Annotated in this window: 52 protein-coding genes (1 of these 52 cut by a window edge); 37 read left to right on the top strand and 15 right to left on the bottom strand. The window is 60.1% G+C overall.

Annotation, left to right across the window (positions count from 1 at the left end):
• Positions 1-74: 74 nt before the first annotated feature.
• From AC1RDQ_RS15620 to norR, 3 genes are all read right to left on the bottom strand, one after another.
• The gene (locus AC1RDQ_RS15620) at positions 75-527 is read right to left on the bottom strand and encodes a GNAT family N-acetyltransferase (protein WP_492587806.1); all 453 of its coding nucleotides are present in this window, start codon (positions 525-527) and stop codon (positions 75-77) included.
• A 27-nt stretch (positions 528-554) separates the two neighbouring features.
• Positions 555-1,457, bottom strand: a complete 903-nt coding sequence (locus AC1RDQ_RS15625) for a chemotaxis protein CheV (RefSeq protein ID WP_007970363.1) — start codon at positions 1,455-1,457, stop codon at positions 555-557.
• A 196-nt stretch (positions 1,458-1,653) separates the two neighbouring features.
• Positions 1,654-3,204, bottom strand: coding sequence for a nitric oxide reductase transcriptional regulator NorR (gene norR / locus AC1RDQ_RS15630; RefSeq protein WP_150815167.1), 1,551 nt, complete (start codon positions 3,202-3,204; stop codon positions 1,654-1,656).
• 156 nt (positions 3,205-3,360) lie between these two features.
• Here norR and hmpA point away from each other — a divergent pair, with 156 nt between their 5' ends.
• Complete coding sequence (gene hmpA / locus AC1RDQ_RS15635; RefSeq protein WP_057716362.1) at positions 3,361-4,542, top strand: NO-inducible flavohemoprotein; 1,182 nt, start codon at positions 3,361-3,363, stop codon at positions 4,540-4,542.
• Between the two features lie 297 nt (positions 4,543-4,839).
• Positions 4,840-5,349, top strand: a complete 510-nt coding sequence (locus AC1RDQ_RS15640; RefSeq protein ID WP_057716361.1) for a disulfide bond formation protein B — start codon at positions 4,840-4,842, stop codon at positions 5,347-5,349.
• A 550-nt stretch (positions 5,350-5,899) separates the two neighbouring features.
• Here the strand turns inward: AC1RDQ_RS15640 and AC1RDQ_RS15645 are convergent.
• Positions 5,900-6,160: a hypothetical protein gene (locus AC1RDQ_RS15645; protein WP_057716360.1), complete on the bottom strand. Its 261-nt coding sequence runs from the start codon at positions 6,158-6,160 to the stop codon at positions 5,900-5,902.
• A 27-nt stretch (positions 6,161-6,187) separates the two neighbouring features.
• Here AC1RDQ_RS15645 and cyoA point away from each other — a divergent pair, with 27 nt between their 5' ends.
• From cyoA to AC1RDQ_RS15680, 7 genes are all read left to right on the top strand, one after another.
• Complete coding sequence (gene cyoA, locus AC1RDQ_RS15650) at positions 6,188-7,132, top strand: ubiquinol oxidase subunit II (protein ID WP_057716359.1); 945 nt, start codon at positions 6,188-6,190, stop codon at positions 7,130-7,132.
• Between the two features lie 3 nt (positions 7,133-7,135).
• Positions 7,136-9,166, top strand: coding sequence for a cytochrome o ubiquinol oxidase subunit I (gene cyoB / locus AC1RDQ_RS15655; RefSeq protein ID WP_015093557.1), 2,031 nt, complete (start codon positions 7,136-7,138; stop codon positions 9,164-9,166).
• A 3-nt stretch (positions 9,167-9,169) separates the two neighbouring features.
• Positions 9,170-9,790: a cytochrome o ubiquinol oxidase subunit III gene (locus tag AC1RDQ_RS15660; RefSeq protein ID WP_030128695.1), complete on the top strand. Its 621-nt coding sequence runs from the start codon at positions 9,170-9,172 to the stop codon at positions 9,788-9,790.
• Positions 9,791-10,132, top strand: coding sequence for a cytochrome o ubiquinol oxidase subunit IV (cyoD, locus tag AC1RDQ_RS15665; RefSeq protein ID WP_090453161.1), 342 nt, complete (start codon positions 9,791-9,793; stop codon positions 10,130-10,132).
• Positions 10,133-10,143: 11 nt separating this feature from the next.
• Positions 10,144-11,031, top strand: a complete 888-nt coding sequence (gene cyoE, locus AC1RDQ_RS15670) for a heme o synthase (RefSeq protein WP_057716357.1) — start codon at positions 10,144-10,146, stop codon at positions 11,029-11,031.
• 137 nt (positions 11,032-11,168) lie between these two features.
• Positions 11,169-11,513: a toxin gene (locus tag AC1RDQ_RS15675; protein WP_349733652.1), complete on the top strand. Its 345-nt coding sequence runs from the start codon at positions 11,169-11,171 to the stop codon at positions 11,511-11,513.
• Positions 11,510-11,824, top strand: a complete 315-nt coding sequence (locus tag AC1RDQ_RS15680; RefSeq protein ID WP_007970375.1) for a helix-turn-helix domain-containing protein — start codon at positions 11,510-11,512, stop codon at positions 11,822-11,824. The genes AC1RDQ_RS15675 and AC1RDQ_RS15680 overlap by 4 nt, the downstream gene beginning before the upstream one ends.
• Positions 11,825-11,884: 60 nt before the next feature.
• On the opposite strand, the gene AC1RDQ_RS15685 is transcribed toward AC1RDQ_RS15680, so the two are convergent.
• On the bottom strand, positions 11,885-12,163 hold the full coding sequence (locus tag AC1RDQ_RS15685) for a DUF3077 domain-containing protein (protein WP_015093561.1): 279 nt from the start codon (positions 12,161-12,163) through the stop codon (positions 11,885-11,887).
• Between the two features lie 635 nt (positions 12,164-12,798).
• Complete coding sequence (locus AC1RDQ_RS15690; protein WP_057716354.1) at positions 12,799-14,217, bottom strand: aminotransferase-like domain-containing protein; 1,419 nt, start codon at positions 14,215-14,217, stop codon at positions 12,799-12,801.
• A gap of 148 nt (positions 14,218-14,365) precedes the next feature.
• On the opposite strand from AC1RDQ_RS15690, the gene AC1RDQ_RS15695 reads away from it, so the two are divergent.
• The 10 genes from AC1RDQ_RS15695 to AC1RDQ_RS15740 all read left to right on the top strand — a co-directional run bounded on the left by AC1RDQ_RS15695 (position 14,366) and on the right by AC1RDQ_RS15740 (position 23,687).
• Positions 14,366-15,466, top strand: coding sequence for an MFS transporter (locus tag AC1RDQ_RS15695; protein ID WP_090453168.1), 1,101 nt, complete (start codon positions 14,366-14,368; stop codon positions 15,464-15,466).
• A 42-nt stretch (positions 15,467-15,508) separates the two neighbouring features.
• Positions 15,509-16,789 (top strand): ATP-grasp domain-containing protein, encoded by a 1,281-nt coding sequence (locus tag AC1RDQ_RS15700; protein ID WP_492587667.1) that lies wholly within the window; start codon positions 15,509-15,511, stop codon positions 16,787-16,789.
• Positions 16,790-16,837: 48 nt separating this feature from the next.
• Complete coding sequence (locus tag AC1RDQ_RS15705) at positions 16,838-17,332, top strand: RidA family protein (RefSeq protein ID WP_008018868.1); 495 nt, start codon at positions 16,838-16,840, stop codon at positions 17,330-17,332.
• A gap of 83 nt (positions 17,333-17,415) precedes the next feature.
• Positions 17,416-17,901, top strand: coding sequence for a cupin domain-containing protein (locus AC1RDQ_RS15710; RefSeq protein ID WP_492587669.1), 486 nt, complete (start codon positions 17,416-17,418; stop codon positions 17,899-17,901).
• A gap of 243 nt (positions 17,902-18,144) precedes the next feature.
• The gene (gene yfcF / locus AC1RDQ_RS15715) at positions 18,145-18,789 is read left to right on the top strand and encodes a glutathione transferase (protein ID WP_492587670.1); all 645 of its coding nucleotides are present in this window, start codon (positions 18,145-18,147) and stop codon (positions 18,787-18,789) included.
• Positions 18,790-18,821: 32 nt separating this feature from the next.
• Positions 18,822-20,162, top strand: a complete 1,341-nt coding sequence (locus AC1RDQ_RS15720; RefSeq protein ID WP_492587671.1) for a KamA family radical SAM protein — start codon at positions 18,822-18,824, stop codon at positions 20,160-20,162.
• Positions 20,163-20,193: 31 nt separating this feature from the next.
• Complete coding sequence (locus AC1RDQ_RS15725; RefSeq protein ID WP_492587672.1) at positions 20,194-21,069, top strand: branched-chain amino acid aminotransferase; 876 nt, start codon at positions 20,194-20,196, stop codon at positions 21,067-21,069.
• Between the two features lie 18 nt (positions 21,070-21,087).
• Positions 21,088-21,846 (top strand): TauD/TfdA family dioxygenase, encoded by a 759-nt coding sequence (locus AC1RDQ_RS15730; RefSeq protein WP_492587673.1) that lies wholly within the window; start codon positions 21,088-21,090, stop codon positions 21,844-21,846.
• 66 nt (positions 21,847-21,912) lie between these two features.
• Complete coding sequence (locus tag AC1RDQ_RS15735; protein WP_057716347.1) at positions 21,913-22,872, top strand: diiron oxygenase; 960 nt, start codon at positions 21,913-21,915, stop codon at positions 22,870-22,872.
• Positions 22,873-22,886: 14 nt separating this feature from the next.
• Positions 22,887-23,687, top strand: coding sequence for an N-acyl homoserine lactonase family protein (locus AC1RDQ_RS15740; protein WP_090453180.1), 801 nt, complete (start codon positions 22,887-22,889; stop codon positions 23,685-23,687).
• Between the two features lie 114 nt (positions 23,688-23,801).
• Here the strand turns inward: AC1RDQ_RS15740 and AC1RDQ_RS15745 are convergent, their stop codons facing one another.
• The 4 genes from AC1RDQ_RS15745 to AC1RDQ_RS15760 form a co-directional block, all read right to left on the bottom strand.
• Positions 23,802-25,232: an aminotransferase-like domain-containing protein gene (locus AC1RDQ_RS15745; RefSeq protein WP_057716345.1), complete on the bottom strand. Its 1,431-nt coding sequence runs from the start codon at positions 25,230-25,232 to the stop codon at positions 23,802-23,804.
• 234 nt (positions 25,233-25,466) lie between these two features.
• Positions 25,467-26,171, bottom strand: coding sequence for a hypothetical protein (locus tag AC1RDQ_RS15750; RefSeq protein WP_489339772.1), 705 nt, complete (start codon positions 26,169-26,171; stop codon positions 25,467-25,469).
• 322 nt (positions 26,172-26,493) lie between these two features.
• Positions 26,494-28,014 (bottom strand): sensor histidine kinase, encoded by a 1,521-nt coding sequence (locus AC1RDQ_RS15755; protein ID WP_492587674.1) that lies wholly within the window; start codon positions 28,012-28,014, stop codon positions 26,494-26,496.
• The gene (locus AC1RDQ_RS15760; RefSeq protein WP_090453186.1) at positions 28,011-28,730 is read right to left on the bottom strand and encodes a response regulator transcription factor; all 720 of its coding nucleotides are present in this window, start codon (positions 28,728-28,730) and stop codon (positions 28,011-28,013) included. Before AC1RDQ_RS15760 ends, AC1RDQ_RS15755 begins: the two co-directional genes overlap by 4 nt.
• Positions 28,731-29,027: 297 nt before the next feature.
• Between AC1RDQ_RS15760 and msrB the strand changes: the two genes are divergently transcribed.
• The 3 genes from msrB to msrA are packed head-to-tail and all read left to right on the top strand — an operon-like array spanning position 29,028 to position 32,093.
• Positions 29,028-29,546: a peptide-methionine (R)-S-oxide reductase MsrB gene (gene msrB / locus AC1RDQ_RS15765; protein WP_492587675.1), complete on the top strand. Its 519-nt coding sequence runs from the start codon at positions 29,028-29,030 to the stop codon at positions 29,544-29,546.
• Between the two features lie 33 nt (positions 29,547-29,579).
• A complete protein-coding gene (locus tag AC1RDQ_RS15770) occupies positions 29,580-31,355 on the top strand; it encodes a cytochrome c biogenesis protein DipZ (RefSeq protein WP_492587676.1) in 1,776 nt (591 codons plus the stop codon).
• 30 nt (positions 31,356-31,385) lie between these two features.
• Entirely contained in the window at positions 31,386-32,093 is a 708-nt protein-coding gene (msrA, locus tag AC1RDQ_RS15775) for a peptide-methionine (S)-S-oxide reductase MsrA (RefSeq protein WP_492587678.1), read from the top strand.
• Between the two features lie 46 nt (positions 32,094-32,139).
• Here the strand turns inward: msrA and AC1RDQ_RS15780 are convergent, their stop codons facing one another.
• A complete protein-coding gene (locus AC1RDQ_RS15780) occupies positions 32,140-33,045 on the bottom strand; it encodes a LysR family transcriptional regulator (RefSeq protein WP_154861652.1) in 906 nt (301 codons plus the stop codon).
• 102 nt (positions 33,046-33,147) lie between these two features.
• Here AC1RDQ_RS15780 and AC1RDQ_RS15785 point away from each other — a divergent pair, with 102 nt between their 5' ends.
• Entirely contained in the window at positions 33,148-34,323 is a 1,176-nt protein-coding gene (locus AC1RDQ_RS15785) for an aspartate aminotransferase family protein (protein ID WP_492587680.1), read from the top strand.
• A gap of 128 nt (positions 34,324-34,451) precedes the next feature.
• On the opposite strand, the gene AC1RDQ_RS15790 is transcribed toward AC1RDQ_RS15785, so the two are convergent.
• Complete coding sequence (locus AC1RDQ_RS15790; protein WP_492587682.1) at positions 34,452-34,952, bottom strand: P-loop NTPase family protein; 501 nt, start codon at positions 34,950-34,952, stop codon at positions 34,452-34,454.
• Between the two features lie 252 nt (positions 34,953-35,204).
• Entirely contained in the window at positions 35,205-36,131 is a 927-nt protein-coding gene (locus AC1RDQ_RS15795; protein WP_492587684.1) for a CgnE/CgnB domain-containing protein, read from the bottom strand.
• A 465-nt stretch (positions 36,132-36,596) separates the two neighbouring features.
• Here AC1RDQ_RS15795 and srmL point away from each other — a divergent pair, with 465 nt between their 5' ends.
• Complete coding sequence (gene srmL, locus AC1RDQ_RS15800; RefSeq protein WP_492587686.1) at positions 36,597-37,745, top strand: PheS-related mystery ligase SrmL; 1,149 nt, start codon at positions 36,597-36,599, stop codon at positions 37,743-37,745.
• 209 nt (positions 37,746-37,954) lie between these two features.
• On the opposite strand, the gene AC1RDQ_RS15805 is transcribed toward srmL, so the two are convergent.
• Positions 37,955-39,877, bottom strand: a complete 1,923-nt coding sequence (locus tag AC1RDQ_RS15805; RefSeq protein WP_492587688.1) for an alkaline phosphatase D family protein — start codon at positions 39,875-39,877, stop codon at positions 37,955-37,957.
• Positions 39,878-40,082: 205 nt separating this feature from the next.
• On the opposite strand from AC1RDQ_RS15805, the gene AC1RDQ_RS15810 reads away from it, so the two are divergent.
• From AC1RDQ_RS15810 to AC1RDQ_RS15840, 7 genes are all read left to right on the top strand, one after another.
• Positions 40,083-41,063 carry a quinone oxidoreductase family protein gene (locus AC1RDQ_RS15810; RefSeq protein WP_008050013.1) on the top strand — a complete coding sequence of 327 codons (981 nt, stop codon included), beginning with the start codon at positions 40,083-40,085 and terminating at the stop codon, positions 41,061-41,063.
• A gap of 13 nt (positions 41,064-41,076) precedes the next feature.
• Positions 41,077-41,925: a TauD/TfdA dioxygenase family protein gene (locus AC1RDQ_RS15815; protein WP_057716330.1), complete on the top strand. Its 849-nt coding sequence runs from the start codon at positions 41,077-41,079 to the stop codon at positions 41,923-41,925.
• Positions 41,926-42,040: 115 nt separating this feature from the next.
• A complete protein-coding gene (locus tag AC1RDQ_RS15820; protein WP_057716329.1) occupies positions 42,041-43,093 on the top strand; it encodes a beta-keto acid cleavage family enzyme in 1,053 nt (350 codons plus the stop codon).
• Positions 43,094-43,185: 92 nt separating this feature from the next.
• Positions 43,186-44,517 (top strand): MFS transporter, encoded by a 1,332-nt coding sequence (locus tag AC1RDQ_RS15825; RefSeq protein ID WP_090453203.1) that lies wholly within the window; start codon positions 43,186-43,188, stop codon positions 44,515-44,517.
• On the top strand, positions 44,514-45,176 hold the full coding sequence (locus AC1RDQ_RS15830; protein WP_154947348.1) for a DsbA family oxidoreductase: 663 nt from the start codon (positions 44,514-44,516) through the stop codon (positions 45,174-45,176). The genes AC1RDQ_RS15825 and AC1RDQ_RS15830 overlap by 4 nt, the downstream gene beginning before the upstream one ends.
• Entirely contained in the window at positions 45,173-45,499 is a 327-nt protein-coding gene (locus AC1RDQ_RS15835) for a Rieske (2Fe-2S) protein (protein ID WP_057716326.1), read from the top strand. Before AC1RDQ_RS15830 ends, AC1RDQ_RS15835 begins: the two co-directional genes overlap by 4 nt.
• Positions 45,496-46,506: a YeiH family protein gene (locus AC1RDQ_RS15840; RefSeq protein WP_349733625.1), complete on the top strand. Its 1,011-nt coding sequence runs from the start codon at positions 45,496-45,498 to the stop codon at positions 46,504-46,506. Before AC1RDQ_RS15835 ends, AC1RDQ_RS15840 begins: the two co-directional genes overlap by 4 nt.
• 306 nt (positions 46,507-46,812) lie before the next feature.
• On the opposite strand, the gene AC1RDQ_RS15845 is transcribed toward AC1RDQ_RS15840, so the two are convergent.
• Positions 46,813-47,829, bottom strand: a complete 1,017-nt coding sequence (locus AC1RDQ_RS15845) for an AraC family transcriptional regulator (protein ID WP_150815013.1) — start codon at positions 47,827-47,829, stop codon at positions 46,813-46,815.
• A gap of 356 nt (positions 47,830-48,185) precedes the next feature.
• Between AC1RDQ_RS15845 and AC1RDQ_RS15850 the strand changes: the two genes are divergently transcribed.
• The 6 genes from AC1RDQ_RS15850 to AC1RDQ_RS15875 all read left to right on the top strand — a co-directional run.
• Complete coding sequence (locus AC1RDQ_RS15850) at positions 48,186-48,752, top strand: RBBP9/YdeN family alpha/beta hydrolase (protein WP_057716669.1); 567 nt, start codon at positions 48,186-48,188, stop codon at positions 48,750-48,752.
• A 124-nt stretch (positions 48,753-48,876) separates the two neighbouring features.
• Positions 48,877-50,880: a DUF1302 domain-containing protein gene (locus AC1RDQ_RS15855; protein ID WP_223501167.1), complete on the top strand. Its 2,004-nt coding sequence runs from the start codon at positions 48,877-48,879 to the stop codon at positions 50,878-50,880.
• 41 nt (positions 50,881-50,921) lie between these two features.
• Positions 50,922-52,280, top strand: coding sequence for a DUF1329 domain-containing protein (locus tag AC1RDQ_RS15860; RefSeq protein WP_057716322.1), 1,359 nt, complete (start codon positions 50,922-50,924; stop codon positions 52,278-52,280).
• A 224-nt stretch (positions 52,281-52,504) separates the two neighbouring features.
• On the top strand, positions 52,505-53,596 hold the full coding sequence (locus AC1RDQ_RS15865; RefSeq protein ID WP_407514288.1) for a WD40/YVTN/BNR-like repeat-containing protein: 1,092 nt from the start codon (positions 52,505-52,507) through the stop codon (positions 53,594-53,596).
• A gap of 16 nt (positions 53,597-53,612) precedes the next feature.
• Positions 53,613-56,132, top strand: coding sequence for an efflux RND transporter permease subunit (locus AC1RDQ_RS15870; RefSeq protein ID WP_492587689.1), 2,520 nt, complete (start codon positions 53,613-53,615; stop codon positions 56,130-56,132).
• A 6-nt stretch (positions 56,133-56,138) separates the two neighbouring features.
• A protein-coding gene (locus AC1RDQ_RS15875; RefSeq protein WP_492587690.1) for an acyl-CoA dehydrogenase C-terminal domain-containing protein crosses the window boundary here: on the top strand, positions 56,139-57,094 show its 5' portion. It continues 823 nt past the right edge of the window; 956 of the gene's 1,779 nt are visible here — the first part of the coding sequence; it begins with the start codon at positions 56,139-56,141; the stop codon falls past the right edge of the window.

The raw sequence follows: 57,094 nt of genomic DNA on the forward strand, positions 1-57,094 counted from the left end.
TATCTGTCGCCAATAGCCATGGAGCAAAAAGCGGCATAAACACCGTAACCGGTGTCCGGGATTACTTGACCAGTTCAAACCGGCTCCCGGCGGATCGCGCGCATCCCGACGTTTTCATACAAGCGCCGCGCACGAAGGTTGTCTTCACGTACCTTCAGGTCCACGAAACCTTCATGCCGCTGCTGGAACACCTTGAACGCCTGCAACAACAGCGCACGCCCCAACCCCCGACCCTGAAACCGCGGGTGCACCACCAGGTTCTTGATATAGGCACTGGTCCAGCACTGGCAAACGCCGACCACTTCCTCGGCATCCAGGGCAATGAAGCACAGGGCCGGGTCATATTCCGGATCGGTTTCGAACTGCCGTTGCCACATGTCCAGCGCGGCTACGCGACCACCGCCGTCGAGATAACCGAACTCCATCAACCGGTGCACGGCGGCGCCCAGTTCGGGGCGGTATTCGCTCAGTTGAAGGCCGGTTGGCCAATCAGGGGGCGGCACGACGACAGAGAGGTCGCGCCGCATCAGCCAGCAGAATTCTTCGGTCAACACTCAATAACCCTGTTCGGCGACAGCCTTGGCCGCGGTGATCAGGCACTGGGTCAATTCCGGCGAAGAAAACTTGGTCAGCACCGCGTTCGCCCCCGCCAGTCGTGCTTTCTCGGCGTTCATCGCACTGTCCAGCGAGGTGTGCAGCAGTACATAAAGATGCGCGAAATCCGGGGTTTCCCGCAGGGTGCGGGTGAAGGCGTAACCGTCCATCTCCGACATCTCGATGTCCGAGACGATCAGGTTGATCTGCTGCGCGGTGCCTTGCAGGTCCAGCAGGCAGTCGATGGCTTCCTTGGCGCTGCGGGCCGTATGGCACTGCAGGCCGAGGTTACGCAGGGTGTGCACCGATTGCTGCAAGGCGACCTGACTGTCATCGACCACCAGGATGCGCGCGTTGCCGAGCAGTTCGGCGTCTTCCATGCTCAGTTCGGTCGGCGCCATTTCGATTTGTGCCGGGGCGATGCCATGGATGACTTTTTCGATGTCCAGCACTTGTACCAGGGTGCCATCGACCGACGTCACGCCAGTGATGTAGGCACGCAAACCACCGGAGCCGAAGGGCGGCGGGCGGATGTCGGTGGTCAGGCAATGGACGATCTTGCTCACGGCCTGTACGTGCAGGCCCTGCTTGGAGCGGCTGACGTCGGTGACGATCAGGCAGCCGCCGTTGGGGTCTTCCAGCGGACGCTCGCCAATGGCACGGCTGAGGTCGATCACCGACAGCGAGGCACCGCGCAGGGTGGCGATGCCTTTGACGTGGGGATGTGACTCCGGCAGCCTGGTCAGCGGCGGGCAGGGAATGATTTCACTGACCTTGAGCAGGTTGATCGCCATCAGCTTGCCGCTGCGCAAGGTAAACAGCAGAAGCGAAAGTGAGTCTGCGCGGGCTTTGGTGGAGGACATATAAACCTTCTCTGGAAAAAGGTGACGGGCAATCCAGGGATCGCCAATGACTTCGATGCCGGGTTATCGACTTGTTTGGGGCAGGCTTTAACAATTGCGGTGAACAGTAAGACGCCATCGCGAGCAAGCTCGCTCCCACATTGGATCGTCGTCGTTCACATATCCTGTGGGAGCGAGCTTGCTCGCGATGGGGTCATCACTTCATGCCGAGCCTTTTGGCCATCCGCCCAAGATTCGCCCGATCCAAGCCTAGCTCACGGGCCGCGCTTGCCCAGTTGTTGTTGTGCCGCTCCAGGCAGGCACCGATCAACTGGCGCTGATAGTTTTCGGTCGCCTCGCGCAAATCACCTGCTACCAACGCCACAGCGGCGATGGCGGGTTGCTCGGCAGCGGTTTCAACGCTGGCGCTGGGCAAGTCGAGGTCGGCTGCGCTCAAGCTGAGAATCTTTGGCCGCTCCTTGCAATTGCCCAGGGCTTTCAAGGCGCTGCGGCCGATCAAATGTTCAAGCTCGCGCACATTGCCGGGCCAGTCGTAGGCCAATAACGCGGCCTGGGCGTCGCTGTTCAGGCGCAGGCTGTTGAGGCCCATGCGCGAGCGGTTCTGCTCCAGGAAGTAACCGCTGAGCAGCAGCACATCGCGGCCGCGATCGCGCAGGGCCGGCACCAGCAGCGGATACACGCTGAGGCGATGGTAGAAGTCGGCGCGGTAACGGCCGCTGCGTACTTCTTCGGCGAGGTCGCGGTTGGTCGCCGCGATCAGGCGCACGTCGACCTGATGTTCCTGGTCCGAACCCAGTCGCTGCAGTTGACCGCTTTGCAGCACCCGCAACAACTTGGCCTGCACGGTCAGCGACAACTCGCCGACTTCATCTAGGAACAGCGTGCCGCCATTGGCCAGTTCGAACTTGCCACGGCGGTCGTTCATCGCCCCAGTGAAGGCGCCGCGAACATGGCCGAACAACTCGCTTTCCACCAGGGTGTCGGGCAGCGCGGCGCAGTTGAGGCTGATGATCGGTTTGTCGGCGCGGGGCGAGGCGGCATGGATGGCTTGGGCCACCAGCTCCTTGCCGACCCCGGTTTCGCCGGTGATCAACACGGTCAGGTCGCTGCCGCCCACCAGGCTGATTTCTTCGACCAGGCGCTTGTGGGCCTTGCTCTGGCCAATCATCTCGCGATTCTGCTGGCCGCTGGCCTGGCGGTAGACCTCGGCGCGCTGATGCTCATCTTCGACCCGGTTGTTCAACCGCTCGATGCGCTCGGCGGCGTTGACCGTAGCGGCCGCGAGGCTGGCGAAGGCTTGCAGGGCATCCAGTTCGATCGGTTCGAAGCGCTCCGGGTCGAGGGCATCGAGGGTCAGCAGGCCCCATGGGCGCTCGTCGATGAACAACGGGCAACCCATGCAGTCGTGGACTTCCAGATGATCATCCAGGCCATCGACCAGGCCGTCATAGGGGTCAGGCAAGTCGCTGTCGGCAGCGAAACGGGTCGGGCCGGGGCCGCTGAGCAGCGCTTCGAAACGCGGGTGCTCGCTGACCTTGAAGCGCCGGCCGAGAGTGTCGGTACTCAAGCCGTCGACGGCCAGCGGCACCAGCCATTCACCATCAAGACGCAGCAGGGCGGCGGCGTCGCACGGGAGCAGGGCGCGCATGGCTTCCAACAGGCGGCGATAACGCTCACCCTCGGGCAGTTCGCGGGACAGGTCGGCGACCAGGGGCAGCAGAGCAGTGAGCAGGGGTTTTGCAGTCATAGTGACTCCGTGTAGTCGGTATGACTATAAACCAGGCAGTGTCTAAATGACTATTCATTTATTAAGTTATTGATTTATAACGATTAAATAGTTGGCATGAAAGCTGATAAGCATAGGGTAGTCCGTTAGCAACCCAAGAAGACCAGGAGTCACCTTATGCTGAGCGCTCAAGACCGTGCCATCGTCAAATCCACCGTGCCGCTGCTCGAAAGCGGTGGTGAGGCGCTGATCACGCACTTCTACCGCATGATGCTCTCCGAATATCCGCAAGTCCGCCCGCTGTTCAACCAGGCCCACCAGGCCAGCGGTGATCAGCCGCGTGCCCTGGCCAACGGCGTATTGATGTATGCGCGCCATATCGACCAGCTCGACCAGTTGGGCGACCTGGTGGCCAAGATCATCAACAAGCACGTGGCCCTGCAGATCCTCCCGGAGCACTATCCGATTGTCGGCAGCTGCCTGCTGCGGGCCATCGCCGAAGTATTGGGCGAAGAGATCGCCACTCCTGAAGTGATCGCGGCCTGGGGCGCGGCCTACGGTCAACTGGCTGACATCCTGATCGGTGCCGAAACCAGCATCTACGACCAGAAGGAACAGGCACCGGGCGGTTGGCGCGGGGCGCGGGAATTCATCGTGGCAGACAAGGTCGAGGAGAGCGCCGAGATCACTTCGTTCTACTTCGAACCCGCGGACAAAGGCCCGATCCTGCTGGCAGAACCCGGCCAGTACATCGGCATGAAACTGATCCTCGACGGTGAAGAGATCCGTCGTAACTACTCGCTGTCGGCGCTGGCAAACAAAGGCCAGTACCGCATCAGCGTCAAACGCGAGGCCGGTGGCCGCGCTTCCAACTTCCTGCACGACCAGTTGCATGTCGGCGCCAGCATCCAGTTGTTCCCGCCATCGGGCGAGTTCGTCCTGACCGCCAGCGACAAGCCACTGGTTCTGATCAGCGGTGGCGTGGGCATCACCCCGACCCTGGCGATGCTCGAAGCGGCGCTGGAAACCCAGCGGCCGGTGCATTTCATCCACTGCGCGCGCAACGGCAGCGTCCATGCCTTCCGCGACTGGATCGATGGCCTGGCTGAGCGTCACCCGCAACTCAAGCGCTTTTACTGCTATTCCGAGGACGACGGCGTGAGCCCGGCGGCGCACAAGATGGGGTTGTTGAGCCAGCAGCAGTTGCATCAATGGCTGCCGCAAGAGCGCGATCTGGATGCCTACTTCCTGGGGCCAAAAGGCTTCATGGTCGCGATCAAACGCCACCTCAAAGCATTGGGTGTGCCGGAGAAGCAAAGCCGTTATGAGTTCTTCGGGCCGGCAGCGGCGCTGGAGTAAGGGGTTGGCGCGGTGGGTCAGTAGGCTCACCGCGTCGCCTTCATCGCGGGCAAACCACGCTCCCACAGGGATTTGTGTCGATCCGGATTGATGTGAACGACATACCCCCCCTGTGGGAGCGTGGCTTGCCCGCGATTGCTTCACCTCGGTCCTGAACTGAAAAAAGTCAGAAAGTTAATCCCTTCTTAACCGCCTTATCGTCTATTCCCCCCGAATCCCCCTCACATGCGCCAGACTCTCAAAGGTCCGGGCCAGCGTGTAGACTGACGGGCAATCGAAATATTGAAGGGAAACGCGATGAGCGATGAATCCATGCGGTTGGGGCGTGAACGGCGCTATCTGGTGTTTTTGGGCATCATTTGCCTGGCGCTGATCGGCGGCGCGCTGTACATGCAAATTGTTCTGGGCGAGGCCCCTTGCCCGTTGTGCATCCTGCAACGTTACGCGTTGCTGCTGATCGCGATCTTTGCCTTCATCGGCGCGGCCATGCGCGGCCGTCGCAGCATCACGGTGTTTGAAACCCTGGTGGTGATTTGTGCAGTGGCAGGTGCAGGCGTTGCCGGGCATCACGTCTATACGCAGTTCTATCCGGCGGTCAGCTGCGGCATCGATGTGCTGCAACCGATTGTCGATGACTTGCCGCTGGCGAAGATCTTCCCGCTGGGTTTCCAGGTCGATGGTTTCTGCTCCACGCCATACCCGCCGATCCTCGGTCTGTCGCTGGCGCAGTGGGCGCTGGTTGCCTTCGTGCTGATCGTGGTGCTGGTGCCGTTGCTGACTTCGCGTAACCGCAAAACCCTGCGCTGAGGTCAACTGCCGCCTCCTATTGTCGGACAAAAAAGCCCCGGTCCTCGAAGAGAGGGCCGGGGTTTTTTTTGTCTGCAGAGCACATTTCAGAGGCCGGGTAAAAAGACTGTGACGGGTGGCAATCAAGGGTGCGACACGTGTGCGACATGTTGTCACAGAGTGAGCGCAGCAGGGCGTTCGAGAAGGCCGGATTGGTACATGGAAACGTAACGAAATTGGCTTGTTTTGCAGGCTTCCGGTTTTTTCCATTACGGGCACGAACAGGCAGTTTTAACAGGCTCTGGCGAATGGCCAGAGCCCCCGTCATATCGGGCCTTGGGCAAGGTCAAGGGCCGAGAAGAGGGACACGATACTGTCTGAACCGTGGGTGGAAGACCTACTTATTTTGGTGTTTTTGTTGAGAATTAATTTCGATAAGATGCGCCACTTTTGCGAAAACGGTTAATGATTGTTGCCGGTTCGGATAAAAATTATTTCGGGATGAGACATGGTTTATGGAACGTTACATATCTACAATCGCCCGCACTGAATTCCCGGCACTGCTCAAATCTTAACCAGGGGTGAGCAGAAACAGGGTGTCGAGAGGTCTGGTGGCTTCATGCGATTCCCAGGTGTCGGAGCCTCCAATTACCCGCACCAAATGGAATTGGTCTGTAACAAGGCCTTTGACCACGTATTCGAATAAGAACTCACCGCAGGCCCGGGATTTGTCGTACAGCGTCTGACGCACGACGGGCATGCCCTTATTCAATCCAAGAAAAATGCCAACCCTTGGCAGGGTGAAGTGTTGGCGATCAAAACCCAACTGCATTGCGCAAGCTGCTTTAGAGGTCGTGAGATGAGTAAAAACAGGTACCCCAGACTACTAGGCTTATTGCCGCTGATCGGCACGTTGTTGCTGTCAGGCTGCAACATGACCTTGCTCAATCCCAAGGGCCAGGTTGGTCTGGACGAGCGAAACCTGATCATCACCGCAACGCTGCTGATGCTGTTGGTCGTCGTTCCGGTCATCATCATGACCTTCCTGTTCGCCTGGAAATACCGCGCGTCCAACACCAACGCTACCTACACCCCGAAATGGAACCACTCCACCAAGATCGAGATCGCGGTGTGGGCTGTTCCAGTGCTGATCATCATTGCCCTGGGTTACGTCACCTACAAGTCGACCCACGCCCTTGACCCGTACAAGCCGCTGGAATCCGATGTCAAGCCTGTGACCATCGAAGTGGTCGCGCTGGACTGGAAGTGGCTGTTCATCTACCCGGAACAAGGCATCGCCACGGTCAACAAGATCGTGTTCCCGGCGCACACCCCGATCAACTTCAAGATCACTTCCGACGCCGTGATGAACTCGTTCTTCATCCCTGCGCTGGGCGGCCAGATCTACGCGATGGCGGGCATGCAGACCAAGCTGCACCTGATCGCCAACGAGAACGCCGAGATGGACGGTATCTCCGCCAACTACAGCGGCGCGGGTTTCACCGGTATGAAATTCAAAGCGATCGCAACTTCCCAGGAAGATTTCGACGCCTGGGTAAGTGAAGTCAAAAAGGCACCTAAGCAGCTTGAACAAGCTGAATACGCAGCCCTTGCCAAGCAAAGCCAGAACAACCCAGTCGAGCTCTACTCCTCGGTGACGCCGAACCTGTTCCAGACCATCGTCGACAAGTACGAAGGCATGAAACCGGGTCCGAAAGTGAAGCACGAGAAAGAAGAGAAAGAAGTGGCCGCTACGCAAGGAATGGACATGAACTCGCATTCAGCTGCCGGGGCAGAGGAGTAAACGATGTTTGGTAAATTAAGTTGGGAAGCAGTCCCGTTCCACGAGCCGATCGTAATGGTGACCATCGCCATGATCGCGCTCGGTGGTCTGGCGCTGTTCGCTGCAATCACCTACTTCAAGAAGTGGACCTACCTGTGGACCGAGTGGCTGACGTCGGTCGACCACAAGAAAATCGGCGTGATGTACATCATCGTCGCCATGGTCATGCTGCTGCGCGGCTTTGCCGACGCCATCATGATGCGTACCCAGCTGGCCATGGCCACCGAGGGTTCGCCTGGCTACCTGCCACCTGAACACTATGACCAGATCTTCACCGCCCACGGTGTGATCATGATCATCTTCATGGCGATGCCATTCTTCACCGGCCTGATGAACCTTGCAGTGCCGCTGCAGATCGGCGCGCGTGACGTTGCCTACCCGTTCCTGAACTCCCTGAGCTTCTGGCTGCTGGTTTCCGGTGTGGTGCTGATCAACCTGTCCCTGGGCGTCGGCGAATTCGCCAAGACCGGCTGGGTTGCCTATCCGCCGCTGTCGGGTCTGCAATACAGCCCTGGCGTGGGGATGGATTACTACATCTGGGCGCTACAGCTATCCGGCCTGGGTACGACGCTGACGGGGGTCAACTTCCTGGCCACCGTGCTGAAAATGCGTACCCCTGGCATGAAGCTGATGGACATGCCGATCTTCACCTGGACCTGCACCTGGGCCAACGTCCTGATCGTGGCTTCGTTCCCGATCCTGACCGCTACCCTGGCTCTGCTGACGCTTGACCGTTACATGGATTTCCACATTTTCACCAATGAACTTGGTGGCAATCCGATGATGTACGTGAACCTGTTCTGGGCATGGGGTCACCCTGAGGTGTACATCCTGATCCTGCCAGCGTTCGGTATCTTCTCCGAAGTCATCTCGACCTTCACCGGCAAGAAACTGTTCGGCCACCACTCGATGGTCTACGCATCGGGCGCGATCTCGATCCTGGGCTTCATGGTTTGGCTGCACCACTTCTTCACCATGGGTTCGGGTGCCAGCGTCAACGCCTTCTTCGGTCTGGCGACGATGCTGATTTCCATCCCGACGGGTGTGAAGCTGTTCAACTGGCTGTTCACCATCTACCAGGGCCGTCTGCGTTTCACCAGCCAGGTTCTGTGGACCCTGGGCTTCATGGTGACCTTCGCCATCGGCGGCATGACCGGCGTACTGCTGGCCATCCCGGGTGCTGACTTCGTTCTGCACAACAGCCTGTTCGTGATCGCGCACTTCCATAACGTGATCATCGGCGGTGCGGTATTCGGTTACATCGCAGGTTTCGCGTTCTACTTCCCTAAAGCGTTCGGCTTCAAGCTGCACGAAGGCTGGGGCAAGGCAGCGTTCTGGTTCTGGATCTCGGGCTTCTTCGTCGCGTTCATGCCGCTCTACGCGCTGGGCTTCATGGGCATGACCCGTCGTCTGAACGCCACCACCAACCCTGAGTGGGTGCCGTACCTGTACGTCGCCATGTTCGGTGCGGTGATGATCGCCGTGGGTATCGCTTGCCAGCTGATCCAGCTGTACGTCAGCGTGCGTGACCGCAACAAGCCGGAAAACATGTGCGAACACGGCGACCCGTGGAATGCCCACACCCTGGAATGGTCGACCTCGTCGCCACCACCGTTCTACAACTTTGCCGTGCTGCCGAAAGCCGACTGCATCGACCCGTTCACCGAAGCCAAGGAAAACGGCACCGCGTACAAGGCTCCGGCCAAGTACCAGCCGATCCACATGCCTAACAACACCGCCACCGGTGTGGTCATGGGCGCGCTGTTGACCGTGTTCGGTTTCGCGATGATCTGGCACATCTGGTGGCTGGCAATCGCTAGCCTGGCCGGCACCGTGATCTACTTCGTGATCCACGCGGCCCGTGATGATCAAGGCTATATGGTGCCGGTCGACGTGATCGAGCGCATCGAAGCCGAGCAGCACAAGCGCCTGGTAGCGGCAGGGAAAATCCCGGCCACCGCCACCCGTGTTGAAACCTCGTTGGAACAGGCTTAAACCATGTCGAATTTAGTGACCAATGTTGGACACGCCCATGGTGACCATGGGCACGATGACCACCACGACTCGGGCGAGATGACCGTATACGGTTTCTGGCTCTACCTGATGACCGACTGCATTCTGTTTGCGTCGATCTTCGCGGTGTACGCGGTACTGGTTAACAACGTAGCGGGTGGTCCGTCGGGCCACGACATCTTCGAACTGCCATACGTGCTGGGCGAAACCGCTCTGCTGTTGTTCAGTTCGATCACCTACGGCTTCGCCATGCTGGCGTTCTACCGGGGCAACAAGAAGCAGGTCCTGGGCTGGTTGGCCATGACCTTCCTGTTCGGCCTGGGCTTCATCGGCATGGAGATCAACGAGTTCCACATCTTGATCTCCGAAGGCTACGGCCCTAGCCGTTCCGGCTTCCTGTCCGGGTTCTTCACCCTGGTCGGTACCCACGGTCTGCACGTGACCAGCGGTCTGATCTGGATGGCGATCATGATGTATCAGGTCAACAAGCATGGCCTGACCTCGACCAACAAGACCCGTCTGAGTTGCCTGAGCCTGTTCTGGCACTTCCTGGACGTCGTCTGGATCTGCGTATTCACCGTTGTTTATCTGATGGGGACTATGTAAATGGCTAACCCAGCTCATTCCCACCATGGCCACGACGACGCCGGTCACGGCAGCTACAAGTCGTACGTCATCGGCTTCATCCTGTCGGTGATCCTGACCGCCATTCCATTCGGTCTGGTGATGTACCCGACACTGCCGAAGTCGATCACCCTGTTGATCGTCCTGGCGTTCGCGATCGTCCAGGTGCTGGTGCACCTGGTGTACTTCCTGCACCTGGACCGTTCGGCCGCGCAGCGAAACAACGTGATTGCGTTTGTCTTCGCCGCGATCGTGATTGTCCTGCTGGTTGGCCTGTCGCTGTGGATCATGTTCAGCATCCACACGTTCATGATGGCGAAGTGAGGTAAGTCCGCATGTCCCTCAAGCACTTTATCCAAATCACCAAACCGGGGATCATTTTCGGTAACGTGCTTTCTGTGGCAGGCGGATTTTTCCTGGCCTCCAAAGGGCATGTCGATCTGGCCATCTTCCTGGCCGCCATGATCGGCACGTCCCTGGTGGTTGCCTCCGGTTGCGTGTTCAACAACTGCATCGACCGCGACATCGACCTGAAGATGGAACGCACCAAGAACCGGGTGCTGGTCCAGGGCTTGATCTCCCTGAAACTGGCCCTGATCTACGCGACCGTCCTGGGTGTCGCCGGCGTTGCGCTGTTGTACAAGGTGGCCAACCCGTTGGCCGCACTGTTCGCAGTCATCGGCTTCGTGATCTACGTCGGCTTCTACAGCCTGTACCTCAAGCGCAAGTCGGTTCACGGCACGCTGGTGGGCAGTCTGTCGGGCGCCATGCCGCCGGTGATTGGCTACGTCGCAGTCAGCAACACCTTCGACATGGCCGCGCTGACCCTGCTGGTGATGTTCAGCCTGTGGCAGATGCCGCATTCCTACGCCATCGCGATCTTCCGCTTCAACGATTACCTGGCCGCATCGATTCCGGTGCTGCCGGTGAAGCGCGGCATCCAGGTGGCCAAGAAGCACATCCTGCTCTACATCCTGGCGTTCCTCGTGGCGACCTTGATGCTGACCTTCAGCGGCTACGCCGGCATGAGCTACCTCGCCGTCGCCGCCGCCATGGGCATGTACTGGCTGTACATGGCCTGGACCGGCTACAAGGCAGTGGATGACACGGTCTGGGCACGCAAGCTGTTCGTGTTCTCGATCTTCACCATTACCGCGTTGAGCGTGATGATGTCCCTGGACTTCAAAGTGCCGGCGGAGTTGTTGCTGACGTACGCGCCTTAAGGTTTAGATGCTGTAACGAAAAGCCCCGCCTTCGAGAGAAGAGCGGGGCTTTTTGTTGGGGTAAGTCGCAAGGGCTGCTCGTCAGAAAGATGTTTCGATGGTTGCCTGGCTATAGGCAACTTGCTTATAGTTGGCTAATGCGAACCGTGTTCTTCGAAACCACATCTTTCACTGCTACCGTTGGTAATTATCTGACGGACGATGAGTATCGTGCGTTGCAGTCCCACATGCAGTTGAACCCGCAAGCGGGAGATGTCATGCCTCGAACAGGCGGTTTCCGAAAGCTGCGTTGGGCAGATGGACGCCGCGGTAAAGGTAGGCGAGGTGGCTTGCGGCTTATCTATTATTGGCTTATGAATGATGGTCAGTTCTGGATGTTTGCAATTTATGACAAAGATGAGCTTGAGAATTTGACCGCCGACCAAGAGAAGGTGCTCAAGAAAGCCATAGAGATAGAGTTGAAAAAACGAGGTACCCCATGAAAAAACGCGACCTGTTTGCAGAGTTGATGCAGGGCGTTGATGAGATGGCGGCTCAACGCGAAGGCAAGATTACATTGCGCAATACGGTTGTGGAGGACATCCCTGCACCAGAGGTGGGGGCGCAAGAAATCGTTGCGCTACGGGAAAAGCTACACATGTCCCAGGCTGTTTTCGCCAAGCGAATTCGAACCAGTCCCAGCACCCTGAGAAACTGGGAGCAGGAAAAGTCGAAGCCCAATGCTCAGGCCGCCTTGCTGATCAGGTTGGTTGAGAAGTTTCCGGATATGGTTGATCGACTGGCAGTCGTCTGATCACATCGTCGAATATCTGAAAAGCCCCGCGTTTCAAACGAAACGCGGGGCTTTTTTCATTCACGCACGGTTGTTACACGGTGCGTCGAGCACCTTCACCACGTCGTCGATGATTGCCTTGCTCATGTCCTGCAAAAAGTGCGAGGCCCAGGCGTGCCGGTCGGAGTCGCGAACCATGGCGGCATCTGAGGCGAGCAGTTTTGCGAGGTGAAGCAGGTCGGAGGCGTGGTAGAGGGCTTCGATCACCGGGACACCGGCGTTGATGCGGAACAGGGGTTCGTTGGCGTGGTAGGAGAAGGGGGTGAGGCCGATGGTTTTGAGGTCTTGGGGGTTGGTCATTTGGCGTCACCTCTTGTTGGTTGGGAGGTGGAGGGCCATGACTGGTGTAACAGACGGGTCAATAGCGTTCATGAGTAAAACTCCCGTATCAAATTGAGAGCTACCACGTTCGTTCTCAGGCGAATGGGTGGCAGCTATGCGCGGGCTGAGAAACCGGAGATACAGGAATCCGGCAGACCCGCAGGTCTCCCACGCACAGCCGCCATTGCACGACTGTACTGGCATAAAAAAAGCGCCGGCAATCGTGATTGGTGGCGCTTGTGCGCCCGTATCTTACTCGGATTCTCAGGCCCGGTCGCTGAATTGGCAGCGACCGGGCGAAGTTAGCCGGCAAGGATGAGGTCGGCAATCGTAGCGATCTGGTGGCCGGGGATCCCATTGGACACCGCAATCCCTGTGGGGGCGGGCTAGCTCGCGAAGGCGGTGTGTCAGGCAATATTGATGCTGGATGTGACGGCCTCTTCGCGAGCAAGCCCGCTCCCACATTGGACTAGCGTCATCGCTGATATCGAGCATGACGCGGGCCCCTGTGGGAGCGAGCTTGCTCGCGATGGCGGCGTGTCAGGCAACATCAATTTTGAATGTGACGGCCTCATCGCGAGCAAGCTCGCTCCCACAAGATCGGTGGTCGTCGGTTACTTGCTTTGCTTATCAAGCAACCGGAAAAACCGCTCGCGCACTTGCAAGCTATCGCTGTGCGCCACATTGAAGCGCAGGAACTGGCTGGCATCCGGCCCTTTGCTCAGCAAGGTGCCCGGCGCCAATACCATATTGTTCTCCAGCCCTTGGCGAGCCAGGTTTTCGGCATGCAGGCCGTCCGGCAACCGCGCCCATATAAACACCCCTTCCCCGGGAAGCGAGGAAAGCGAACACCCGGCCTCCGCCAACCAACTGGCCACACGACTGTTCGATTCATAGAGCCGATCCACCGTGCGCCGCGCATGCTTGGCATAGCTGCCGTCGCTGAGCATGGTGCAGGTGATCTGCTCCGCCAGTTCCGAGGTCACGCCACCACAGGCCATTTTCAACGCGACCATCCGCGCCGCCAATTGTGGCGAGAGCACGGTGTAGCTGACCCGGCTGTTGGCGGTCAGGGTCTTGGAGAAGCCGGAGACATAACTCACGTTGTCCAGCCCGCTGGCGGCCAGGCGCGGGGTGCGGCGTTGCTGGATGTCGCAGTACAGGTCGTCTTCGACGATGTGGAAGCCATGGCGGTGGCTCAGTTCCAGCAAGCGGTAAACCTGGGCCGGGGTGAACGAGTGGCCGGTGGGGTTATGCAGCGTGCTGTTGGTCATGTACAGCACGGGTTTGTGGGCGATCAGAAGTTGCTCGAACGCGTCGAGGTCCATGCCGTCGCAATCCCGGGCGATGGTGATGACTTTGGCCCCGTGCAGCGCCAGGTTGGCGTGCATGTTGAAGTAGCAGGGGTCGTCGAGCAGTACGGTGTCGCCGGGTTTGACCAGCAGGCGCATCAGCAGGTCGATGGCCTGCATGGTGTTGGCGGTGGTAATGATCTGGTCCACCGGCGCTTCGATGCCGAAGGTCGCCAGTTTCACCCGCAGGGCCTGGCGCAACGGCAAGTAACCGCCGGCCACGCCGTACTCGCCCATGCGCAACGACGTTGCTCGCAGGGTACTGCGCACGGCTTTCTGCAATTCTTCGGCGGGTAGCCACGAGGTCGGCAGAAAACCGCAGCCGGGGCGCAGCGCGCCGTTGTCCAGCAGCAAGGCGCGACGAATCACACTGAGGGTGTCCTGGGGTTGCAGGTCCGGGCCGGTGCCGCTTTTCAGCGCCGCTTCGGAGCGATGCACGTAATGCCCGGAGCCCTGGCGCGACACCACCAACCCCTTGGCCCGCATGCGGTCCAGGGCATCGACCACCGTGGACTTGCCCACGTTCATCAAGTCGGAGAGTTCGCGAATCGGCGGCAGCTTGGCGCCGTGGGGCAGGCCCCCGGTGCTGATGGCATGCGTCAGCTGATCGACGATCTGCTGCACCAGCGGCGCACCGGGCTGGAATTCAATGGCGGCAATGACTGCACGTTGAACCTGCATTTTACTGGTCTCTCCGGCAGTAAAGTTCGTTGGATTCTATACGAACTTGCCCTGATCAGGACACGCCTCTCTCTCTACCATGCCCTTACAGACTTTTCTGAATGTCAGCCTTTGTCGGCGGGCGTTCACCCGGTTCCTGAGGTGCTGCATGAGTGTCGAAACAACGGTCGCGGTGGCTAAACCGGTCATTAACCTGCGGTTATTCACGATCCGGATCATCACCGCCGTCTCGCTGTTCGCGGTACTGGGCAAGGCCAACGTCTGGCTCGACACGGCAACCAACAGCATCCTGGCCCTTGGATATCGCGCCTTGTTGCTGCTGTTGCCCCTGACTTTACTGGTACTTGGTCGTCGTTCCCTGAGCGTCACGCTGCTGTGTGCCGGCCTTGGCCTGGTGCTGCTGGCGCTGACCAGCAATCAAGGCATGGTGATGTTTGCTGCCGCGTTGTTTGCCTACGGCATTGCCATTGCCGGTTACCTGATCAAGAGCGAAGCGGCCCAGACCAAGGAAGGCGCGGCCTACAACCGCGTCGCCATGAACTTGGGCAGCCTGGTGGCCGGTTTGATCCTGCTGTCGCCGCTTCTCACGCCGACGATGTTTTTCCTCGGTGCGGCGGCGTTCGTGTTGCTGTGCCTGCCGATCGCCCTCGGCGCGACATTCACCACCGAGCCGGTGGTAGCCCGCCCGGCCACTCAGGTCGGCAGCAACTGGGGCAACAAACTGCCCTGGGTGATCGCCGGGATCATCATGGGCATCAAGCTGTTCGGGGTGTTCTCGATCCTGCCACAGGCAATCCTGCTCAAGACCGGCGAGTTGCCGGCCTGGTACGGCTTGATGCTGATCCTCAACAGCGCCGTGGTGGTCTTCGCCCAAGTGCCGGTGATGAAGCTGATCGAGCGCACCGGGCGCTACAAGGTCGTGGCGGTGATCGGGATCATCGTCGGCGGTTTTGCGGTGCTGTCTTCGCCTGCCGCGTTCCACGTCGAAACCCTCGCCGGGGCGCTGGTCTGGGTGGCACTGCTGTCCATTGCCGAATGCGCCTTCAGCTACCTCGATTACTTCTCCGTCAAACAGAACAACATGTTCGTCAAGGAAGTGTCCCTGGGCGTCGGGGCCGGGCTGACCGTGTTGATCATGCGGGTGGTGCCGGCGCCGTACAACGCGCTGGTGCTGGCCGCCATCGGTGCCGCAGGGATCCTGGCCTGGTACTGGCTCAACCGTAAATCCAATGCGTCGTTGCATGACTGAGTCATTGCCGTTGCGGTTTTCACTTTGCAGGTCAGGGGCATTATGAATACGACTTCATGTGTAGTAGTGGTCGGTTACAACGGCAATCGGGTGCACGACATCCAGAAACTGCGCGAGCTGTGCAAGTCGCTCTACAACGCCAGGCTCATCCTGCTGGTCGAGAAAATCCAGCCCCATGACGACCAGGTGGCCGATCACGTCTGCAGCACTTCGCTGGCGGAAGAAGATGTGGCGGCGTCCCTTGAACTGGTGGTGGGGTGCCTGAATGCCGACAGCTGGAAGCTGATCGGCATACTGCCGTTCTCCGATCGCGGCGTGCTGCTCGGTGCAGCGCTGGCCACTCACTTCGGCCTGCCGGGCATCACCCCGGAAGAAGCGCGGGCGGGCCTGGACAAGCAGATCTTCCGTCGGCTCGAAGCGGCGGCCAGCACCTCCCCCGGAGATTACCGGCCGGTGTTTTCCGCGCGGGTCGAAAACCTGTCGGAACTGCGCCAGCGCGTCGTCGAACTGGGCGGCAAGGCCTTCATCAAACCGGCCTGCGAAGGTGCGAGCCGGGGCTGTCGCGTCATCCATCACCCGTCGGAATGCGATGACGCCTGGCTGGCCCTGAAGCCTTACCGCGACGGCGGCATCGTCCTTGAAGCGCTGGTGCAGAACGCCCGTGAATACAGCTGGGACTGTGTGGCCGGCAGCACCTGGGTGACGGAAAAAACCACCACCGAAGGCGCCTACCGCGCCGAGATCCAGCAAGTGGTGCCTGCGCCGTTGTCGGTGGACGTGCAGGCGCGGCTGATGGCGGCTGGCCGGCACATGTCGGCGCTGGTCTCCCAGGACAACGGTGCCTGGCACAACGAAGTGTTCCTGCGCAGCGACAACCTGACCTCGGCCGTGGAAACCAACATGCGCCCCGGCGGCATGCACATCTGGGACCTGGCCAAACGCGCCTTCGTCAATTTCGATCCGTGGGAACGCTGGGTGCGCTGGGCGGTGGAAGGCAAGACCGAACAGCATGAGCCAGTGGCCCGCGGCTACTGCGGCATTCGCCTGCTGCGGGCGCCGGCCGGCGGCATCCTGCGGGCAACGCCCGACATCGCCACCGTGGCCCGTTCGCTGCGCATTGAACTGGTGGAAGGCCAGTACGCCAAGCGCATCGGTGACTCGGTCAGCGCGCAGGTCAAGGACAACTTCTCATTCATCGGCCACATCGTGTTGTTCAACGAACACTACGGGCAACTGAGCAACGACCTGTTGCGTCTGGCCGAGGTGATTGAGTCACGCATCGAGGTGACTTGCCTGGCACCGGTCACTCGCGCCGTGTGTTGAGCCAGCAAGCACCCGTTTTTTGCATTACTGATCAAGAGGGTTCGATCAATGATCCAGCACATGACCTGCGATGAACGCTTTATCGCCCTGGCCAAAGAGTTTGGTTATGACATTTACGGCGAAAACACCGCAGGCGGGCATTACGCGCCGCTGATCCGTCATCACGATGAGCTGTACATCAGCGGCCTGGTGCCGCGCATGAACGGCAAGATCCATTACCCCGGCCGCGTCGGACTGGATCTCACCATGGCTGATGCGCAGGCGGCCGCCAGCATCAGTGCGATGCGTGGGCTGGCGTTGATCGTTGATGCCATTGGTTCGCTGGACAAGATCAAGTCACTGATCCGGGTAACGGTGTATGTGAAGTCCACGGCGGACTTTGTCGATTTGAGCGAAGTGGCCAACGGCGCCTCGGATGTGTTCAGCCATGTACTGGGCGATGCCGGCAAACATACGCGCACCACAGTAGGTGTTTATCAGTTACCCAAGAATGCCGCGATAGAAGTGGACATGATTGCCGCCTTGCGCCCATCGGTTTTATAAGTTATTTCCAGACTTTACAGCGCTGAGCCGTTAACTTAAGGTTTAGCGCTAAAGTATGGGAAATAATAAGAAAGGACGTGCGAATGGATAACTTTCAAGGTGCGTTTTTTTCATATAAGGACTTTCGTCTGAGCCTGCACCATCGAACGCCAAGTCCCAAGGTATGGAAAGGCACTGAACTGACGGATATGCGCCAGACCCTTGAAGCCAGCGACGTTGATATTGTCGCGTTGGCTCATGAAAAGAGCATTGAAGGCTGTGAAGTGACGCCTGGCATGGCGATCGCCATGCAATGGCTCAACCCCGGTGTGACGCTCAACGGTCATGCCCATTCCTGGTGGCATCTGTTTGTCATCCAGTGCGGCAGCGGCGTGTTGACCCTAGGCGATGCCGACGGGGTCAACGTCAGCAACGGCGATGTGCTACTGGTACCGGCGTGGACCAGACACGGCTTCGTCAACACCAGTAAACACGAGCCTTTGGCGATGCTGAACATGAGCAATATGCCGCAAATGGCACTGCTTTCGAACTTTGCCGACAGCCATGGCCTGATCACCACCCAGCCGTAATTTCCCAGCGCATCAGCCAAGGGAGCCAACCATCGTTGGCTCCCTTTTTTGTTTTTCAGACCTGCCACCGGTATCGCCTTTTGCAGCGCTATTGCCGGGATTTTCGCTGCGTATCGGTCGGTGAAAAACAACTTTCTGTATCGATTGAAACAGGCAAATTCTGTATCTATTCAGCCTTCATTCAACTAATTACGATCATTTCCAATGCACGTTAATCCCTGCAGTCAGTGAATGGAGTGTTCTATGGATAACAGGAAGCTAAAACTGTATGTCGGCGCCGATCATGTCAGCGCTTTTGCGATGTCGGCTTTTGTGGCGCTCAAGGAAAAGCAACTTTCATTTGAACTTGTTACTGTCGATCTAAAAGTACGCGAAAACTATCTGGCGACTTATCGCAATCTTTCGCTGACCTGCAAGATTCCAACGCTGGTTCACGACGATTTTGCCTTGTCGGAATCATCGGCGATTGCCGAATACCTTGATGAACTCTCCCCGGGGCATAAAAAACTCTATCCGCAGGACATTCGCCAGCGCGCCCGTGCCCGTCAATTGCAGGCCTGGTTGCGCAGTGACTTGTTGGTGGTGCGCAAGGAGCGCCCGTTTGACCTGGTGTACTTCGGCAAGAAAAACACTGTGCTGTCCGACGAGGCCCAAGCCGCCGTCGAGCGCCTGTTCTTCGTCGCCGGGTATTTGCTGGAAGAGGGCGCCGAGCATCTGTTCGGTGACTGGAGCATTGCCGACACCGACCTGGCAATCATGCTCAACCGACTGGTTGCCAACGGCGATACGGTGCCGGCACGGCTCACGGCATATGTGCGTCGCCAGTGGGATCGCGACAGCGTTCGGGCGTGGATGGACATAGAGCGCAAAGCGCCGGCCATCGCGTAACAACACTCAGGGCAATCACCAGGAGCGCGGCCATGCAAGGACTGTCGGAGCACGAACGCTACAAACCCTATAACTCACGCACCATCCGCGACACACCGTACTGGCACAAGCTGACGCCGGCGTTGCAGGAGGCCATGACCGTGGTGGCCAGAGTCATGCCGTTTCGCACCAACGAATACGTGCTGGGCACGCTGATCGACTGGAACAACATTCCAGACGATCCGGTTTTGCGCATGACTTTTCCCCACAAGGACATGTTGCTGGCGGAGGAATATGCCTCGCTCAAACAACTGATCGAGCAGGATGACAGCGCGGCGATCAAGCGTCGGATCGAGGCGATCTGGCGGCGCATGAACCCGCATCCGGCCGGGCAGTTGACCCACAACGGAGTCACCCTCAACGGCAAGGTCCTGCCGGGCATCCAGCACAAGTACCGCGAGACCGTGCTGTTTTTCCCCGGTGCCGGTCAGACCTGTCACGCGTACTGCACCTTCTGTTTCCGCTGGGCGCAGTTCATCGGCGAGGAAGAACTCAAGTTCAACGCCCGTGAGTCCCAGGAGCTGGTCAGTTACCTGAGGGTGCACACCGAAGTGACCGACGTGCTGATTACCGGCGGCGACCCGATGATCATGAACACCCGCTCCCTGGCCGGTTACATCGAGCCGCTGCTGGATTTGCCACACCTGAAGAACATCCGCATCGGCACCAAGTCCGTGGCGTACTGGCCGCAGCGTTTTGTCAGCGACAAGGATGCACCTGAGCTGCTGGAGCTGTTCCAGCGCATCGTCGCGGCGGGGAAAAACCTGTCGATCATGGGCCACTACAACCACCCGGTGGAGATCCGCCAGGTCATCGCCCGCCAGGCCATCGAGCGTATTCGCTCGACGGGCGCGACGGTGCGCATGCAGGCACCGCTTATCCGCCACGTCAACGAAAACCCCGCTGACTGGGCGGCGCTGTGGACCGAAGGGGTGCGGCTCGGGGCGGTGCCTTATTACATGTTCGTCGAGCGTGACACCGGGCCCAGCCACTACTTCGCGATGCCGCTGGCCCGGGCTTTCGAGATCTTCCAGGCGGCGTACCGCACGGTATCGGGGCTGGCGCGAACGGTGCGCGGGCCGTCCATGAGTACCTTCTACGGCAAGGTGTTGATCAATGGCATCGAGACCGTCGCCGGGGAAAAGGTCTTCGTCTTGCAGTTCCTCCAGGCACGCAATCCGCAATGGGTGTTGCGCACGTTCTACGCGCGATTCGATCCGCAAGTGACCTGGTTCGACGACTTGCAACCGGCCTTCGGCGAGCGTGCGTTCTTCTTTCAGACCGAGCTCACCGCCGTGCCGGAATTGATACCCGTGTTGCTGGAAACGGCGTAGGAAAATTCATGAACAATGGGGAGATATGGATATGAGCAGTATCCCGTTTGATCAGCGCGAGGGCGTTATCTGGCTCGACGGCGAGTTCGTCGAGTGGTCCCGGGCGCAGTTGCATGTGCTGACCCATGGCCTGCATTACGCGAGCACCGTGTATGAAGGCGAGCGGGTCTACAACGGCAGGATTTTCAAGCTGCGCGAACACAGCGAGCGCTTGTATCGCTCGGCGCAATGGATGGACTTTGCCATCCCCTATGAGATGGCTGAACTGGAAGCGGCGAGCCATGAACTGCTGCAACTCAACAAGGTTGTCGACGGCTACCTGCGCCCGGTGGCCTGGCGTGGCAGCGAGATGATCTCCACCTCGGCACGTTTCAACCGTGTGCATGTGGCAATCGCTTGCTGGCAGTGGCCGAGCTATTTCGACCCGGCGGCGCGCATGGCTGGTATCCGCTTGAAGACCGCGAGCTGGCGCCGCCCGCCGCCGAGCAGCAGCCCGTTCCAGGCCAAGGCCTCCGGGCATTACCAGATAGCCACGCTGAGCAAGCACGACGCCGAGAACACGGGGTACCACGATGCGCTGATGCTCGACTGGCGCGGCCACGTTGCCGAGGCCACCAGCGCCAATGTGTTCTTCGTCAAAGGCCGGACGCTGCATACGCCGCTGCCGGATTGTTTCCTCAACGGCATCACCCGCCAGACCGTGATCGAACTGGCCAAAGCGCTGGACTATCAGGTGGTCGAACGCACGATTTTGCCTACAGAGCTTGGCGACTTCGATGAGTGTTTTCTCACCGGCACCGCCGCCGAAATCACCCCGGTGCAGAGCATCGATGAGCAGCACTATCGACCGGGTGACGCCTGCCGCGACTTCATCGCCGCTTACACCTCAACCGTCAACGCCGGATAACCCGCCAGGAATCTCACCATGTCAGACCAAGGGATTGTTGCGTCTCAACCTTGCATTTCGCTCGGCCATCGTCACGAAGAACTGTCGACGTTGGGCTGGACGGTGCTGACCCCGGACGAATTTGCCGATGGTGTCGTAGGTACCTTGTGCGAGTTCGGTCGGATCATTCCGCAGTTCAACGGCCAGACGGCCTTTGCCATTACCCGCAAGCCGGGTTACGAAGACTTGCCGTACTCCCAGAGCATGAACGGCATCGGCCCGCACACTGAAGCGCCGGTGTACGGGCCGCCGCCACGCTATCTGGCGTTGCATTGCCATAAACAGGCCAGGTGCGGTGGCGGGCACACCGGGTTGGTGGACGGCTACGAATTTCTCAAGTCCCTGGAGCGCAGTGAACCGGAACTGCGTGAGTGGCTGGATGACACGCCGGTAGAATTTGTCGCCACCGCCAAACCGGGTGAACCGGGACAGCGGCGGGTCAAGGAGTACATCCTCACGCCTACGGAAGACGGGGATATTTTCCGCTTCAGCTACAACCAGTTTCACTACGGCGACGTAAACCCGTCCAAGGAAGCGTTGCAGCAATCACTGGTGACCAACAACACCTCGCCGCTGGCCAGGTTTGCCGTGCTCGGCGAAGCGTATTTCGTCGAGCACAACGTTCCGGTGCTGATTCCCGACGGATGCCTGCTGATTTGGGATAACTGGCGGATGATTCACGCCCGCAGTCGTTACACTGACCCGGCGCGCAACCTGACCCGCTATTGGCTGGCCTGATTTTTCCGTCGCCCTACATTCTTTTGGCGTACCCCTGGCGGGTACGCGCCTTACAGGTATCGCGTCATGCAAACAGCAATCGAGATCGCCCAGGTCGATCATCAACTGATCGTGCGGCTCAACCAGGCCTGGACCAAGCGCGCCACGGTGTGTTCGCCGGACAGGGGCCAGGTGGAGGAAGTTTTTGACCCCGCGCGGCCGGACTACCCGGAGTGCATGGTGCCGTTCTTCCATCATCCGAAATTCCAGGCCTTGAGCGACGAGCTCAAAAGCAGCGTGGTGACCTGGGGCTGGATCGGCTACAACCTGCGCACCGTCACCGCCGAAGAACACGTGGTCAACCCGGCACTCAGTGTCATCGCCAATCAGTACCTGGGCAAGGATGACTGGCATTTTCGCGAGGCCATGCAACAGACCCTGATCGACGAGCACTACCACACGCTGATGCACCTGCGCGCCATCGAGCGGACCAAACTCGACCGGGCGCTGGACCAGGATCTGGACTTGCCACCCTCCGTCACTTACCTGCGCCTGAAAGCCCAGCGTGAAGCACTGCCCGAGCAATGGCAGCGGGATCTGGCGGCGATCACGTTTGCGGTGGTGGCCGAGATCAGCGTCAACGCCTATCTGGACTTGCTGGCGGACGACCAGACCATCCAGCCGCAGAACCGCCGAGTGGCCGAACTGCACAACCGCGACGAGTACGCCCACAGCAAGGTGCTGGCCGAAGTGGCGAAGGTCATGTACGCCAACATGCAGCCCACTCAACGGGAATTTTTCGCACGCAACCTGTCAGTGGCGCTGAGTGCTTTTATCGCTCAGGACTACTCCATGTGGGAGGCGATTCTGACGCAGCTCGGGGTCGAGGAGGCGGCGCTGATCATTGCCGACACCCGCGAGAGCAACAGGAACGCGACCATCATGCGCGACTACAGTGGCCTGCATAAATTGGCCCATGACCTGGGCATCAGCGACCAGATCGATTTCGACTTTCGTCCGACCCTCAAAACCACGGCGGTCGCCTGAACCCGGAGGTGCTTATGTCCACGCCTGTGTACGAAGTGTTCGCCATCCGTGTCGGTGCAAACGCCCAGCGCACCGCCAGGGAGAATTTTCTCTACGACGCTTGTTGCGGTGATCCGAATGCGCCGATGCCGCTGGACTACTACTTCTGGGTCATCCGCAACGAACAGCAGGTGATCGTGGTCGACACCTGTTTCCAGCCGGCCACGGCGCACCGGCGCGATCGCCAGATGTATCGCCTGCCGGAAGAATCCCTGCGGCAACTGGACATCGATCCGGCCCGGGTCGAGCACCTGATCCTGACCCATTTGCATTGGGATCATGCCGGCAACCTCGGGTTGTTCCCCAAGGCGACCGTGCATTTGCAGGACGCGGAGTTGCGTTTCTGCACCGGGCCGAAAATGGTCCATCGCACGGTGAACAAAACCTACGAAGTCGAGGACGTGATGTCGGCGTTGCCGCCGCTGTTCGAAGGGCGGATGCGTTTGCACGACGGTGTTGTCGAGGTCGTTCCGGGCGTGACCCTGCATCCGGTAGGCGGACATACACCGGGCAGTCAGGTGGTGCGGGTAGCGACCGAGCGCGGCTGGATTGTGCTGGCCTCGGATGCGGCGCATTTGTGGGCCAACATTCGCGGGCGAAGTCCGTTTCCGATCCTCGATGACCTGGCGCAAACCCTTGAAGCCTTCACCGAGATCGACCGTCTGGCCGACAGCGAAGACCATGTCATCCCCGGCCACGACCCGCTGATCGCCGAGCGTTTTCCGCACTGGAATGACGACCCGCATATCATTTGCCTGCACCAGAATCCGCTCTGAAGATCACCTACAACCCTGTGGGAGCGAGCTTGCTCGCGAAGGCGTCAGTACATTCAAAATTGATGTGTCTGACACACCGCCATCGCGAGCAAGCTCGCTCCCACAGGGTCGCGGTCAACCCTGATTTTTCAGGATACGTCCCAACGTCTGCAGTGCCTCATCAACCCGCGGCGAATACGGCGCGCCACAGCCAATGCGCACAAAGTGATCGAAACGCCGGGCATTGGAAAAGATATCCCCAGGTGAAATCTGGATGCCGGCCTTCAACGCGTCGTGAAAAAACGTCATCGATGAATGCCGGCGAGGCAGTTCCACCCATAACAGCGTGCCGCCTTGCGGGTGGGTCACGCTGGTGCCGATGGGAAAATAACGGGTGATCGCTGCGCTCATCTGCTCACGTTGTACGGTCAGGGTTTTCCTCAACCGCCGCAGGTAACGTTCGTAGGACGGTGTCTTCATGAACGCACTGGCCGCCAGTTGCGATAACGCCTCGCACCCGCGCGACTGCGTATGCTTGAGCATCTCCACGCGGTCGTGCCATTTGCCGGCGCTGATCCAGCCAAGGCGCATGCCCGGTGCCAGGGTTTTGTTCAGCGAGGCGCAATAGATCACGTTGTCGGTGCTATCCCAATGTTTGAGCGTGGACAGCGGCTGCTCGGTGTCCACCAGGTCGCCGTAGGTGTCGTCCTCGATCAGCACGGTGTCGTGCTCGGCGCACAGTTTCACCAGCCGTGCCTTGTTGGCGTCGGGCATGATGCTGCCCAACGGGTTTTGCAGGTTGGGGATGACGATCAGCGCCTTGACCCGTTCGGGGCCTTGCAGCAGCCGTTGCAGGGCCTGCAGATTCAGCCCGGTATGGGCCGAGGCCGGGACTTCCAGCACGCGCAGGTTCAGGCTTTCGAGAATTTGCAGCAGACCGTAGAAGGTCGGCGACTCCACGGCCACGGTGTCGCCGGGGCGGGTGACCGCACGCAAGGCCAGATTGATCGCCTCGGTGGCGCCGTTGGTGATCACGATCCGCTCGGAGGCCAGGTGGGTCTTGCTGGCCAGTGCCCGCCGGGCCAGGATGTTGCGCAATGCGCTGTTGCCGCAGGCGCCGCCCGCGGTGCCGAGCAGGCAGGCGTCGTAGCGCAGCGCCTTGATCATGTTGTCTTGCAAGGTCTTCAGTGGGTAAAGCTGCGGCGCGCAGTAGGCGCTGGCGAAATTGACCTTGATCGTCGCGCGCTGACTGGCCTTGAGCACCGCACAGACCTGTTCATGAATGCCGACATACGCGCGGGTATCCAGCGCTGGCGCCGAGGTCGTCGGGGCGGGCCTGGGCAGGGTGTCGGGCTGGCGAATGTAGTTGCCGGAGCGTGGCCGGGCTTCCAGCACGCCATAGTCCTCCAGCTCCCGGCACACCTGCACGGCGGTCGACAGGCTGACGGCGTGTTTTTCCATCATCAACCGAATCGAGGGCAGGCGTTCACCGGTTTTCAGGGTGCCGCTGCGGATAGCGTCCAGGTAGTGGTTGGCCAGCTGGCGATACAAGGGGGGCGTGTTCATGATGACCTCGGCAGTTGCACCACTGAGGTCTGGGCTGGAAAGTGAGTTGACGCTCCCCGCAGGCGGACCCGTGGTGCTCATGGGTGAAGGGAAGTGGTGTTCTGCGTCGATACTGGAAGAGTAATCGCGGTTTTGCCCGAATCACGGGCAATAAAAAGCCCCGCACTGATGGCGGGGCTCTTGAGTCGGTTGCTCAGGACCGTGTGGCGAGAGGGCTTGCCACAACAATAGGTATTACTGAGCGGCGATGCTGTACCCGTCGAACGCGGTCTGCTGCTGCAGAGCGGTGATGATGTTCTTGCGGTTGACCGCTTGCTCGGCGCCGCTGTTGTCCAGGAACGTCTCGCTTTCCAGTTCCGCCTCTTCGCCTTCGCCAACGAAGGTGAGGCCGAGGAATTCCAGGGCTTCACGGTCGACGCTCAGGCGCGAGCGCGGGGTGCGCAGCGGCAGGGTGACGCTGATGCCGTCCTTGCTGATGGTGAACACTTCGACTTCTTTCTTCGCCTTGGCGGCTTTGCTCTTGCCGCCGCTCGGGTTGCTGATGGCCTGGTGGGTCTGGTTCAGCACCTTCAGGGCCAGGCCGTAGACGATTTCCTGGAACGCCGGATCGTCCTTGAAGCTGGACAGGATGCGGCTGATCGGGAATTTGCTGCTCAGGTCTTCGAGGGCGGCGATATCGGCGGCCTCGGCGTCCTTGAGCTGCTTGAGCTGGCCCATCAGTTCGTAGGCTTTATCGTCATCGAAGCTGTCGTGGGCCTGGCGGATCGCGGCGCGGAGTTCGCGGATCTGGTCGCTTTCGCGGGTGGACTGGAACGCGTCCAGCACCATCTCGCTGATGGTCTTGGCCTGAGGCACGTGTTGTGAAAGATTGATGGAGTTTTCGTATTCCGCTTTGGACGACAAGGTGACAACGGTTTCAGCGGTATTGGAATCGGACATTGAAATTTCACTACTTCTATAACTTGAATTGGGGCGAGAAAGCCTGGGGGCTTTTTCAGGTGGCCTAATCTATTGGACCGGGGCGGTGTTGTCACGGATCAACAGGCGGCCGGTCATGTTTTTGCTCCCCTGTAGGAGCGAGCCTGCTCGCGATGGACGTTATCGATAACGCGTTCATTCTGGATGAACGCGGTGCCCTTGAGACCATCGCGAGCAAGCTCGCTCCCACAGGGTTAGTGGGGGTACGCAAAATCTGTAAGCACCCGAAAAAACTGTGGGAGCGAGCTTGCTCGCGATGGGGCCTTGTCAGCACCAAAGTTTTTCAGGCCTGCCTCGGTGTATTGAGGTTCATCGACCGCACCGCCAACGCAGTCGCCGTTTCCTCATCGATCGGCAGCGAAAACCGGAACGTCGCACCCCGCCCCGGCACATCGATCAACTGAATCTCGCGCCCGTGCAATTGCAGGATGCGATGCACGATCCGCAACCCCAACCCGCCATCACGGCGTGCGCCGCCGATATTGAACGGCCGCAGGAACAACCCTTCGCGCAGTTCCGGGGCGATGCCGGGGCCGGTATCGCTGACCGTGACTTCGATGAATGAGCCTTGCGGGCGCAGGCCCAGTTCGACCTCGCCACCGGCCGGGGTATGGCGCAGGGCGTTGTCGAACAAGTTGGTCAGCACCCGCTCGATTAGCCCAAGGTCGGCGCAGGCCGCCGAGACGTTGGCGGCAAAAGTGGCCTTCAACTCGACTTGACGCGCTTCGGCGGTGAGTTCGAATTTCTGGAAGATGTCCTGGGCCAGGTCAGTCAGGGAAAAGCGTTCCAGCACCGGCTGTACGAAGCCATGTTCCAGCCGCACCAGTTCCAGCAGCGACTGCGCCAGACCACCCACCTTGCGGCTCTGGTCCAGGGCGATGCCGAGATAGCGGCGGCGGTCGGCAGGGGACAGCGTGGCGTCCTTGAGCGACAGGGTTTCCAGATAACCGTGCAACGAGGCCAGCGGCGTGCGCAAGTCGTGGGAGATGTTCGCCACCAGTTCGCGGCGCTCCTGATCCTGGCGGGTCAACGAGCGCCATTGCTCGCCCAGGCGTGTCTGCATCTGTCGGAACGCCGCATCGAGTACGGCGATTTCATCGTGGCTCGCGGCTTTTTCCACCACGACGGGCAGGGCCGGTGTGACCGGCACCCCATCGATGTCGAACTGGCTGACGGTTTCGGTCAAGCGGCGTAACGGCCGGGTGATCAGGGCAAATGCGGTGAGACCGGCAATCAGGCACAGCAACGCCACCAGCCCGATGGACAACAGCGCGGTGTTGAGCGCTGCACTGGTCGCACCGCGTTCGGCCAGGCGGTCGTGGTCTTCACCGAGCAACACCACGTAGAGATAACCGGCCGGCTTGCCGTCGACCTTCAGCGGCGCAGCACTGAACACCTTGCGCGCATCGACGCTGCGCGGGTCGTCGCCGAGAATCGGCAGGGCATCGCCCCGCAACAGGCGCTGGATCGGCGCCAGGTCGATCCGCTCACGACGGATCCGGCCTTCGGGCGCGGCGCTGCCGACAATCTTGCCCTCGGTGTCCAGCAGGTACACCTCGACACTCGGGTTGACCTGCATCAGCTTGCTGAACAGGTCACGCACGGCATTGGGCATCAGGCCCTGTGTGTCCATCAGCACCGTGTCGCGGGCGATGTGCTGCGCCAGGTCCCGGGACAAGCCTTGCACCACTTCCTGCTCATGCATCTGGTTGGAGCGCACCTGCATCCACGCCGACGTGCCGCAGCACACCAGCAGCAGCACGGCGAACACCAGGGACAGGCGTTGCGTCAGGGTCAGCCTCATGGCCGTGGTTCCTCCCCGGTGGCGAATTTGTAGCCGCGCCCCCAGACCGTGAGGATGCGCACCGGTTGCGCCGGGTCGGCCTCGATCTTGGCACGCAGGCGGTTGATGTGGGTGTTGACCGTGTGCTCGTAGCCTTCGTGGCTGTAGCCCCACACGGCATTGAGCAGGTCCATGCGCGAAAACACCTTGCCGGGCTGGCGGGCGAAGAAATACAGCAAGTCGAACTCCCGGGGCGTGAGGTCCAGGCGTCGTCCATCGAGGGACACTTCGCGGGTGATCGGGTCGATGGCCAGGCCGTCAGTGAGCAGGCTGCCGGCGTCCATCTTCAGGTTGCGCGCCATGGCATCTACCCGGCGCAGCAACGCCTTGACCCGGGCCACCAGTTCAAGCATGGAAAAGGGCTTGGCCAGGTAGTCGTCGGCACCCAGTTCGAGGCCGAGAATCCGGTGCACTTCGCTGGAGCGCGCGCTGGTGATGATGATCGGCGTGTAGCGGGCCATGGCGCGGGCGCGACGGCAGATTTCCAGGCCGTCGACACCGGGCAGCATCAGGTCGAGGACCAGTGCATCCCAGTTGCCTTGCTGCAGCAGGCGCATGCCTTCATTGCCATCGGCGCTGTGCACCACCTCGAACTGCTCGTCGCGAAGATGCAGGCAGATCAGGTCGGCGATATGCATATCGTCCTCGACCACCAGGACGCGTTTGGTCTGTTCCATACAGCTCAATCCTTCGGCGCATTGTGCGTAATGCCACTCGGTCAAGGTGCAAAAACTGTGGGAGCGAGCTTGCTCGCGATGGCGCAATGTCAGTCAACGACGATGCTGACTGTGCAATCGTCATCGCGAGCAAGCTCGCTCCCACAGGAAATGCATTGTTCAAAATTGGCATATGCATTGTGCGGGTTTTTCGGCGCCCGAGTTATCACGAATTGTTTAACTTCCCGTGAGGATTTGGCGATCACCCAAAGCCTAGGCTGTGTTCTATGAAACACCCCTGGATTTTTGGAGACGAACATGTTTTCACGACGGCAATTTCTTGTAGCGAGCGGCGGGCTGGGGGTGGCAGCCCTGGCGATCGGCCTGTTGCCGAAGTTTTCCACAGGCTCGGCCTTGATCAGTGAAGCCAGCGCAGCGGAGGTATTCGAAGTGACCCACAGCGACAGCGAATGGCACGCGATCCTCAGTGACGAGCAGTACGACATCCTGCGCGAAGAGGGCACCGAACGGGCCTACAGCAGCCCGCTGAACAACGAGCACCGCGATGGCACGTTCGTCTGTGCCGGTTGCGAGCTGCCGCTGTTTTCCTCGGCGACCAAATTCGACAGCCGCACCGGTTGGCCAAGTTTCTGGGCACCGCTGGACAAGGCCGTGGCGACCCGCCAGGACCGTGCGTTCGGCATGGTCCGTGAAGAGGTTCATTGCCGGCGCTGTGGCGGGCATCTGGGGCATGTCTTCGACGACGGCCCGAAACCCACCGGCCTGCGTTACTGCATGAACGGCCTGGCGATGAAATTCGTGCCCAAGACGGTGTGATTCCATTCCACTCACTTTTTGCAGGTAATCGCCATGTGGCTGCTGGTCCTCGCTTATCTCGGTGGTGTGCTGACGATTGTCAGCCCGTGCATTCTGCCGGTATTGCCGTTTGTCTTCGCCCGCACCGGGCAACCCTTCGTCAAAAGCGGGTTGCCGCTGCTGGTGGGCATGGCGCTGACCTTCGCGCTGGTCGCCACGTTGGCGGCGGTGGGCGGCGGCTGGGTGGTGCAACTCAATCAGTACGGGCGCTGGCTGGCGCTGGTGTTCGTGGCGTTGTTCGGTCTGACGCTGTTGCTGCCGCAACTGGCCGAGCGTCTGACCCGGCCACTGGTGGCGGCGGGCAGTCGTTTGTCGGAGGCGGCGGGTGCCGATGCACGGCCACGTCCTGGTGCTTCGCTCCTGATCGGCGTGGCCACCGGCCTGCTGTGGGCGCCGTGCGCCGGGCCGATCCTGGGCCTGCTGCTGACCGGTGCGGCGCTGCAAGGCGCCAGCATTCAAACCACCTTTTTGCTGCTGGCGTACGCCGCCGGTGCCGCCACTTCCCTCGCGCTGGCTTTGTTGCTGGGCGGCAAAGTCTTCACCGCGATGAAGCGTTCGATTGGCGCGGGCGAATGGCTGCGTCGCGGCCTTGGCGGGGCGATGCTGGCCGGTGTGGCAGCGATTGCCCTAGGTCTGGACACGGGGATTCTGGCGCGGTTTTCCACGGCGTCGACCAGTGGTATCGAGCAAGCGCTGGTGGAGAAACTGTCCGGCAAGTTACCGCGTAACAGCGGGGCGATGATGGCGCAAAACTCGACCTCCGCCGGCGCGGTGCAAGTGGCTGACAAAACCCCGGGCACCTTGCCGGTCGAAGGCAACCTGCCGTCACTGGAGGGCGCCGTGCAATGGCTCAACTCGCCCCCCCTCGATGCCCAGGCCTTGAAAGGCAAGGTCGTGCTGGTGGATTTCTGGACCTACTCCTGCATCAACTGCCTGCGCTCGCTGCCCTATGTGAAAGCCTGGGCCGAGAAGTATCGCGATCAAGGCCTGGTGGTGATCGGCGTGCATGCGCCGGAGTTTGCCTTCGAACGCGACGTCAGCAACGTCACCAAGGCCATGAAAGACCTGGGCATCAACTACCCGGTGGCCATCGATAACGAGTTCAAGATCTGGCGCGCCTTCAACAACGAGTACTGGCCGGCGCATTACTTTGCCGACGCCCAGGGACGCATTCGTTATCACCATTTCGGCGAAGGCGCGTACGCCGAATCGGAGCGGGTCATCCAGCAATTGCTGCGCGAGGCGGGGGCGGCCAAGGTCGCCGACGGGCTGATCAGTGCCAAGGCCGATGGCGTGCAAATGGCCCCGGACAAGGACGCCGTGCAGTCGCCGGAAACCTATGTCGGCTACCAGCGCGCTGAGCATTTCGTGCCCGAAACCGCGCTAGTGCCGGACAAGGTCGCGGCCTACAACCCGCCGGCGCAACTGGCCCTTAACGACTGGAGCCTGGGCGGCCAGTGGCATGTCGGCCCGGAGCGGGCCACCGCCAGCGCACCGGCCAGCCGCATCGTCTATCGCTTCCACGCCCGTGATTTGCATTTGGTGCTCGGCCCTGGCGCCGATGGCAAACCGGTGCGTTTCAAAGTGCTGATCGACGGCAAGGCCCCCGGCGATGCCCATGGCATGGACGTGGCACCCGATGGCAGCGGCACCGTGACGGACCAGCGCTTGTATCAACTGGTGCGCCAGAGCGGCGGCGTGACCGACCGGACCTTCAGTATCGAGTTTCTTGATCCGGGGGCGTCGGCTTACGCCTTCACTTTCGGCTGATAACTGTTCAACGCTTCAGGAGTTCGCCCCATGAAAACACTCTTTACCTGGCGCCGTACCCTGCTGGGGCTGGCGGCTGCCGGCATCATCAGCCAATGCTCGGCCTTCTCCTTCGGCGGTGCCGAAGAGGCGGTGATCATTCCACCGCCGGCACTCGATGAAACCACCCAGGCCCGCAGCGAAACCGCGGTGTTCGCCGGTGGCTGCTTCTGGGGTGTTCAAGGTGTGTTCCAGCATGTCAAAGGCGTGAAGAACGCCGTCTCCGGCTACGCGGGCGGGGCGGCCAATACCGCGCAATACGAGCGCGTCAGCAACGGCAATACCGGCCATGCGGAGTCGGTCGAAGTCACGTTCGATCCAGCCCAGGTCAGTTACGGCACCTTGCTGCAGATCTACTTTTCCGTGGCGCACAACCCGACCGAACTCAACCGCCAGGGCCCGGACAGCGGCACCCAGTACCGCTCGGCGATCTTTACCAAAAACGCTGAGCAGCAGCGGGTCGCACAGGCCTACATCACCCAGCTCGACGCCGCGCATGTCTTCGACAAACCGATCGTGACCAAACTCGAAACCTTCAACGGTTTCTACCCGGCGGAGGAAGAACACCAGGACTTCCTGACCGAGCATCCGACCTATCCATACATCGTGATCAACGATTTGCCAAAAGTGGCGCAGTTGAAACAGCTGTACCCGGATCGTTATCAGGAACAGCCGGTGCTGGTGAAGGCGGGGATGTAGTGAATGGGGAATCGACGACCCTGGCACTGAATCGTCGGTCAGCGGATCAGTGCTTGCCCCACAGCTGCATGGCGAATTCGACGAAGCGGCGCAACTTCGGCAAACGGTGGCGATCCTGGGCATAGACCAGGTGCATCGGCCGGCTGGGCGGACAGTAATCGGGCATCAGGGCCAACAGCTTTCCGTCCTTGAGGTCCTGCTCGACCAAGGCGTCGGGCATCATCACGATGCCCATGCCGGTGCGCGCCGCTTGATGCAGTCCGGCCGAACTGTTGATCAGCATCGGCCCGCCGACCCCCACGCTGACTTCGCCATCGGGACCGGCCAGGCGCCATTCCTTTTGCACCGATTGCCAGTCATCTCCGGCCGGATAGGCAAAGGACAGGCAGTCGTGATGGCGCAGGTCTTCAGGTGTTTGCGGAGTGCCGCGACGGGCCAGGTAGTCCGGTGACGCGCACATGGTCAGGGTGTAGTCGATCAGCGGGCGGGCGATCAGGTTGGAGGGCTCCAGCGCCCCAAGGCGAAACGCTACATCGAGGCCGTTTTCCAGCAGATCCGGGCGTCGGTTGGTCAGCACCACGTCAAGTTTCACCCGCGGGTTTTGCCGGCTGAACTCACTCAGTGCCGGGGCCAGGCGCTCGGTCCCGAAGGTCAGGGGCGCGGTGATGCGCAAGGTGCCGCTCGGTTCGTCCAGAGCCTGCTCGGCCAGTCGCTCGGAATCGGCCACCAACCCCAGCACTTCCAGGCAGCGCTGGTAATACGCGGCGCCGAACTCGGTCAGCCGCTGGCGCCGCGTCGTGCGGTTGAGCAGGCGCACACCCAGCCGTTGCTCCAGGGCCTTGAGGTGATTGCCGACCATGGTCGTGGACATTTCGCACTGCAAAGCGGCGGCGGTCATGCTGCCGGTCTCCACCACTTTCACGTAGACGGTCATTGCCTGGAATAAATCCATTATCAAGCTCTGCTTTTAAATGATTGAAGTTTTACGGTCTTTATCCAGCTCTGGTGGCTAACCATACTACAAAAACACCGACCCTTGCTGGAGCTTGATGTCATGACCGCCGCCTGCCTGATGAGCACTTACCAACCCCTGGCCTTGAGTTTCAACAAGGGCCTGGGCACTCGCCTGTGGGATCAGGCCGGTCGCGAATACCTGGATGCGGTCGCCGGTGTGGCGGTGACCAACGTCGGCCACTCCCATCCGAAAATCGTTGCCGCCATTACCGAGCAGGCCGGGTTGTTGCTGCACACCTCGAACCTCTACAGCATCGACTGGCAGCAACGGCTGGCGCAGAAACTGACGCAGCTAGCGGGCATGGACCGGGCGTTTTTCAACAACTCCGGGGCCGAAGCCAACGAAACCGCACTGAAAATCGCCCGGCTGCATGGCTGGCACAAGGGCATCGAGCAGCCGCTGGTAGTGGTCATGGAGAATGCGTTCCATGGCCGCACCCTCGGCACCTTGTCTGCCAGCGATGGCCCGGCGGTGCGCCTGGGTTTCAACAAGCTGCCGGGGGATTTCGTCAAAGTGCCGTTCGGCGACCTCGGCGCGCTGGACAAGGTGCAACAGGCCTTTGGCTCGCGGATCGTGGCGATCCTGATGGAGCCGATCCAGGGCGAAAGCGGCGTGCAACTGGCGCCGCCGGGCTATCTCAAGGCCGTGCGGGAACTGTGCAACCGGCGCTCATGGCTGATGATGCTCGATGAAATCCAGACCGGCATCGGCCGCACCGGCCAGTGGTTCGCGTTCCAGCACGAAGGCATCGTCCCGGACGTCATGACCCTGGCCAAAGGCCTGGGCAACGGCGTGCCCATCGGCGCTTGCCTGGCCCGTGGCAAGGCGGCCGAACTGTTCACGCCGGGCAGCCACGGCAGCACGTTCGGCGGTAATCCGCTGGCCTGCCGGGTCGGATGCACCGTGCTGGAGATCGTCGAAGAACAAGGGCTGCTGGAAAACGCCCGGCTTCAGGGGGCGCGCCTGCTCGAAAGATTGCGCACAGAACTGGCGGGCAACCCGAACGTCTCGCAAATACGCGGCCAGGGGCTGATGATCGGCATCGAACTCAAGAAACCGATCCGCGACCTGAGCCTGATCGCCGCCCGGGATCATGGCTTGTTGATCAACGTCACGCGGGGCAACACCATTCGCCTGCTGCCGCCGCTGACCGTCGATGAGCGGGAAGTGGAGATGATTGTCAGAGGGGTGAGTGGTGTAGTGAAGGTGGCTTGAAATACGCTCCCTGGGCACCGCAATACCTGTGGGAGCGAGCTTGCTCGCGATAGCGATGGGTCAGTCACCATTGATGTCGAATGTGCTGCCGTCATCGCGAGCAAGCTCGCTCCCACAGGTTTTGTGCTTTAACCGATGGGTAATATTGCTGCTTCTGAAGCGAAGTCGGTGATTTCAACCCGATTGGTCAGGCGGATCTTCGAGGCACCAAAGTCATCGAACATCCGCTGATGCGCCGCAAATCCACTTGAGTCGTCACGGGTGCGATAGTTGCTAGCCCACTCCAGCATTGCAATGAATCGTTCGTCATCGTTGGCTTCCCGCCGGCGAATGTTGGCAACGCAATCGACGTCATCGATACACAGCCAGATCAACGCCGTGGCCCGGTGGAGGATTTCACTGACGATCCAGCCGTAACCCCCTTCAATCACCCAGCGCTCTTCATCGGCAGCGATCCGCGCCATTCCCAGCGCTTCATTTCGGGGTCGGGGGATGCTGTGTTCGTCGGACAGCCAGTGAATCCGGTCGAGATCGGTCCAGGGCACACTCAATTGCTCGGCCAGCCGCTGCGCCAGCCAGCTCTTGCCCGAGCCGGAGTTGCCGATGATCAAGGTTCGGGTGAGGTTCATGAGAGACACCGATCAATTGTGGGTGTGAACCTGCTCGCGAAAGCGGTGCTTCAGTCAGCATTGATGCTGGATGTGCTGGTCTTATCGCGGGCAAGCCTGCAGGTACACCAGAATCTGCCGGCCTGTGCGCCTTGAGGTCCATCGGTAACTTGCCGTGCGTCACTATTCATCATTTCTGTAAGCCCTTTTATAGTGTCAGTTTTTAGACATCGCTGTGATGTGGGTGGTTGTAGTGAGAGCGATTAGGTTGGCTCAGTTGTGAGTTGGGCTTACCTTTACTGCTGGGCTCAGGAAATCTATGTGATAGCCAGAGGAACCGTCCCCAATTGCTATATGAACGCCATTAATTCCTTCGTTTAATTGAGAGTTGATTTTGTAGTCAATGCTATTTGCGATTGTTTCGTTTACTCCAATAGCAAACTCAGTCAGCTTGAGGCCTCTAGGTCCTGCTGCAAGATCCAATAGTTTTATGTGTTCATTGCCATTTATTTTCAGTGAGGTGATTGTGTTTTCTTCAATGGTCAATAGTGCGCTTTCTTCAGATATGCGATCACTCAACCATTTTAAAGAAGTATTTAAGCCTTCTGGTAAAGCTGGGTTGGGTATTCTAAGAGCTGTAAGTATGCCGGATATTTTTAATGTTCCGTGAAAGGAAAACGGACTCGGCTCTTGTGGCTTCATGTGAGCATAATGGACTTCAAAAAACTCCGCCACGGACTGAATGAAATCGTTTTCTATATCCTCGGTAATCAAAGCATAAGGCTGAGCGTGAGGGGCTATCGTTATTTGCGCGTCAGCGTCATTTCCGGTCAAGAAAAATGAGTTGTGTGAATTGAGCATGTTCAGTACACGTCTTTGTGTGCTTAGCGCTTGTTGAAAGTCGCTTATAAATAACAGATTCAAACTATAAAGTGCTGCTTTTAAAGTAGGCTCGAATACTTGTGTTGCACAAAAGATGCTTTTTTTGTGTTTGGTATTTTTCGCAATTTCAAATGTCTTTTTCGCTGCATCATTAGTGAATGAAAAGATGATGCTGTTTTTTGGGAGTCTGTCGATGTCAGAAATGTTGAGTGTCTTGAATCCTAAATTAGAGCACTCTTGGAGGAACTCCTCAAAGTCCGCAATTATGGAAGGCTCTTCTTGACCAAAGAGCGTTGTTATCATCGTTCTGGATAACATTGGTACCTCCTTTTTTGTCGGTGGGCGGCAAGAGTGATCTTGACGCCCATTTTCATCATTTACTCTTCAGTATGAGCCCAAGCTAACGGCGCCCAGCCAAAATTTTCCGGGCCGGAAGTTATGCGGGTGAGCTTTTCTTTAACGACATTTTTCTTTTTCATTTGATCGTCATTTTTCATTTTGTTGGTTTTGTGCTCCCTGGTGGTCCTGAGGGGTGAAATAATTAATATAGGTTTTTTTGATGTATTAAATAGGTTGCTTGAGGTTTTTTTAGAACTAATGATGCTTGTGAAGTGTCTTGTAAGAGGCTCTTGGTTATTTGTGTAAGTAGTGGCTGTAGTCCTCTTCTGAAAATTTAGTTTTTCACCGAGTTTGGTTGTGATGGACGATCTGAAATCGTTAGGTTGGTCTACGGGGCTCTTTTTACGGGGGGCTACATTCAATTGTTAATAAGGAGGTTGTTTAGTGCAGGAATCAAAGAAATATCTGACGGATACGTCCGTACACCAAGCCTTGTTACTGGCTGATCTAACAGAACCCGCTGCACCCGATCACGCCATTCGATTATTACTCAAGGAGGTCCTTCAAGGATTAACGGATAAAGGCTGGCCACAAGCGCAAGTGCAGACGGGGCCGAGAATTGTCTCAGCTGAAGAAAACTACGGATTGCTCGGTTATGACCCAGCAGAAATCACCCTCGGAAGTGCACACACCCGCTGGGTTGATGAGTGTTCGTTGCTGCGAACGCAAACCACCAGTCAAATTCCAGCAGCGCTTCAGCGAGCTGCCCAGCTACGGCAACCGGGGCAGTCAATATTATTGGCCGCGCCTGGTATCACTTTTCGTCGCGACAGCCGGGATCGTTGGCATTGTGCGGAACCCCATCAGATGGATATCTGGGTGCTCGGTGATCCTGATTTGTCGACGCATGAGCATTTACTTTGCTTGGTCGGCGATATCCTCAAATCTGCCGTGCCAGATATGCCTTGGATCTACAGTGATAGTCCGCATCACTACACTGAGGGCGGGATCGAAGTAAACCTGTTGAATGACGGCGTCCCGGTAGAGGTTCTGGAGTGCGGTCGAATTGCCAAATCATTATTGGAGCGACTGAAGATCGATCCTTTGCGTCATGGAGGACTGGCGCTGGGAATGGGATTGGATCGCTTGACCATGCTGCGCAAAGGCATCCCGGATATTCGTTTGCTACGTGATCAGAACGAACGAGTACAGGCACAGATGCATGATCTGAATCTGTGGAGCGCCGTCTCTCGGTTGCCTTCGATTACTCGAGATTTTTCGTTGGCGGTAACGCCGGGGCTGAGCGAGGAGGTGTTGACTGAAAGGATGTTGCAGGCAGCTGGCGATTGTTCAGATTGGATCGAGGAAATGCAGATCAAAGGGCGCTGGGCGTTCACAGAACTGCCTCTGCAGGCCATTGATCGCCTCGGATTGCTGCCGGGGCAGGAAAATGTGCTACTACGTGTTGTACTGCGTGATTGTTCGCGATCAATCACCACTGCTGAGGCGAATGCCTTGTATTCGAAAATTCAGGTGGCACTCCATGAAGGTACGCCGGGGGCGGGTTACAGAATGGATTCCCCCAATATTTAACTGGCCTCTTCGCGAGCAGGCCCACAGGATCTGGAAATAGCACAAGAAGTGTATACGCCAGAAATCCAGTGTGTGCGAGCCTGCTTGCGAAGGCGGTATGACAGTCACAATTGTAGAGTCTGACAGACAGCATTCGTCGGTACGCCGCCCGGAGCAGGTCAGATCGCGGCACCGTCGCTTCCACAGTTTTTTGTGGTGTCTTCTCTGCCTCAATCATCGCTTGCCGGCGCAATCATCCGGGTCTTCGGTGAGCCGTTCGAATTGTGCTGATAGATGGTCTGCGGCTGTCCCAGGTCATTGAAATACACCTGGCCGATCCCCGCCGAGTTCCATAGCCGCTCACCCGCTTCGGCGTGTTCGGGCACGTGGGGCACGATGCGCATGCGTCGACGTTTGGTCAGCCAGTTCAACGGTGAGCGTGGCGAGTACAACCAGCGGTTGAGGCGGTCGAACCACTCAAGCAGGCTGGGCGGGAATTCATTCTTGATGCCGCTGCTGGTGATCTGCCAGATGCGCGGTCCGGCCTTGCGGTGGCGGATCAGCACTTCGTAGACGAAGGAATAGTGCACATCGCCCGACAGCACCACGTAGTTACCCGGGGTGCGCGAGTGGCGGAAAATGTTCAGGATCACCTGTGCCGCGCCGCGATGGGCCATCCAGTTTTCCGCGTCCACCAGCAGTGGATAACCGCACCAGCTGAATACCCGCTGCACGGTTTCAATCAGTTTGACGCCGAAGATCGGTGCCGGTGAAACGATGATTGCGCTCGGGTGGTCCAGCAGTTCCTGTTGCAGTTCGCTGAGGGCTTCCCAGTCGAGCAAACCGGAAGGCTGCTTGAGGTTCATCTCGCTGCGCCAGCGCCGGGTGCGGGTGTCGATCACCACCATGGCCGGGGTGGTCGGCAGCACGTAATGCCAGTGCTGAAACTTCAGCAGATCACTGATCAAGTCATCCTGAACCGTGCTGTCGAGGTGAAGGTCGCGTGCGCTGGCGCTCAAGGCTCCGGACTTTTCCAACAGGGTAGCGAACGCATCCGGGTTGTTGCCCCAGCCCTGGCACAACATGTACGCCAGCAGCGCGTTGCCGATGATGCGCCGGGAGAACGGATGGCCGTAGGCCGTTTCTTCCCATTGCGCGGAAAGGTTCCAGTCATCGGTGATGTCGTGGTCGTCGAAAATCATCAGCGTCGGCAGATGCGCCAGTGCCCGCGCGACGTTGCCAAGGCTTGCCTTGAAGGCATCGATGCGCGTCTGCTCAAGGGCGTAGCGCTTGAGCCTTTGCGGCGTCAGCGTCGGTGCCTGGGGCGCGATCAGGGTCCAGGGCACTGGCGACCAGACCAACAAGTACATGGCCATGACTTCGGCGAAGGTCACCAGGTGATTGTCGGCGCTGCTGCTGGTGAAAATCGGCTTGCGCGCGCCACCGAAAAATCGCTCGCGCAGGGTTTCATTGCTTTGCAGTGCCGGTAGCAGATCCGCGCGGTGGTAGTAACTGGCCGGATGCTCGTAGAGCCTGGCGCTGTCGCTGACCACCGCGCCTTCGAGGTGCTCCCCGAACAGCCCCAGACGCGCGATCAAGGCGTGAATCGCCCGCAACATCGGCCCCGCGACATCGTCGGCGTAGACCTGATCGCCAGTCATCATCAGCAGTGCCGGGCGGTCCTTTGCCTCGTGTTCCTGGGCCAGCAACCGGTCGACGCACAGCAAGCCGTCTGTCGCCGGGTGATGAGGTTTGCGGCAAGAACCGTGCAGCAACTGATCGACCCGTGCGCGCAGGACGAAGTTCGGGCAATGGGCATCGCCATACAGCAGGTGCGGTGCCCAGTCGGCGATGCCTTTTTCTGTGCCATCGATCAACAGGTCATAGTCGATCGACTCATCCCGGGGCAGGGCGCAATCGAGTTGCACATCGATCAAGTGCACAAAGGCATGAGCCCCCACCGCAATCACCGTGCATTGCCCGGCATCGAGTCGGATATCGCCGACGCCCTGCAAACGCAAGGTCAGCGCCAGCGCCCGGGAACCCACCAGCCACAGCACCAGCCGCATGGGCTCAAGACGCCGCAACAGCGGGCCGGCCAGGACCGGCGGCAGGGCTGGGTGATCGTTGGACAGTGGCAGTGCTTCGGACATCCGGGGTCAAGGCTCTTGGGGAATCGAGGCGGGCGATGATAGCGCAGGTGACGACGGGACCGGCTAGAACGATCCCGTTTCTGCCTGTCACCAAATGAAAAGCCATTGTCGTCTGATGAGAAGCGTCTCAACAGGCCTCGTCCTACAGTCCAATCAGCGCAATTCGATGCAACACGCCCATATTGCAGATTGGAGAATAAGAAAAATGGCCAAAGCCGTACGCTTCTACGAAACCGGTGGTCCCGAAGTTCTACGTTATGAGGACGTCGAAGTCGGCGAGCCCGGTCCCGGCCAGGTTCGCCTTCGTCATGTGGCGGTTGGCCTGAACTATGCCGACACCTATTTCCGTAACGGTACCTACCCGATTCCGATGCCCAACGGCATGGGCGTCGAGGCCTCTGGCGTAGTCCAGGCCGTTGGTGAAGGGGTCACCAACGTCGAGGTCGGTGATCGCGTCACCTACACCGGTTTCCTCAACACCCTCGGCGCCTACAGCACCGAGCGCCTGATCCCGGCCGCGCCGCTGATCAAGCTGCCGGAAACCATCAGCTTCGAGACCGCTGCCGCGATGACCATGCGTGGCCTGACGTCCTCGTACCTGATGCGCCGCATCTACGACTTCAAACCGGGCGACAGCATCCTGTTGCATGCCGCCGCTGGCGGTGTCGGTCTGATCGTTTCGCAGTGGGCCAAGTTGCTGGGCCTGAACGTGATCGGCACGGTTTCGACCGAGCAAAAAGCGGAAATCGCCCGGGCTCACGGTTGCGACCATACGATCAATTACAGCCATGAAGACGTCGCCGCTCGCGTTCGCGAACTGACCGACGGCGTGGGCGTCAACGTAGTGTTCGACAGCGTTGGCAAGAACACCTTCATGGGGTCGCTGGATTCGTTGAAACCCCGTGGCCTGATGGTCTGCGTGGGTACCGCGTCCGGCCCGATCCCGGCGTTCGACCCGGTGATGCTGGCGATGAAAGGTTCGCTGTACCTGACCCGTCCTGCCCTGGCCAACTACATCAGCGACCCTGCGGAAAAAGCCGCCCTGGCCGGCGAGTTGTTCGACCATGTCGGCAGCGGCCGGATCAAGATCGAGATCAACCAGCACTACGCCCTGCAGGACGCCGTGCAGGCCCATCGCGACCTTGAATCGCGCAAGACTACCGGCTCATCGATTTTCGTCGTTTAAGGAGCGGCCAGCCATGAAAGTCGAACAATTGACCTGCAGCATTGGCGCCGAACTGATCGGCGTCAACCTGGCCGACGCGGTGCATGACGATGGTCTGTTTGCGGAGATTCGTGCCCAGTTGCTCAAGCACCGCGTGGTGTTCCTGCGTGATCAGGACATCACCCGCGCCGAGCACGTGGCCTTCGCCCGGCGCTTCGGCGAGCTGGAGGATCATCCGGTGGCCGGCAGTGATCCGGAGCATCCGGGGCTGGTGCAGATCTACAAGAATCCTGACCAGCCGATGGACCGCTATGAAAACGCCTGGCACACCGACGCCACCTGGCGCGAAGCACCGCCGATGGGCTGCGTGCTGCGTTGCGTGGAATGTCCGCCAGTGGGCGGCGACACCATGTGGGCCAACATGGTCCAGGCCTATGCGAACTTGCCGGAAGACGTAAAGGTCAAGATCGCCGACCTGCGTGCCCGCCACAGCATCGAAGCGAGCTTCGGTGCCGCCATGCCGATTGAAAAACGCCTGGCGCTCAAGGCGATGTACCCGGACGCCGAACACCCGGTGGTGCGCACCCATCCGGAAACGGGCGAGAAGGTGCTGTTCGTCAACGCTTTCACCACCCACTTCAGCAACTACCACACCCCTGAGCGGGTGCGCTTCGGCCAGGACGCCAACCCCGGCGCTGGCGAGTTGCTGCGTTACCTGATCAGCCAGGCGTACATCCCTGAGTATCAGGTGCGCTGGCGCTGGAAGCCCAACAGCATCGCCATCTGGGACAACCGCAGTACCCAGCACTACGCCGTCATGGATTACCCGCCGTGCCATCGCAAGATGGAGCGTGCCGGAATTATCGGCGACAAGACGTTCTGATCGAACGCCACCTGCATCCGCACTCGCAGCATTCGCACTCGTAAACACGTCTGCCCGGCACGACCCCGGGTGGGCGGAACAATCATAAGAACTGGCATAAGAACTGGAGTTAACCATGCAATTCTTCGACGATTCCCTGCACCCGGAAAACATGGAAAAGGTAGTCATTACCGTGGCCCCGTACGGCCCGGAGTGGATGCCGGAAGACTTCCCGGAAGACATCCCGTTGACCATGGATGAGCAAGTCCAGAAAGCGGTCGAATGCTATGAAGCCGGCGCCACCGTGCTGCACCTGCATGTGCGCGAACTGGACGGCAAGGGCTCCAAGCGCCTGTCGAAGTTCAACGAGCTGATCGCCGGTGTGCGTGAAGCCGTGCCAGACATGATCATCCAGGTTGGCGGCTCGATTTCCTTCGCTCCGGAAAGCGATGGCGAAGCGGCCAAGTGGCTGTCCGACGACACTCGCCACATGCTGGCCGAGCTGACGCCGAAACCGGATCAGGTCACGGTCGCGATCAACACCACGCAAATGAACATCATGGAGTTGTTGTATCCGGAGTACCTGAAAGGCACTTCCCTGGACAACCCGTTGATCCACGCCGCCTACAGCGAAATGACCGTGCCGGCAGGTCCGGCCTGGGTGGCCGAGCACCTCAAGCGCCTGATGGACAACGGCATCCAGCCACACTTCCAGTTGACCGGCATGCACGCCATGGAAACCCTCGAGCGCCTGGTGCGCAGGGGCATCTACAAGGGCCCGCTGAACCTGACCTGGATCGGCATCGGCGGCGGTTTCGACGGCCCGAACCCGTTCAACTTCTTCAACTTCATCCACCGCGCGCCGGACGGTTGCACCCTGACTTCCGAATCGTTGCTCAAGAACGTCATGCCGTTCAACACCATGTCGATGGCCATGGGCATGCACCCGCGCGTGGGCAATGAAGACACTATCATTGATCACAAGGGCGATCGTTTCGGCTCGGTTGCACAGATCCAGCAAACCGTGCGCATTGCCCATGAACTGGGCCGTGAAATCGCCACCGGCAAAGAAGCCCGCGAGATCTACCGTATCGGCGTGCAGTACGAAACCATCGAAGAAACCCTGTTGGCCAACGGCATGGCCCCCAACCGCAAGGCTGGGCAGAAAGGTGTACCGCAACGCGGATGACCGAGGGTCGGGGCGAGAGGCCGTGACCTCTCGTCCGCCTGACCGTTACACGCTTGATAAGAAAAATAAAACAAAGCTCTTGAGGAGGCTGCATGGCCTTTCACCCAATAGCCGCTGACGATGACGACTCCTGCGGAGTCGGCGTTGCGCGCCAATATGCCTGGATCGTCTTTGCCCTGACGTTCGGTCTGTTGATTTCCGATTACATGTCGCGTCAGGTACTGAACGCGGTATTCCCTCTGCTCAAGACTGAGTGGGCGTTGAGCGACGGACAACTGGGTCTGCTTAGCGGCATCGTTGCCCTGATGGTCGGCCTGCTGACATTTCCCCTGTCGTTGATGGCCGACCGCTTCGGTCGGGTCAAGAGCCTGGCGCTGATGGCTTTCCTGTGGAGCGTAGCGACCCTGGGTTGCGCGCTGGCTCAGGACTACCAGCAGATGTTCATTGCGCGGTTCATGGTCGGCGTCGGCGAAGCCGCCTACGGCAGCGTGGGCATCGCGGTGGTGATTTCGGTGTTCCCCAAACACATGCGGGCCACCCTGGCCAGTGCCTTCATGGCTGGCGGCATGTTCGGTTCGGTGTTGGGCATGGCTTTGGGCGGTGCGATTGCCGCCAAGCTGGGCTGGCGCTGGTCGTTCGCCGGCATGTCGCTGTTTGGCCTGGTGCTGGCGATGCTCTATCCGCTCATCGTCAAGGAAGCGCGCATAGCGCCACGACGTGCCGCGCAGATTGCGAACAAGACGGCTGCCGCGGTCAAGCGTCCGCTGCGCACGCTGTGGTCCAGCCGTTCGGTGGTGTCGACCTACATCGCCAGCGGTTTGCAGTTGTTCGTCGGCGGTACGGTGATGGTGTGGATTCCCAGCTACCTCAACCGCTACTACGACATGCCTACCGACAAGGCCGGTGGCATGGCGGCAATCATCGTGTTGTGCAGCGGTGCGGGGATGATCCTGTGCGGCATGCTCAGCGACCGCCTGTGTCGGAACTCGCCGGAGCGCAAGGTCAGCCTGGCCATTGGTTTTTGCCTGGGCAGTTGCCTGTTGCTGTCGGCAGCGTTCGCATTGTCGGCAGGGCCTGTGCAATTGGCGCTGATCTGTCTGGGTATGGCGATTGCCACCGGCACCACCGGCCCCGCCGGTGCGATGGTTGCCAACCTGACCCATTACTCCGTCCACGGTACGGCGTTCGCCACGCTGACCCTGGCCAATAACCTGCTGGGGCTGGCACCCGGGCCGTTCCTGACTGGCCGTGTGTCCGACCTCATCGGCCTGCATGCCGCTTTCCAATTAGTGCCACTGGTCAGCCTCGCGGCGGCAGCGGTGTTCTTCTATGCCAAGTGTCATTACCAAAAAGATATCGCCCGGCTTGAGGGTCAGAGCGTGCCTGAGCCTGTCAGTGCAGCCGGGATAGAGGTGAAGTTGTGAGTCGTCGTTTACGTATTGATGTGTTTTTCGATTTTATCTGCCCCTGGTGCCTGATCGGCAAACGCCAACTGGAGCATGCGCAGGTGCAGTTTCGCAGTCGCCACCCGGATGTGCAGATCACCACGGTGTGGCATGGCGTGCAGTTGCTGCCCCAGATACCGGTAGAAGGTGAACCTTTCGCCGATTTCTACCGCAAGCGCCTGGGCAATGCCGACGCAATGACCATGCGCCAGAATCAGGTACAGCAGGCTGCCGGGGCGGTTGGACTGGCCATCGACCTCAGCCGTATCGAGACGATGCCCAACACCGCGGACGCCCATCGTTTGTTCGAGCGTGCCAGCGCACTGGGCAATGCCAGTCAGCGTGAAATGTTGCTCGAGCGACTGTTCGCCGCTTATTTCCTGAGGCGCGAAAACCTCGGTTGCCGTGAGACCTTGCTTGCCATTGCCCGCTCCTGCGGCGTCGCTCCGGACGGGGTGCTCGATTGCCTGAAGGGCGATGCCACGCCGTTTGAAGGATCCCCCGACGCGACCAGTGGCGTGCCGAGCTTCAAGTTCGACAACCGCATGACGGTGATCGGCGCACAACCTGCTCAGGCGCTGCTCGCGGCCATGACCGAAGCCCTCAAGGAAAGTGATCGCGAGCGGCAGCCAGCATGACCCGACGCATTCCCGTGCCAGCCGGCAAACACCCGCAGGCTGGAGGCCGGGCGCTGTTCGAATTCGAAGACAAAAGCCTGGCGCTGTTCAACGTCGACGGGCAGTTGTTTGCCATTGACGACAGCTGCCCGCACCAGGGCTCTTCCCTATGCGGAGGGCGTCTTGAAGGCCGGGTGATTCAATGCCTCGCTCATGGTTTGCGCTTCGATTTGCACAGCGGCTACCTGCTCAACTCCAGGCAGGTCAAAGTCACCAACTACCCGGTCGAGATCATCGACGGCCAGGCGTTTATCGTCATCGCATCCGAGGAGTCCGCGCCATGAGCGCCATTGCTCTTACCCGTATCCATAGTCGCACGCGCGAACTGGCACCGGGGTTTATTGTCAGTTTGATTGTCGCGGCCGCCGCGTCGTTCTTGTCCGAGCACTACGGTGCGCCGGTCATGCTGTTTGCCTTGCTGTTGGGCATGGCCCTGAATTTTCTCGCCGATGACGGTCCCTGCAAGGCCGGTATCGAGTTCACCGCCCGCACCGTGCTGCGCATCGGCGTGGCGCTGCTGGGCATGCGCATCACCCTGGAGCAAATGGCCGCGCTGGGCTGGAAGCCGATTGCACTGGTGGTGATCCTGGTGGTGGTGACCATCAGCGTGTCTGTGATCGCCGCCAAGGCCCTGGGCTTCCAGCGTCTGTTCGGCATGCTCACCGGCGGCGCGACGGCCATCTGTGGGGCTTCGGCGGCCTTGGCGTTGGCAGCGGCGCTGCCGAACCATCCGCAGAAAGAGCGGGCGACCCTGTTCACCGTCATCGGGGTTTCCGCGCTGTCGACTCTGGCGATGATTGTCTATCCGATGATCGCCAACTGGCTGCAGTTGTCACCGCAGGTGGCGGGTGTGTTCCTCGGCGCCACGATCCACGACGTGGCCCAGGTGGTCGGCGCCGGCTACAGCATGTCGACCGAGACCGGCGACACGGCCACGGTGGTCAAGCTGATGCGCGTTGCGATGCTGCTGCCGGTGATCGTCACTGCGGCGATGATCACCCGCATGCAAGGCGCCGATCCGACCGGCAAGCGCCCGCCGCTGTTGCCGTGGTTTGCCGTCGGTTTTCTGATTCTGGCCTGCATCAACAGCACCGGATGGATAGCGCCTGCGGTGCAGGGATCGGTCAACGAACTGTCGCGCTGGTGCCTGGTGATTTCCATCAGTGCCCTGGGCATGAAGACCCGCTTGCGCGAGCTGGCAGCGGTCGGGATCAAGCCGATTCTGCTGATGGTGGGGGAGACGGTGTTCCTGGTCGTGCTGGTGCTGTTGTTGCTGCGCTGGGGGCTCTGAACATCGGCCAGGATCAAAACCTGTAGGAGCGAGCCTGCTCGCGAAAAACCCAAGAGCACCGCGGGGCATCTGGTTTTACGCGTAATCGTTCACGACCATCGCGAGCGAGCTCGCTCCTACAGGATGTGCGTAGATCCCTGTAGGAGCGAGCCTGCTCGCGAAAAACCCAAGAGCACCGCGGGGCATCTGGTATTACGCGTAATCGTTCACGACCATCGCGAGCAGGCTCGCTCCCACAAGGATTGCAGTTCCAATCTCGCGCTTTCGGCGACTGTACCAGCAGTCGCCGTTTTTTTTGCCCTGCTGTCAGGACGGTTTCGCCCCAGCCTGTTTCTGCGCGCGCCACGTCGCCGGCGGCATGCCGAACTGGCTGATGAACCAGCGGGTAAACGAGCTCGCCATCGAGTAGCCGAGCATGTCGGCAATGCGGCTGAGGGAGTAGTTGGGGTTGTCCAGGTAACGCAGCACCAGGTCGCGGCGCACGTCGTTGATCACGTCGTTGAAGGCGCAGCCGTCGTCCTTGAGGCGGCGTTGCAGGGTGCGCACGTTCATGCCCTGGCTCTGGGCCACCTGCTCAATGGTGGCGCGCCCCATGGGCAACAGCAGGTAGATGGCCTTGCGCACCTCGAACAGCATCGAGGCGCCTTCGTGGTTCTGCAGCGAGTCGAGGTAGCCCTGGGCATAGCGGGCCATGGCCGGGTCTGCGTTGGGGTTGGTCATGTCGAGGCTGATGTCAGGGCAGACAATGCCGTTGAACTCGCTGCCGAACTCCAGGTTGCAGCCGAACAGGCGGCGATGCAGGTGCAGGTTGTCCGGTGGCTGGTGCATGAAGTTGACGCTGTAGGGATGCCAGTGTGAGCCCAGCAGGGCCGAGCACAGCCGGAACATTACACCGATGGCCAGCTCCGTGGCCTGGCGGCTGGGCATCGGCGTTTCGGTGACCACCTCTTCGCGAATGATCACCATCTTGCCGGCCTCCTCAATGAAGATGGCCAGCGAGTCATTCATCAGGTGCCGGTAATCCACGACGACCTGCAAGGCATCGCGCAGTGTGCGCTGGTGGCTGAGCAGCAGGCTGACCACGCCGAAGTCCGAAAGCTGGCGCGATTCGGCCATGCTCAGGCCGAAGGTCTGGCAGCCGCTGGCGGCGGCCGAGTCTTCCAGCAAACGGACGGCGGCATCGATATGGATGCGGTGTTCAGGGGCTTGCAGTTGGGCCCTGCTCAAGCCGACACCGGCCAGCACGTCGCGCGGGTTGAAACCCAGGTACTGGGTGACCTCCAGGTAGTTGGTCAAGACAGCGGCGCGAACAAGCTTGGTCATGCGAAAGTCTTCCCTGTGCCGATGGCGGTTGGCGTGAGCGTGGCGACTATATCCAGCGTATCAACAGTTGAACAGTTGTCATGTCGTTGATGGATTTCATGCCATACGGTCACCAATCTTCTACGCTGCATGGAGCCATCAGCGCTCATCCGTTGATTACAGTGACCTTGCGCCAACCTGCGGGGATTTTCGACCAGTGGTCGCACTGTCCTGCTGTCGGACAATTTGTCATCAAAAGAAAAGTGCATGACGTCCAATGTAAAGCGCTTCGGGTGGGCGCTCTTTAATGTCGACACTACAAAAAGCCCCTGGCGAAAATAGCCAGTCGAGTTATCGAGAAAGCGAAGGTGTTGACCGTGGATAAACTGCAAACTGCCGCCACCATTCTGATCGTTCCGGGTCTGCGCGAGCACGTGGCCGAACATTGGCAAACATTGCTTGCCGCCAGGCTGAGCAACGTGCGTAGTGTTGCGCCGCTGGAGACCGACAAACTCGATTGCATGGCCCGTGTGCGGGCGATTCAACACGAACTCGAACAAATCGACGGCCCCGTGATTCTGGTGGCCCACAGCGCCGGTGTGCTGATGGTCGCGCACTGGGCTGCGCACTACAGCCGTCCGATCAAGGGCGCTTTGCTGGCCGCGCCACCGGACCTCGATGCGGTCTGGCCGTCAAACTATCCGTCTTCCGAAACCCTGCGTAGCCAGGGCTGGAATCCTCTGCCACAAGGCCCGCTGCCATTTCGCAGCATCGTGGCCGGCAGCACCAACGATCACTTGGCCAGCCTTCCTGCGGTCACCCGCATGGCAGAAGGCTGGGGCGCCGAATTGCTCAATCTGGGCGATGTCGGCCACCTCAATCCGGCCGCAGGATTTGGCCACTGGCAGCAAGCTGAAGCACTCATCCTGGAGCTCGATCGCTAGTACAAGGAGCTGGACTGGCAGTACGCCAACCGGCATTTGCCCTCATTCCTTAAACGCAAACCCATCAATGTTTGCGCGAGGGCGGCTGCGCTTAAAACAAAGACAAAAAAGCGGAGACAACGCAATGCACAACAATAAGAGTCACGGCTTCACCGCTCCACGCTACACCTTGCTGGCCTCAGCCATTCTTGCGGCAACGGTACCTGCGGCCCATGCGGTCGAGATCGAGACGGGGAATCCGGACTGGAACGTCCGCGTGGATAACACCATCAAGTACAACTATGGCGTGCGCACCGAAAGCGCCGACAAACGCATGTTGGGAACGCCGAACAATAACGACGGCGACTACAACTTCCGCAAGGCCGGGACCAACATCACCAACCGTATCGATCTGTTGACCGAAATGGACGTGGTCTACAAGAACGCCATGGGCTTTCGCGTCAGCGCCGCCAGCTGGTACGACAAGGCCTATGACAATACCGGCTCCAACTCCAACCCGTTCGTCAACGGCAATGGATCGACCTCGGGCCTGATCGCCAATGACCCGCGCCTGGCAGGGGTCACCCGTGACAACGTCGGCAACGGCAGCTCGCACCTGAGCAATTATGCCCAGCGCTACTACAGCGGTCCTTCGGGCGAAATCCTCGATGCCTTCGTGTTCTACAGCACCGAAGTGGGCGAGGAGTCGATGTTCAGCGCCAAGGCCGGTCAGCACAACGTGTTCTGGGGCGAGACCATTCTCAACCCGGTGCACTCGGTCAGCTATGGCCAGTCCGGCCTCGACCTGGCCAAGCTTGCCGCGTCGCCGGGTACCGAGGCCAAGGAACTGTTCGTTCCGCGTAACCAGGTGTCGATGTCGTTCACCGTCAATCCCGAGCTGACCGTGGGTGCCCAGTATTTCCTGAATTGGGATGCCGCGCGTCTGCCGGAAGCGGGCACCTATTACGGTGGTTCCGACCTGGTCGGCTTCGGCGCGCAATCGTTCCTGTTGGGCAACACCAACGCCGTGGTACCGGGCAGCCCGCTAGGTTGTGGCCTGGCGCCGTGCAACGCCTTGACCAATGTGCGTCGTGGCAAGGACCTGACTCCGCATGACAGCGGTGACTGGGGCGTCATGGCCAAATGGTCGCCGGCCTGGCTGGATGGCACCCTTGGCGTTTACTACCGCGAAACCTCGGAAATCCTGCCACAAGCCTATCTGGACGCCAGAGGCATTACCTCGGCCAACCCGAACGGCACCCGTCCGGCGGGGCAGGTGCCAGCGGTGATCAACACCCTCAATTCGCTGGACACCGCCACCTATCAACTGGCCTATGCCGACAACATCAAGATCCTTGGCTTGAGCTTGTCCAAGGACGTGGGTGGCGTGAGCGTGGGTTCGGACCTGAACGTTCGTCACAACATGCCACTGGCCAGTATCCCGGCGATCGTCAGTACCCGCAGCCCGCTGGGCCTGGGGCAAGGGCTTGGCCTGCTGCCTGCACGTACGGACGCCACCGGTGTGGTCTATGACACCCCGAGCCGTGGCGACAGCATGAGCGCCACAGGCGACACCCTGCACTGGACGCTCAACGGTCTGATGACCCTGCCGAAAACCCCGGTGTTCGATCAGGCGACTGTGCTTGCCGAGCTGTACTACAGCAACCTGCTCAAGCTCGATAGCAAGAACGAAGCGCTCTACAAGGGTAAGGACAGCTATCGCGGCATCGACGCGCCGACCCGTGACAACTGGGGTCTGGCGGTCAACTTCACACCGACCTGGTACCAGGTCTTCCCGGGTGTCGATCTCAACGCGCCGATGTCCGTCAACGTCGGTCTCGATGGTGTGTCGCCGGTCTCCGGTGGCGGTGCCAAGGACACCGGCAACTATGCCGTGGGCGTGGGGGCCATTGTCTACAACAAATACTTTGTCGACCTGAAGTACGTGGACTCCTTTGGCGAAACCGACAAGTGCAACGTCAGCGGTGTGAGCACCGGCTCCAAGGGCGGTGACGGCTCCACCCCGAACGCCTTTAGCGGCAACGAAAACTACGCCTGTTACGCCGGTGGCTACTCGTCCTTCTCCGGAGGTGGTGCCACGACTGAGGACCGTGGCGCCGTGTACCTGACGATGAAAACAACATTCTGATTCACCACTGATTTGCTCAATGCAAGCAGGAGAATAACAAGATGAAATTTGTAAAAACCGTGTTGGCCGCTTCGCTGGCCATGGTCTTCGCCGCTCAGGCACAGGCTGCTGTTTCAACCCAGGAAGCTGCCAAGCTGGGCACCAGCCTGACACAGGTAGGGGCTGAAAAAGCCGGGAACGCTGATGGTTCCATTCCTGCCTACAACGGTGGTCTGACCACCCCGCCGGCCAGCTTCAAGGCCGGCGACAGCATGCGCCCGGACCCGTTTGCCAGTGAAAAACCGGTACTGGTGATCGACGGCAAGAACGTCGATCAGTACAAAGGCATGCTCACGGCGACCACGGTAGAACTGGCCAAGCGTTTCCCGACGTTCCGTGTCGACGTGTTCCCGACGCACCGCACCGTTTCGCTGCCTCAAGCGATTCTGGATAACGGCGTGAAGAACGCCAGCGGCGCCAAGTCCCTGGAAGGTGGCCTGGCCATCGACAACGTGCTGCCGGGCATTCCATTCCCGATTCCGCAGTCGGGCAACGAAGCGATGTGGAACTTCCTGTTGCGCTACCAAGGCGTCAGCATCAGCTCCAAGTACGACTCCTGGAACGTTGACTCAGCGGGCGTTCCAAGCCTGGCGACCACCGGGCAAGCGAACATCTCCTACCCGATCTATGAAAACCTCTCGCAGCCGATCAGCAGCGCCGACGTGTACTACCAGATGAAGCTGGCATACACCGGCCCTGCGCGCCGCGCCGGTGAGGCGATCATGCTCAAGGATGCCGCCAACCCGTTGCAGCAACCGCGTCGCGCCTGGCAGTACTTGCCGGGGCAGCGTCGAGTGAAACTGGCTCCGAGCCTGGCTTACGACACGCCAAACCCGGGTACCGCCGGTGCGGGCACCTACGATGACGTGTTCGTCTTCAACGGTGCGCTGGATCGCTACGACTGGAAGCTGGTGGGCAAGCAGGAAATGATCGTGCCCTACAACACCTACAAGCTGACCTACGTGCAGGATCCGAAGTCGCTGACCACCGCCAATCACCTGTCACCTGACTTCGTACGCTGGGAAAAACACCGTGTATGGGTCGTCGAAGGCAACCTCAAGGCCGGTGCCCGTCACATCTACCAGAAGCGCCGCTTCTACCTCGACGAAGACAGCTGGACCGCTTTGGCCTCGGATCAATATGACGCCCGTGGTCAGCTCTATCGCGGTTCCTTCGCCTTCCTGAGCCAGAGCTATGACAAGCAGGTTCCGGACTCCACGCCGTTCATGATCTACGACCTGGTCGGTGGTTCCTACAACATCAACGGCGTAGTCGGCCCTTACGGCGGCATCAAGTACATCGAGCCGCTCTCCAAGGCCCAGTGGTCTTCGGAATCCCTGGCCGGCGCCGGTATTCGCTAAGCCAACCGCAACAACGCACCCGCACGGTCGGGTGCGTTGTTGTAGGAGCGAGCTTGCTCGCGATGGACGAGTGGGCGACGCGGGTGTCCAGACAGCACGCGTCATCGTTAACGCCCATCGCGAGCAAGCTCGCTCCTACAAACGGCATGACCTGCACGGCGCAAGGTTTGAACGTCAGGCACACGGATGTGTGTCCCGGCGCGGTTTTCCGAAGAGGACGCAGCATGTGTTCGTATAAAAACAATATTTTGCAGCTGGCGTTTGGCGTTGTGCTCGGCCTGTCGCAGGGCATCGCCCAGGCGGCCGATTACGTCGATGTACTGGACCTGCCCGCCAGGGTCAGTGCCTTGGCGATCAACAGCCCGTTGTCCGGCATGACCCGCGCCGGCGGGCGCGTGATTGCCGTCGGCCAGCGTGGCCATATTCTGTTTTCCGATGATTCGGGAAACCACTGGCAACAGGCCGCCGTACCGGCCAGTGCCGACCTCACTGCGGTGAATTTTCCGACCACCACCCAAGGCTGGGCGGTGGGTAATGACGGCGTGGTGCTGCACAGCAGCGACGCCGGCGCGACTTGGCAAAAGCAGCTCGACGGTCGTCAGATCGGCGCCTTGCTGGTCAAGCATTACACGGCGCTGGCCAGCGCCGAACCGGGCAATGAGCAATGGCCCCAGTTGGCCATGGAAGGCCAACGACTAGCCGATCAGGGCGCGGACAAACCGCTGCTCGGCGTCTGGTTCGCCAACGACAAAACCGGCTATGTGGTCGGGGTATTCAACCTGATCCTGCGTACCGACGACGGTGGCCTGACCTGGACGCCATTCCAGGACCGCACCGACAACCCCCAGGGTTTCCATCTCAACGCCATCGCCTCTACCGGCGACAGTGTGTACATCGCGGGCGAGCAAGGCCTGCTGCTCAAATGGGACGACAGCGCCCAACGCTTCAACGCGGTACCGACGCCTTATCAAGGCAGCTTCTTCGGCGTGCTCGGCAAGCCTGGCGAAGTGCTGATCTATGGCCTGCGCGGCAACGTGCTGCGCAGCACCGATGGCGGCCAGAGCTGGACCGCACTGGACACCGGCCTGCACGTCAGCATCACCGCGGGCCTGATCGATGCCCGTGGCAATTATCGCTTGTTCACCCAGGGCGGGCAGATGCTGGTCAGCCAAGGGACGGGCGCCCAGTTGCATCTGAAGCAGCAACCGGCACCGACCCCGGTCGCCGGCGCCACCCAGTCCGCCGATGGCGCCTTGGTGCTGGCAGGCAGCCGTGGTGCCCGGACGCTGTCCGCCGATCCAGCCCTCGAACCCTAAGAGCGAGAACCCAGACATGGGCAATATCAAACAAGACGCCATGCCGGTGATCCGCGAACTGCGGGATTTCGACCACCGCTCCGGCAACCTCCTCGAACGGCTGGTGTTCAACTACCGCCCGCTGTTCATGCTGCTGATGGCGCTCGCCACCGTGGTGCTGGGCTTCATGGCGGTGACTCGCCTGGAGTTGCGCCCAAGCTTCGAAAAAATGATTCCCCAGAGCCAGCCCTACATCCAGAACTTCCTGGAAAACCGCCAGTCGCTGCGCGGTCTGGGCAACTCGGTGCGCGTGGTGGTCGAGAACACCCAGGGCGATATTTTCGACCCCGAATACCTCGACGTGCTCAAGCAGGTCAACGATCAGCTGTTCCTCACCGAAGGCGTCGACCGCGCGTGGATGAAGTCGCTGTGGAGCCCGGCCGTGCGCTGGACCGAAGTCACCGAGGACGGTTTCCAGGGTGGCCCGGTGATGCCCGACACCTATTCGGGGCAGCCTGAACAGATCGAACAGTTGCGCCAGAACATTTCCCGCGCCGGTGTGGTGGGCAGCCTGGTAGCCAGTGATTTCAAGTCGACCATGCTGATCGTGCCGCTGATGGACAAAGCCGCCGCCGGCGGTCAACGCATCAACTACCACGCCTTCTCGCAGATGCTCGAAGAGCAGTTGCGCGACAAGATCGAATACGCCGGTGACAGCGCTGCGCGTAAATCCGGGGTCGAAGGCACCGGTCATTACAAGGTGCGGGTGATCGGCTTCGCCAAACTTATGGGCGACCTGATCGACGGCCTCATTCAAGTGATGATGTTCTTCGGCCTGGCCGTCGTCACGTCGCTGATCATCATCTACGCCTACACCCGTTGCGTGCGCAGCACCCTGCTGGTGGTCGGCTGCTCGCTGGTCGCGGTGGTCTGGCAACTGGGTATCGTCGCCTGGCTGGGCTACGCCATCGATCCGTACTCGGTGCTGGTGCCGTTCCTGATCTTCGCCATCGGTGTATCCCACGCCGCGCAGAAGATGAACGGCATCATGCAGGACATCGCCCGCGGCACCCACAAACTGATCGCTGCGCGCTACACCTTCCGCCGTCTGTTCATCGCCGGTGTCACCGCGCTGTTGGCCGACGCCGTGGGCTTCGCCGTGTTGATGCTGATCGATATTCCGGTGATCCAGGACCTGGCGATCACCGCCAGCATCGGCGTCGCGGTGCTGATCTTCACCTCGCTGTTGCTGATGCCGGTGGCGCTGTCCTATGTCGGTGTGGGCGCGAAAGCCGCCGAGCGTGCGCTGAAAATCGACAACCGCGCCGAACACCACAAAGGCTTCGGCAAACTGTGGGACTTGCTCGATCGCTTCACCACGCGCAAGTGGGCCACCGGTGCCGTATTGGTCGCAGTGTTGATGGGCATCGGCGGTTTCATGGTCAGCCTGCACCTGAAGATCGGCGACCTGGAAAGCGGGGCGCCGGAGCTGCGCGCCGACTCGCGCTACAACCGTGACAACGCCTACATCACCAGCCACTACGCGCTGTCCAGCGACCTGTTCGCGGTGATGATCAAGACCGCGCCGGAAGGTTGCCTGAACTACAAGACTCTGGTGCTCGCCGACCGCCTGGCCTGGGAGCTGCAACAGTATCCGGGCGTGCAGGCGACCGCGTCCTTGGTCAACGCGGTACGGCAGATCACTGCCGGTACTTATGAGGGCAACCCCAAGCTCAACAGCATCCAGCGCAACCAGGACGTGCTCAACTACGCCGCCCAGCAAGCCTCGGTCAACTCGCCGGAGCTGTTCAACACCGACTGCTCGCTGATGCCGGTGATCACCTTCCTCAAGGATCACAAGGCTGAAACCCTCGATGCCGTGGTGGCGATTGCCGACAAGTTCGCCAGAGAAAACAGCAGCGAGGATCGCCAGTTTCTGCTCGCCGCCGGCACTGCCGGGATTGAGGCGGCGACCAACATCGTGGTGCGCGAAGCCAACCGCACCATGCTGCTGTACGTGTATGCCGCGGTGACGCTGTTCTGCCTGATCACCTTCCGCAGTTGGCGGGCCACACTGGTGGCCCTGTTGCCGCTGGTGCTGACCTCGATCCTTTGCGAAGCCTTGATGGTGGCCATGGGTATCGGCGTAAAAGTCGCAACCTTGCCGGTGATCGCCCTCGGGGTGGGCATCGGCGTCGACTACGCCTTGTACCTGCTCAGTGTGCAATTGCACTTCCAGCGCCAGGGCTTGCCGCTGTCCCAGGCGTATCGCAACGCCGTGTCCTTCACCGGCCGCGTGGTCGGGCTGGTGGGCATCACCCTCGCCGCCGGTGTGGTGTGCTGGGTCTGGTCGCCGATCAAGTTCCAGGCCGACATGGGCATCCTGCTGACCTTCATGTTCCTGTGGAACATGCTCGGCGCGCTGATCCTGATTCCCGCTCTGTCGTACTTCCTGCTGCGCGAACGGGCACCCAAGCCCGGTTCTGTCGCGGCAACCGAAAACACCGAATCCACTGAACGTCCCGGCATGCCCCATGCCGTGACCACTTCCGAGTAAGCCAAGATGTCTGATTACAAAGCTCCCCTGCGCGACATGCGCTTCGTACTCAACGAGGTTTTCCAGGTGTCCCGGCTCTGGGCACAATTGCCTGGCCTGGCCGACGTGATCGATGAAGAGACCGCCGCCGCCATCCTCGAAGAGGCCGGCAAGATCAGCGGCGAAGTGATCGCGCCACTGAACCGCGCCAGCGACGAACAGGGTTGCACCTGGAACGACGGCGCGGTCACCGCCCCGGACGGTTTTGCCCAGGCCTATCAAGCCTTCGCCGAAGGCGGTTGGGTGGGTGTCGGCGGTGATCCGCAGTACGGCGGCATGGGCATGCCCAAGGCGATTTCGGCCCAGGTCGAAGAGATGGTCAACTCGGCCAGCCTGTCGTTCGGCCTGTACCCGATGCTGACCGCCGGTGCCTGCCTGTCGATCAAGGCCCACGCCAGCGAAGAACTGAAAGCGGCTTACTTGCCGAACATGTACGCCGGCATCTGGACCGGTTCGATGTGCCTGACCGAAGCCCATTCCGGCACCGACCTGGGCCTGATCCGCACCAAGGCCGAACCCCAGGCCGATGGCAGCTACAAGGTCAGCGGCAGCAAGATTTTCATCACCGGTGGAGAGCACGACCTGACGGAAAACATTATCCATCTGGTACTGGCGCGGCTGCCCGATGCACCGGCCGGCCCGAAAGGTATCTCGCTGTTCCTGGTGCCGAAAGTGCTGGTCAACGCCGACGGTTCGCTGGGTGAAAACAACGCGCTGTCCTGCGGCTCCATCGAACACAAGATGGGCATCAAGGCGTCCGCCACCTGCGTGATGAACTTCGACGGCGCCACCGGCTGGATCGTCGACGCACCGAACAAAGGCCTGGCGGCGATGTTCACCATGATGAACTACGAGCGTCTGGGCGTTGGCATCCAGGGCTTGGCCCAAGGCGAGCGCTCGTACCAGAACGCTGTCGAATACGC

Source organism: Pseudomonas sp. GW823-FHT02E01 (assembly GCF_058797535.1).

Bases quoted from the DNA above. Each gene is read 5' to 3' on its own strand.
- AC1RDQ_RS15620 (WP_492587806.1), bottom strand. From the start codon at position 527: ATGCGGCGCGACCTCTCTGTCGTCGTGCCGCCCCCTGATTGGCCAACC.
- AC1RDQ_RS15625 (WP_007970363.1), bottom strand. From the start codon at position 1,457: ATGTCCTCCACCAAAGCCCGCGCAGACTCACTTTCGCTTCTGCTGTTT.
- norR (WP_150815167.1), bottom strand. From the start codon at position 3,204: ATGACTGCAAAACCCCTGCTCACTGCTCTGCTGCCCCTGGTCGCCGAC.
- hmpA (WP_057716362.1), top strand. From the start codon at position 3,361: ATGCTGAGCGCTCAAGACCGTGCCATCGTCAAATCCACCGTGCCGCTG.
- AC1RDQ_RS15640 (WP_057716361.1), top strand. From the start codon at position 4,840: ATGAGCGATGAATCCATGCGGTTGGGGCGTGAACGGCGCTATCTGGTG.
- AC1RDQ_RS15645 (WP_057716360.1), bottom strand. From the start codon at position 6,160: ATGCAGTTGGGTTTTGATCGCCAACACTTCACCCTGCCAAGGGTTGGC.
- cyoA (WP_057716359.1), top strand. From the start codon at position 6,188: ATGAGTAAAAACAGGTACCCCAGACTACTAGGCTTATTGCCGCTGATC.
- cyoB (WP_015093557.1), top strand. From the start codon at position 7,136: ATGTTTGGTAAATTAAGTTGGGAAGCAGTCCCGTTCCACGAGCCGATC.
- AC1RDQ_RS15660 (WP_030128695.1), top strand. From the start codon at position 9,170: ATGTCGAATTTAGTGACCAATGTTGGACACGCCCATGGTGACCATGGG.
- cyoD (WP_090453161.1), top strand. From the start codon at position 9,791: ATGGCTAACCCAGCTCATTCCCACCATGGCCACGACGACGCCGGTCAC.
- cyoE (WP_057716357.1), top strand. From the start codon at position 10,144: ATGTCCCTCAAGCACTTTATCCAAATCACCAAACCGGGGATCATTTTC.
- AC1RDQ_RS15675 (WP_349733652.1), top strand. From the start codon at position 11,169: ATGCGAACCGTGTTCTTCGAAACCACATCTTTCACTGCTACCGTTGGT.
- AC1RDQ_RS15680 (WP_007970375.1), top strand. From the start codon at position 11,510: ATGAAAAAACGCGACCTGTTTGCAGAGTTGATGCAGGGCGTTGATGAG.
- AC1RDQ_RS15685 (WP_015093561.1), bottom strand. From the start codon at position 12,163: ATGACCAACCCCCAAGACCTCAAAACCATCGGCCTCACCCCCTTCTCC.
- AC1RDQ_RS15690 (WP_057716354.1), bottom strand. From the start codon at position 14,217: ATGCAGGTTCAACGTGCAGTCATTGCCGCCATTGAATTCCAGCCCGGT.
- AC1RDQ_RS15695 (WP_090453168.1), top strand. From the start codon at position 14,366: ATGAGTGTCGAAACAACGGTCGCGGTGGCTAAACCGGTCATTAACCTG.
- AC1RDQ_RS15700 (WP_492587667.1), top strand. From the start codon at position 15,509: ATGAATACGACTTCATGTGTAGTAGTGGTCGGTTACAACGGCAATCGG.
- AC1RDQ_RS15705 (WP_008018868.1), top strand. From the start codon at position 16,838: ATGATCCAGCACATGACCTGCGATGAACGCTTTATCGCCCTGGCCAAA.
- AC1RDQ_RS15710 (WP_492587669.1), top strand. From the start codon at position 17,416: ATGGATAACTTTCAAGGTGCGTTTTTTTCATATAAGGACTTTCGTCTG.
- yfcF (WP_492587670.1), top strand. From the start codon at position 18,145: ATGGATAACAGGAAGCTAAAACTGTATGTCGGCGCCGATCATGTCAGC.
- AC1RDQ_RS15720 (WP_492587671.1), top strand. From the start codon at position 18,822: ATGCAAGGACTGTCGGAGCACGAACGCTACAAACCCTATAACTCACGC.
- AC1RDQ_RS15725 (WP_492587672.1), top strand. From the start codon at position 20,194: ATGAGCAGTATCCCGTTTGATCAGCGCGAGGGCGTTATCTGGCTCGAC.
- AC1RDQ_RS15730 (WP_492587673.1), top strand. From the start codon at position 21,088: ATGTCAGACCAAGGGATTGTTGCGTCTCAACCTTGCATTTCGCTCGGC.
- AC1RDQ_RS15735 (WP_057716347.1), top strand. From the start codon at position 21,913: ATGCAAACAGCAATCGAGATCGCCCAGGTCGATCATCAACTGATCGTG.
- AC1RDQ_RS15740 (WP_090453180.1), top strand. From the start codon at position 22,887: ATGTCCACGCCTGTGTACGAAGTGTTCGCCATCCGTGTCGGTGCAAAC.
- AC1RDQ_RS15745 (WP_057716345.1), bottom strand. From the start codon at position 25,232: ATGAACACGCCCCCCTTGTATCGCCAGCTGGCCAACCACTACCTGGAC.
- AC1RDQ_RS15750 (WP_489339772.1), bottom strand. From the start codon at position 26,171: ATGTCCGATTCCAATACCGCTGAAACCGTTGTCACCTTGTCGTCCAAA.
- AC1RDQ_RS15755 (WP_492587674.1), bottom strand. From the start codon at position 28,014: ATGAGGCTGACCCTGACGCAACGCCTGTCCCTGGTGTTCGCCGTGCTG.
- AC1RDQ_RS15760 (WP_090453186.1), bottom strand. From the start codon at position 28,730: ATGGAACAGACCAAACGCGTCCTGGTGGTCGAGGACGATATGCATATC.
- msrB (WP_492587675.1), top strand. From the start codon at position 29,028: ATGTTTTCACGACGGCAATTTCTTGTAGCGAGCGGCGGGCTGGGGGTG.
- AC1RDQ_RS15770 (WP_492587676.1), top strand. From the start codon at position 29,580: ATGTGGCTGCTGGTCCTCGCTTATCTCGGTGGTGTGCTGACGATTGTC.
- msrA (WP_492587678.1), top strand. From the start codon at position 31,386: ATGAAAACACTCTTTACCTGGCGCCGTACCCTGCTGGGGCTGGCGGCT.
- AC1RDQ_RS15780 (WP_154861652.1), bottom strand. From the start codon at position 33,045: ATGGATTTATTCCAGGCAATGACCGTCTACGTGAAAGTGGTGGAGACC.
- AC1RDQ_RS15785 (WP_492587680.1), top strand. From the start codon at position 33,148: ATGACCGCCGCCTGCCTGATGAGCACTTACCAACCCCTGGCCTTGAGT.
- AC1RDQ_RS15790 (WP_492587682.1), bottom strand. From the start codon at position 34,952: ATGAACCTCACCCGAACCTTGATCATCGGCAACTCCGGCTCGGGCAAG.
- AC1RDQ_RS15795 (WP_492587684.1), bottom strand. From the start codon at position 36,131: ATGTTATCCAGAACGATGATAACAACGCTCTTTGGTCAAGAAGAGCCT.
- AC1RDQ_RS15805 (WP_492587688.1), bottom strand. From the start codon at position 39,877: ATGTCCGAAGCACTGCCACTGTCCAACGATCACCCAGCCCTGCCGCCG.
- AC1RDQ_RS15810 (WP_008050013.1), top strand. From the start codon at position 40,083: ATGGCCAAAGCCGTACGCTTCTACGAAACCGGTGGTCCCGAAGTTCTA.
- AC1RDQ_RS15815 (WP_057716330.1), top strand. From the start codon at position 41,077: ATGAAAGTCGAACAATTGACCTGCAGCATTGGCGCCGAACTGATCGGC.
- AC1RDQ_RS15820 (WP_057716329.1), top strand. From the start codon at position 42,041: ATGCAATTCTTCGACGATTCCCTGCACCCGGAAAACATGGAAAAGGTA.
- AC1RDQ_RS15825 (WP_090453203.1), top strand. From the start codon at position 43,186: ATGGCCTTTCACCCAATAGCCGCTGACGATGACGACTCCTGCGGAGTC.
- AC1RDQ_RS15835 (WP_057716326.1), top strand. From the start codon at position 45,173: ATGACCCGACGCATTCCCGTGCCAGCCGGCAAACACCCGCAGGCTGGA.
- AC1RDQ_RS15840 (WP_349733625.1), top strand. From the start codon at position 45,496: ATGAGCGCCATTGCTCTTACCCGTATCCATAGTCGCACGCGCGAACTG.
- AC1RDQ_RS15845 (WP_150815013.1), bottom strand. From the start codon at position 47,829: ATGACCAAGCTTGTTCGCGCCGCTGTCTTGACCAACTACCTGGAGGTC.
- AC1RDQ_RS15855 (WP_223501167.1), top strand. From the start codon at position 48,877: ATGCACAACAATAAGAGTCACGGCTTCACCGCTCCACGCTACACCTTG.
- AC1RDQ_RS15860 (WP_057716322.1), top strand. From the start codon at position 50,922: ATGAAATTTGTAAAAACCGTGTTGGCCGCTTCGCTGGCCATGGTCTTC.
- AC1RDQ_RS15865 (WP_407514288.1), top strand. From the start codon at position 52,505: ATGTGTTCGTATAAAAACAATATTTTGCAGCTGGCGTTTGGCGTTGTG.
- AC1RDQ_RS15870 (WP_492587689.1), top strand. From the start codon at position 53,613: ATGGGCAATATCAAACAAGACGCCATGCCGGTGATCCGCGAACTGCGG.